52 protein-coding genes and 1 riboswitch (1 of these 53 cut by a window edge) are annotated in these 57,196 nt (G+C 65.5%); of the genes, 14 read left to right on the forward strand and 38 right to left on the reverse strand.

Annotation, left to right across the window (positions count from 1 at the left end; all coding sequences use genetic code 11):
• From D0901_RS02075 to D0901_RS02100, 6 genes are all read right to left on the reverse strand, one after another.
• Positions 1-1,682 (reverse strand): retention module-containing protein (locus D0901_RS02075; protein ID WP_129138636.1); only part of this gene is annotated, 1,682 nt, incomplete at its 3' end.
• Positions 1,683-1,852: 170 nt separating this feature from the next.
• Positions 1,853-2,434, reverse strand: coding sequence for a response regulator transcription factor (locus D0901_RS02080; RefSeq protein WP_224419739.1), 582 nt, complete (start codon positions 2,432-2,434; stop codon positions 1,853-1,855).
• Positions 2,435-2,469: 35 nt separating this feature from the next.
• On the reverse strand, positions 2,470-3,930 hold the full coding sequence (locus D0901_RS02085) for an HlyD family type I secretion periplasmic adaptor subunit (protein WP_425256163.1): 1,461 nt from the start codon (positions 3,928-3,930) through the stop codon (positions 2,470-2,472).
• A complete protein-coding gene (locus tag D0901_RS02090; RefSeq protein ID WP_233440329.1) occupies positions 3,927-6,086 on the reverse strand; it encodes a type I secretion system permease/ATPase in 2,160 nt (719 codons plus the stop codon). The genes D0901_RS02085 and D0901_RS02090 overlap by 4 nt, the downstream gene beginning before the upstream one ends.
• 204 nt (positions 6,087-6,290) lie before the next feature.
• Positions 6,291-7,805, reverse strand: a complete 1,515-nt coding sequence (locus D0901_RS02095; RefSeq protein WP_129138638.1) for a TolC family outer membrane protein — start codon at positions 7,803-7,805, stop codon at positions 6,291-6,293.
• Positions 7,806-8,031: 226 nt separating this feature from the next.
• Entirely contained in the window at positions 8,032-8,364 is a 333-nt protein-coding gene (locus tag D0901_RS02100) for a tryptophan synthase subunit beta like protein (RefSeq protein ID WP_129138639.1), read from the reverse strand.
• A 294-nt stretch (positions 8,365-8,658) separates the two neighbouring features.
• Here D0901_RS02100 and D0901_RS02105 point away from each other — a divergent pair, with 294 nt between their 5' ends.
• A complete protein-coding gene (locus D0901_RS02105; protein WP_129138640.1) occupies positions 8,659-8,940 on the forward strand; it encodes a hypothetical protein in 282 nt (93 codons plus the stop codon).
• 61 nt (positions 8,941-9,001) lie between these two features.
• On the opposite strand, the gene D0901_RS21205 is transcribed toward D0901_RS02105, so the two are convergent.
• On the reverse strand, positions 9,002-9,508 hold the full coding sequence (locus D0901_RS21205) for a pilin (protein WP_129138641.1): 507 nt from the start codon (positions 9,506-9,508) through the stop codon (positions 9,002-9,004).
• 445 nt (positions 9,509-9,953) lie between these two features.
• Here D0901_RS21205 and pilB point away from each other — a divergent pair, with 445 nt between their 5' ends.
• Entirely contained in the window at positions 9,954-11,768 is a 1,815-nt protein-coding gene (gene pilB, locus D0901_RS02115) for a type IV-A pilus assembly ATPase PilB (RefSeq protein WP_129138642.1), read from the forward strand.
• A gap of 286 nt (positions 11,769-12,054) precedes the next feature.
• Entirely contained in the window at positions 12,055-13,299 is a 1,245-nt protein-coding gene (locus D0901_RS02120; RefSeq protein WP_224419896.1) for a type II secretion system F family protein, read from the forward strand.
• A 72-nt stretch (positions 13,300-13,371) separates the two neighbouring features.
• Here D0901_RS02120 and D0901_RS02125 read toward each other — a convergent pair whose 3' ends face one another.
• From D0901_RS02125 to D0901_RS02145, 5 genes are all read right to left on the reverse strand, one after another.
• A complete protein-coding gene (locus tag D0901_RS02125; RefSeq protein ID WP_129138644.1) occupies positions 13,372-14,313 on the reverse strand; it encodes a dihydrodipicolinate synthase family protein in 942 nt (313 codons plus the stop codon).
• Entirely contained in the window at positions 14,310-15,308 is a 999-nt protein-coding gene (locus tag D0901_RS02130) for a phosphoglycerate dehydrogenase (protein WP_129138645.1), read from the reverse strand. Before D0901_RS02130 ends, D0901_RS02125 begins: the two co-directional genes overlap by 4 nt.
• A gap of 3 nt (positions 15,309-15,311) precedes the next feature.
• A complete protein-coding gene (locus tag D0901_RS02135; RefSeq protein WP_129138646.1) occupies positions 15,312-16,589 on the reverse strand; it encodes a TRAP transporter large permease in 1,278 nt (425 codons plus the stop codon).
• Entirely contained in the window at positions 16,586-17,068 is a 483-nt protein-coding gene (locus tag D0901_RS02140; RefSeq protein ID WP_162500802.1) for a TRAP transporter small permease, read from the reverse strand. Before D0901_RS02140 ends, D0901_RS02135 begins: the two co-directional genes overlap by 4 nt.
• Positions 17,069-17,166: 98 nt before the next feature.
• The gene (locus D0901_RS02145; protein ID WP_129138648.1) at positions 17,167-18,183 is read right to left on the reverse strand and encodes a TRAP transporter substrate-binding protein; all 1,017 of its coding nucleotides are present in this window, start codon (positions 18,181-18,183) and stop codon (positions 17,167-17,169) included.
• 119 nt (positions 18,184-18,302) lie between these two features.
• On the opposite strand from D0901_RS02145, the gene D0901_RS02150 reads away from it, so the two are divergent.
• From D0901_RS02150 to yacG, 4 genes are all read left to right on the forward strand, one after another.
• Positions 18,303-18,998 (forward strand): GntR family transcriptional regulator, encoded by a 696-nt coding sequence (locus D0901_RS02150; protein ID WP_203234776.1) that lies wholly within the window; start codon positions 18,303-18,305, stop codon positions 18,996-18,998.
• Between the two features lie 87 nt (positions 18,999-19,085).
• Positions 19,086-19,952 (forward strand): prepilin peptidase, encoded by an 867-nt coding sequence (locus D0901_RS02155; RefSeq protein WP_233440331.1) that lies wholly within the window; start codon positions 19,086-19,088, stop codon positions 19,950-19,952.
• A 46-nt stretch (positions 19,953-19,998) separates the two neighbouring features.
• Positions 19,999-20,640 carry a dephospho-CoA kinase gene (gene coaE, locus D0901_RS02160; protein ID WP_129138649.1) on the forward strand — a complete coding sequence of 214 codons (642 nt, stop codon included), beginning with the start codon at positions 19,999-20,001 and terminating at the stop codon, positions 20,638-20,640.
• Complete coding sequence (yacG, locus tag D0901_RS02165; RefSeq protein WP_129138650.1) at positions 20,637-20,873, forward strand: DNA gyrase inhibitor YacG; 237 nt, start codon at positions 20,637-20,639, stop codon at positions 20,871-20,873. Before coaE ends, yacG begins: the two co-directional genes overlap by 4 nt.
• 285 nt (positions 20,874-21,158) lie before the next feature.
• On the opposite strand, the gene prpD is transcribed toward yacG, so the two are convergent.
• The 4 genes from prpD to D0901_RS02185 all read right to left on the reverse strand — a co-directional run bounded on the left by prpD (position 21,159) and on the right by D0901_RS02185 (position 25,758).
• On the reverse strand, positions 21,159-22,643 hold the full coding sequence (prpD, locus tag D0901_RS02170) for a 2-methylcitrate dehydratase (protein ID WP_129138651.1): 1,485 nt from the start codon (positions 22,641-22,643) through the stop codon (positions 21,159-21,161).
• A gap of 122 nt (positions 22,644-22,765) precedes the next feature.
• Complete coding sequence (prpC, locus tag D0901_RS02175; protein WP_129138652.1) at positions 22,766-23,893, reverse strand: bifunctional 2-methylcitrate synthase/citrate synthase; 1,128 nt, start codon at positions 23,891-23,893, stop codon at positions 22,766-22,768.
• Positions 23,894-24,160: 267 nt separating this feature from the next.
• Positions 24,161-25,039 (reverse strand): methylisocitrate lyase, encoded by an 879-nt coding sequence (gene prpB / locus D0901_RS02180; protein WP_129138653.1) that lies wholly within the window; start codon positions 25,037-25,039, stop codon positions 24,161-24,163.
• Positions 25,036-25,758, reverse strand: coding sequence for a GntR family transcriptional regulator (locus tag D0901_RS02185; protein WP_129138654.1), 723 nt, complete (start codon positions 25,756-25,758; stop codon positions 25,036-25,038). Before D0901_RS02185 ends, prpB begins: the two co-directional genes overlap by 4 nt.
• 218 nt (positions 25,759-25,976) lie before the next feature.
• Here D0901_RS02185 and pabB point away from each other — a divergent pair, with 218 nt between their 5' ends.
• The 4 genes from pabB (at position 25,977) to D0901_RS02205 (ending at position 29,974) form a co-directional block, all read left to right on the forward strand.
• Complete coding sequence (pabB, locus tag D0901_RS02190; RefSeq protein ID WP_129138655.1) at positions 25,977-27,323, forward strand: aminodeoxychorismate synthase component I; 1,347 nt, start codon at positions 25,977-25,979, stop codon at positions 27,321-27,323.
• A 23-nt stretch (positions 27,324-27,346) separates the two neighbouring features.
• Positions 27,347-28,423 (forward strand): FecCD family ABC transporter permease, encoded by a 1,077-nt coding sequence (locus tag D0901_RS02195; RefSeq protein ID WP_129138656.1) that lies wholly within the window; start codon positions 27,347-27,349, stop codon positions 28,421-28,423.
• Positions 28,420-29,208, forward strand: a complete 789-nt coding sequence (locus D0901_RS02200; protein WP_129138657.1) for an ABC transporter ATP-binding protein — start codon at positions 28,420-28,422, stop codon at positions 29,206-29,208. Before D0901_RS02195 ends, D0901_RS02200 begins: the two co-directional genes overlap by 4 nt.
• A 145-nt stretch (positions 29,209-29,353) precedes the next feature.
• The gene (locus D0901_RS02205) at positions 29,354-29,974 is read left to right on the forward strand and encodes a phosphoadenosine phosphosulfate reductase domain-containing protein (protein WP_129138658.1); all 621 of its coding nucleotides are present in this window, start codon (positions 29,354-29,356) and stop codon (positions 29,972-29,974) included.
• 73 nt (positions 29,975-30,047) lie between these two features.
• Here the strand turns inward: D0901_RS02205 and cysB are convergent, their stop codons facing one another.
• Positions 30,048-31,019: an HTH-type transcriptional regulator CysB gene (cysB, locus tag D0901_RS02210; protein WP_129138659.1), complete on the reverse strand. Its 972-nt coding sequence runs from the start codon at positions 31,017-31,019 to the stop codon at positions 30,048-30,050.
• A gap of 254 nt (positions 31,020-31,273) precedes the next feature.
• On the opposite strand from cysB, the gene trxA reads away from it, so the two are divergent.
• Positions 31,274-31,597, forward strand: coding sequence for a thioredoxin (gene trxA, locus D0901_RS02215; protein WP_129138660.1), 324 nt, complete (start codon positions 31,274-31,276; stop codon positions 31,595-31,597).
• Between the two features lie 75 nt (positions 31,598-31,672).
• Here the strand turns inward: trxA and D0901_RS02220 are convergent, their stop codons facing one another.
• The 5 genes from D0901_RS02220 to D0901_RS02240 form a co-directional block, all read right to left on the reverse strand.
• Positions 31,673-32,722, reverse strand: a complete 1,050-nt coding sequence (locus D0901_RS02220; protein WP_129138661.1) for an AI-2E family transporter — start codon at positions 32,720-32,722, stop codon at positions 31,673-31,675.
• 132 nt (positions 32,723-32,854) lie between these two features.
• A complete protein-coding gene (locus D0901_RS02225) occupies positions 32,855-34,666 on the reverse strand; it encodes an acyl-CoA dehydrogenase C-terminal domain-containing protein (RefSeq protein ID WP_129138662.1) in 1,812 nt (603 codons plus the stop codon).
• Between the two features lie 122 nt (positions 34,667-34,788).
• The gene (locus D0901_RS02230; protein ID WP_129138663.1) at positions 34,789-35,550 is read right to left on the reverse strand and encodes an SDR family NAD(P)-dependent oxidoreductase; all 762 of its coding nucleotides are present in this window, start codon (positions 35,548-35,550) and stop codon (positions 34,789-34,791) included.
• 16 nt (positions 35,551-35,566) lie between these two features.
• Positions 35,567-37,237: an AMP-binding protein gene (locus D0901_RS02235; RefSeq protein ID WP_129138664.1), complete on the reverse strand. Its 1,671-nt coding sequence runs from the start codon at positions 37,235-37,237 to the stop codon at positions 35,567-35,569.
• Between the two features lie 238 nt (positions 37,238-37,475).
• Complete coding sequence (locus D0901_RS02240; RefSeq protein ID WP_129138665.1) at positions 37,476-38,054, reverse strand: TetR/AcrR family transcriptional regulator; 579 nt, start codon at positions 38,052-38,054, stop codon at positions 37,476-37,478.
• A 131-nt stretch (positions 38,055-38,185) separates the two neighbouring features.
• On the opposite strand from D0901_RS02240, the gene D0901_RS02245 reads away from it, so the two are divergent.
• Positions 38,186-39,373, forward strand: a complete 1,188-nt coding sequence (locus D0901_RS02245) for an acetyl-CoA C-acyltransferase (protein ID WP_129138666.1) — start codon at positions 38,186-38,188, stop codon at positions 39,371-39,373.
• 27 nt (positions 39,374-39,400) lie between these two features.
• Here the strand turns inward: D0901_RS02245 and D0901_RS02250 are convergent, their stop codons facing one another.
• From D0901_RS02250 to D0901_RS02305, 11 genes are all read right to left on the reverse strand, one after another.
• Positions 39,401-39,727, reverse strand: coding sequence for a DUF190 domain-containing protein (locus D0901_RS02250; protein ID WP_129138667.1), 327 nt, complete (start codon positions 39,725-39,727; stop codon positions 39,401-39,403).
• Complete coding sequence (crcB, locus tag D0901_RS02255) at positions 39,724-40,122, reverse strand: fluoride efflux transporter CrcB (protein ID WP_129138668.1); 399 nt, start codon at positions 40,120-40,122, stop codon at positions 39,724-39,726. The genes D0901_RS02250 and crcB overlap by 4 nt, the downstream gene beginning before the upstream one ends.
• A gap of 95 nt (positions 40,123-40,217) precedes the next feature.
• Positions 40,218-40,304: riboswitch (Fluoride riboswitch) on the reverse strand.
• Positions 40,305-40,358: 54 nt separating this feature from the next.
• Positions 40,359-41,201: a phosphate ABC transporter ATP-binding protein PstB gene (gene pstB / locus D0901_RS02260; RefSeq protein ID WP_129138905.1), complete on the reverse strand. Its 843-nt coding sequence runs from the start codon at positions 41,199-41,201 to the stop codon at positions 40,359-40,361.
• 73 nt (positions 41,202-41,274) lie between these two features.
• Complete coding sequence (gene pstA / locus D0901_RS02265) at positions 41,275-42,441, reverse strand: phosphate ABC transporter permease PstA (protein ID WP_129138669.1); 1,167 nt, start codon at positions 42,439-42,441, stop codon at positions 41,275-41,277.
• A 22-nt stretch (positions 42,442-42,463) separates the two neighbouring features.
• Positions 42,464-43,720 carry a phosphate ABC transporter permease subunit PstC gene (pstC, locus tag D0901_RS02270; RefSeq protein WP_129138670.1) on the reverse strand — a complete coding sequence of 419 codons (1,257 nt, stop codon included), beginning with the start codon at positions 43,718-43,720 and terminating at the stop codon, positions 42,464-42,466.
• Positions 43,721-43,835: 115 nt separating this feature from the next.
• Positions 43,836-44,849 (reverse strand): PstS family phosphate ABC transporter substrate-binding protein, encoded by a 1,014-nt coding sequence (locus tag D0901_RS02275; protein WP_129138671.1) that lies wholly within the window; start codon positions 44,847-44,849, stop codon positions 43,836-43,838.
• Positions 44,850-45,142: 293 nt separating this feature from the next.
• Positions 45,143-45,979 (reverse strand): phosphate ABC transporter ATP-binding protein PstB, encoded by an 837-nt coding sequence (gene pstB, locus D0901_RS02285; RefSeq protein WP_129138672.1) that lies wholly within the window; start codon positions 45,977-45,979, stop codon positions 45,143-45,145.
• Positions 45,980-46,002: 23 nt separating this feature from the next.
• Entirely contained in the window at positions 46,003-46,842 is an 840-nt protein-coding gene (gene pstA / locus D0901_RS02290; protein ID WP_129138673.1) for a phosphate ABC transporter permease PstA, read from the reverse strand.
• 10 nt (positions 46,843-46,852) lie between these two features.
• Complete coding sequence (gene pstC / locus D0901_RS02295) at positions 46,853-47,791, reverse strand: phosphate ABC transporter permease subunit PstC (RefSeq protein ID WP_129138674.1); 939 nt, start codon at positions 47,789-47,791, stop codon at positions 46,853-46,855.
• 113 nt (positions 47,792-47,904) lie between these two features.
• Complete coding sequence (gene pstS / locus D0901_RS02300; RefSeq protein ID WP_129138675.1) at positions 47,905-48,951, reverse strand: phosphate ABC transporter substrate-binding protein PstS; 1,047 nt, start codon at positions 48,949-48,951, stop codon at positions 47,905-47,907.
• Between the two features lie 106 nt (positions 48,952-49,057).
• Positions 49,058-50,260 (reverse strand): Bcr/CflA family multidrug efflux MFS transporter, encoded by a 1,203-nt coding sequence (locus D0901_RS02305; RefSeq protein ID WP_129138676.1) that lies wholly within the window; start codon positions 50,258-50,260, stop codon positions 49,058-49,060.
• 335 nt (positions 50,261-50,595) lie between these two features.
• Between D0901_RS02305 and D0901_RS02310 the strand changes: the two genes are divergently transcribed.
• Positions 50,596-52,299, forward strand: coding sequence for a methyl-accepting chemotaxis protein (locus D0901_RS02310; RefSeq protein WP_129138677.1), 1,704 nt, complete (start codon positions 50,596-50,598; stop codon positions 52,297-52,299).
• 60 nt (positions 52,300-52,359) lie between these two features.
• On the opposite strand, the gene D0901_RS02315 is transcribed toward D0901_RS02310, so the two are convergent.
• The 5 genes in view from D0901_RS02315 to hrpA are tightly spaced (at most 43 nt apart) and all read right to left on the reverse strand, a layout consistent with a single transcriptional unit that may run on beyond the window.
• Positions 52,360-52,869, reverse strand: coding sequence for an STAS domain-containing protein (locus D0901_RS02315; protein ID WP_129138678.1), 510 nt, complete (start codon positions 52,867-52,869; stop codon positions 52,360-52,362).
• Positions 52,856-54,028, reverse strand: a complete 1,173-nt coding sequence (locus D0901_RS02320) for a PP2C family protein-serine/threonine phosphatase (protein WP_129138679.1) — start codon at positions 54,026-54,028, stop codon at positions 52,856-52,858. The genes D0901_RS02315 and D0901_RS02320 overlap by 14 nt, the downstream gene beginning before the upstream one ends.
• A gap of 12 nt (positions 54,029-54,040) precedes the next feature.
• Entirely contained in the window at positions 54,041-54,781 is a 741-nt protein-coding gene (locus D0901_RS02325; protein WP_129138680.1) for an MlaA family lipoprotein, read from the reverse strand.
• Positions 54,778-55,920 carry a beta-ketoacyl-ACP synthase III gene (locus D0901_RS02330; protein ID WP_129138681.1) on the reverse strand — a complete coding sequence of 381 codons (1,143 nt, stop codon included), beginning with the start codon at positions 55,918-55,920 and terminating at the stop codon, positions 54,778-54,780. The genes D0901_RS02325 and D0901_RS02330 overlap by 4 nt, the downstream gene beginning before the upstream one ends.
• A gap of 43 nt (positions 55,921-55,963) precedes the next feature.
• Positions 55,964-57,196 carry the end of an ATP-dependent RNA helicase HrpA gene (gene hrpA / locus D0901_RS02335; protein ID WP_233440340.1) on the reverse strand. It continues 2,697 nt past the right edge of the window, so the window shows 1,233 of its 3,930 coding nt (coding positions 2,698-3,930); its start codon lies off the right edge, out of view; the stop codon is at positions 55,964-55,966.

Raw genomic sequence — 57,196 nt, forward strand, 5'->3', positions numbered from 1 at the left:
CTCGGGTCGTCGTTGACCGGGGTGACGCGCACGCCGACCGTGGCCGTGGCGCTGCCGCCCTGGCCGTCGCTGACGGTGTAGTCGAAGCTCGCCGCGCCGTTGTAGTCGGCGGCCGGGGTGAAGGTGATGCTGCCGTCGGCGTTGAGYACGACKYYRCCGTKCWCGGCACCGCTCACGCTGGTGATCGTCAGGGTGTCGCCGTCGACGTCGCTGTCGTTGGCCAGCAGGGTCGCCGGGTCGATGGTCAGCGCGGTGTCTTCGGCGGTGGTCAGGGCATCGTCGACCGCCACCGGTGCATCGTTGACCGGGGTGACGGCGATCGTCGCCGTCGACGTGGCGCTGCCGCCCTGACCGTCGCTGACGGTATAGGTGAAGCTCGCGTCGCCGTTGTAGTCGGCGGCCGGGGTGAAGGTGATGCTGCCGTCGGCGTTGAGTACGACTTCACCGTTCACGGCACCGCTCACSCYGGTGATCGTCAGGGTGTCGCCGTCGACGTCRCTGTCGTTGGCCAGCAGRGTCGCCGGGTCGATGGTCAGCGCGGTGTCTTCGGCGGTGGTCAGGGCATCGTCGACCGCCACCGGTGCATCGTTGACCGGGGTGACGGCGATCGTCGCCGTCGACGTAGCGGTACCCCCCTGACCGTCGCTGACGGTATAGGTGAAGCTCGCGTCGCCGTTGTAGTCGGCGGCCGGGGTGAAGGTGATGCTGCCGTCGGTGTTGAGCACGACCTCACCGTTTACGGCACCGCTCACCCCGGTGATCGTCAGGGTGTCGCCGTCGACGTCACTGTCGTTGGCCAGCAGGGTCGCCGGGTCGATGGTCAGCGCGGTGTCTTCGGCGGTAGTCAGGGCGTCGTTCGCGGTATCGGGAGCGTCATTCACCGCCGTGACGGTCAGCGTCAGGTTGCCGGTGCTGTCCAGCAGGCCATCGGACACCGTGTAACCGATAGGAGGGACTTGCCCATTCCAGTCGGCGTCGGGCGTGAATGTATAGCGACCGTCAGCCTCCAGAATCAGCGTACCCATACCATCCAGGACGGCGACATCACCGGCTGAATAACTATCACCACCGACGGTGAACGAGACCACCGTCAAGGTATCGCCTTCGGGGTCGCTGTCGTTGTCGAGAACATTGCCTGACAGTACCGAATCTTCCAGCCCTTGCAGGACGTCATCGGTGACGGTGGGTGCCGCATTGACCTGCGCCTCGCCGGTGAAACGCGCCGCCTGGGCATCGTTCAAGGACGCCGCATCGTAGTTGAAAACCGGTGAGTCACTGTCGAGCGAAATACGCGCCAATTCCACGAAGCTGTGACCACCACCACCGCCGCCGCCACTGCCCAGACCAGCAGCAGTCGCGTCGAGCGTATCGAGCAGATCACCTTCGCCCTCGTCGATGGCAGTCAGCAGCGTCTCGAGATCGTCGTCTAGGACGGAGGCTTCATCGTCGGGCACGGGCGCCTGGGCGTCGAGTTCCGCCGACATAGCGACCGCTTGCTCGGGCCCGATGACGACCGGCGCCGAGTCGGCGAGATCGAGCTGCACATGACCGTTATCGCCGGTAATGAGCTCCTCGCCCTCCATCAGCACATCCCCGGGCCGCAGCGAGCGCAAATTGCCATCGGCATCACGAGCCCAGACCTGGCCGGAGACGGAAAGAACGGTTGCGATTGGAGTACTCATGCGTCATCACCCTGCAAGCGAAAGAGGTCTCAACGCCACCTGCCGATCACGGAGGGACGCCCAGTGAGAGAGATGATAAGAAATCCGACCAGAGGGAGGTATTGGACCGAGGTACAGTAACTCAATGTAACAACCCGTCAGGTCAACGTGACGGGTTGTACCGGGGGCGTTCAGGGCATGCTGACTTGCTGGCCCGACAATGCCAGCACGAGTTGCATGCGGTCACGAACATGCAGCTTGCGAAACACGGCGCCCAGATGCGCCTTGACGGTCCTCTCGGTGATATCCAGCTGACGCGCCACCTCCTTGTTGCTCTTGCCGGCTGCCACGGCCAGGGCGACATCGCGCTCACGACTCGTCAAGCCATCGAGCACGACCTCGGGCACTCGTTTGCCATCATCACACAAGAGCCTGAAGGTGGCGCCGACCACCTGCTGCAACAGCTCCGGCCATACCCAGAGGCCTTGATTGGCGGTGACCAGTGCGACCTGCTGCAGCAAGGCCGGAGCAGACAGCGCATGGGCATAACCCCGCGCGCCGGCATCGAGTGCCTGAAAGGCTTGACTGACGTCCGGCCGATAGGCGAGCACCACCACGATGGCCTCGCGCCGTGCCAGCTTCAGCACCAGGCCGGCCCAGTCATCGAGATCGGCGAGAATCCAGACATGGTCTTCCGGGCCGGCCTGGGCGCTGACCTGGGCCGGCGTGCAGAGCACGGCGCCCGGAAAGGCTTCGGTCCACCGCGGAACCACGTTTTCACCCTGACATACGAAAAACTGTCTATTATTCATCGTTCGCTCAGCGCATTGCCCTTGGCTCGCAGGAGTGGCTTGAGCAAATAATCGAGTACCGTGCGCTTGCCGGTACGAATATCCACCTGCGCCGTCATTCCCGGAATGATGGTCAGGCCCGGTCCCAGCGTATTGTCCTGGGTACGCACCCTGACCAGATAGAACGTATTGCCGTCGTCATCGGTGATGGTGTCTGCACTGATGTGCTCGAGCGTCGCCTCCATGCCGCCATAGGTCGCGAAATCATAGGCCGTGAACTTGACGAAAGCCGGCTGGCCAGGTCTGAGAAACGCGATATCCTTGGGCGCGATCCTCGCTTCGACGAGAAGCTGCTCGTCATCAGGCACGATCTCGATGATGTCCTGGCCGGGCTGTACGACACCGCCAAGCGTGGTGACATGCAAACGCTGCACGACACCATCCACGGGCGAACGGATTTCGGCCATACTCACCTTGTCCTGAAGGCCGACGTTACTCTGCTCAAGAGCGGCCAGTTGTCCCAGGGTTTCGGAAAGCTCATTGCTCCAGCGATTCTTCAGTTCCAGCGAAGACTCCCGCAACTTGCTCTCGGCCTCGCCGATGGCCGCCTTCAGCCGTGCCACCTGGGCCGTCGCCTGGCTGCGTTCCCCGCGCGCATTGGAGACATCCCGCTCCAGACGCAACACCTCGACCTCGGACACCGCACCGGAACTCAACAAGGGACGCGTCAACGACAGCTCCCTACTGGCCAGGCTCAGGGCTCGGGAAGCCTGGTCCAGACGGGCCTGCGCCTCCTTGAGTTCCTCCTGGCGCTGGCTCAACTGCTCCTGAGCGATCTTGCGTGTTTCCTCCAGCGACTGGCGACTGCTCTCGAAGAGGGTTCGCTCGTGGGCGACCAGATCGGGCGCCTGTTCGGCCAATTCGGCCGATGGCTCGAAGGGGTGTTCGGCGATCAGCGCCTTGAGGCGAGCGGCCTTGGCCTGCAGTGCCAGCGACTTGGCAACCCCTTCCTGATAGGAAGAGACGAAGCGAGTCGGATCGATGCGCATCAACAACTGGCCTGCCTTGACGACGTCCCCCTCCTTGACCAGCAGCTTCTTGACGACACCGCCGTCGTAGGACTGCACGACCTTGAGTTGAGAGGAGGGAATCACCCGCCCCATGCCCTTGGTGACCTGGTCGATCTCGGCCACGGCCGCCCAAGCCAGCAGGGCCAGCAGAATGCACACCACCAGGTAGAGCAGCGCCCGCGCACGCATGGGATCCTGCTGCATGCGCGCCCAATCGGCATCGCTGGCCCAGTCCCGGTTGAGGTGCGCGGAAGACACCCAGCGCGCGAAAAGCCGATCGATCAACGGACGAAACGGCTTGCCGCCGCCACGGGTAATCCGACCCATTGCCTCGAAACCGGCCTGCTCCGCACTGCGACGGCGTGGAGATTCTGCCCCTCCCGGCGTGACGGACGATGACTCGCTCACTGGTTCGCCCTCCCGACCTGGCCTTTACGCAGCGCTTCGACCACCTGATCCTTGGGCCCATCAGCGACGACCTTGCCACCGTCGATGACCACGATGCGGTCGACCAGCGACAGCAGTGACGTCCGGTGTGTGACGACGATCATCGTGCGGTATCGGGCATGCGCTTCCAGGGCCCGTTTGAACGCATCTTCGCTGGTGTGATCCATGGAACTGGTGGGTTCGTCGAAAAGCAGGATTTGCGGATCGTTGACCAGTGCCCGGGCGATCGCCACGGCCTGACGCTGCCCGCCGGAAAGCAGCTCGCCACGCTCACCCACCTGGAGCTCCACGCCTTGCGGATGGCCGTTGACCATTTCCTCGAGTCCGCTGAGCTTTATGGCTCGCAAAAGGGCCGCGTCGTCCACGCCATCGCTGCCCCCTGCCGCCACGATATTGTCACGCAACGACCCGTAGAAGAGCGCGATATCCTGGGGCACATAGCCGATGTGCCGACGCAGATCGACCGGATCGAACTGGCGAATATCCACGCCATCGACCATCACGGCACCCGCAGTGGGCTGATAAAGCCCCTGAATGAGCTTGTTGAGCGTCGACTTTCCGGAACCCACCCGTCCGAGTATCGCCACCTTCTCTCCGGGACGAATCTGCAGCGAGACATCACGCAGGACATCCCGCTCCTCGTTGGGATAGCGCAGCGAGACGCCGCGCAGTTCCAGCCGCCCCTCGATCTGGGGGCGAGCGACATAGTGACGCCCCTCGGGACGCTCCACCGGCGTCTTCATCACCTCGTTGAGCGACGCCAGCGCCGTCGAGGCGTTGTGATATTGCCCCATCAGCGCCGCCGCCTGACTCACCGGCCCCATGGCCCGCGATGACAGCAGATAGGCAGCGATCAGGCCACCCTGCGACAGATCGCCATCGATGATCAGATACACCCCCACGATGATGATCGAGACGGCCACGGTCTGTTGCGCCCATGTGGCCACACTGCCCACCGAGGTTCCCAGCAGGCGCATCTGTGCCGACGTGCGCGAGAGAAAGGCCGTGCCCTTTTCCCAGGCGCCCTGGATACGCCCTTCGGACCGTAAGGTCTTGACCGTTTCCAGGTTGCTCAGGCTTTCTATCAGGGTGGCGTTGCGCTGCGCGCCGACACGCCAGGTGGTTTCCGACAACTCGTGCATCCGGCTCTGGGCGGCCAGGGCGTAGAGCAGCACGACGACGATACCCACCACGATGGGAATCACCAGTGGCGGCGAAATGATGGCGATGATCGTGGCGAAGAGCAGCACGAACGGCAGGTCGACCAGACCAATGATGGTGGCCGAACCGATGAAGGCACGCACCGATTCGAAGGACTGCAGGGTCGAGGCGAACGACCCCGTCGAGGCCGGGCGCGCCTCCATCCGCATGCCGAGCACCCGCTGCAGCAGCGCCGACGACAACTTGACGTCGGCCCGGCTGGCGGCGAGGTCGACGAAGGCGTTACGCGTCAGTCGCAGTGCCAGATCGGCACACAGCACGAGAAAGATCCCGGCCGCCAGGGCCCAGAGTGTTTCGGTAGCCTGGTTGGGGACCACCCGATCATAGACGTTCATGACGAACATCGGCATGGCGATGGCGAACAGGTTGACCAGTACCGAACCGATCAAGACATCGCGGTAGAGCCTTCGATTCTCCAGCACCACGCCCCAGAACCAGTGGCGATTTTTCTGCCGCTTGACTTCCGGCGTTCGCGCGTCGAAACGGTGCTTCGGACGGACATAAATGGCACGCCCACTGTAGCGTGCCTGCAGCTCGTCCAGGGGGACCTCGACGGCGGCCTCGCTCAGCTCGGGATAGATCACTTGCGCTACACGCTGCTTCACGTCCAGCGACAGCAGCACGCAGGCCCGTGCCGACTCGAGCAGCAGAATCACCGGGAAAAGCTGCGGATTCAGGCGCACCAGTCGGCAGAGCGCCTGCCGCGAGGTCAACCCCGCACGCGCGGCAGCCCGCGCGAAGACACTCGGCGTCAGGCGGCCCTCATCCAGTGGCAGCCCCGCCAGTGTCGCCTCCCGGGTGATTTCGTGATCATGGGCCCGGGCCACGATCTGCAAACACTCGAGCAGGTCATCACCCGTCGATTGGCCGCCTTCCCACTTGATATGGCTGGTCACACTCTCACCCGCGCATTCCTCGTTTTTCTTGACCCGGGCATGCCGCGACTATCACGCCGTCACGCGTCGACGGTCACGGGCTCCGGCATCCGCTTCGTGCCCCGTCAGGCGCCGAGCCAGACAACCGCCCAGGGCAAGGCCAACACACTATCCCTATCGGCGAAGACGGCAAAGTCTGGAGGTGACGCGGCGCCACCTTCGAGCTCATCGCAACGCCGACCTCACCGCACGCAATCGGGATCCCTCCCCGATCGTGCCGACCGGCGTCAGACCCGCGGTCAGTTCCTCGAGGCTATAATGCGTCGGCGTCTGGGCCGGGCACAGGCTGTCGCCGTCGAGGGTTACGCCGTCGCTCCCCAGTTCGGCCAGCGTCGGTACGCCGCTGCGCGACACATTCAGGGCCGGCAGCAATTGCCCCATGGCGGCCAGGGTCCGGGCACGAGCCAGTTCCAGGTCATAGGCGGCATTGGTGTAGGCTCGGCTCGCTTCGAAATATTCGTTTTCCGAGTCGAGCACGTCGAGCAAGGTGCGCTCACCGATGTCGAACTGCTGCTGGTAGGCGCCGCGCACACGCCCTGTCGACAGCCGATGCTGGTTGAGATATTGCAGTTGCTCGGTGATCTGCCGCGTATCGTTGAAGGCAACGGAAGCCGTTTCACGAACGTTTCGGCATTCGTTGTCACGCTGATCCCGTGCCTGCTCCAGCAGGTCGTTGGCCTGCCGGTAAGACGCCAGATCCGAGCCGCCGCGGTACAGGTTCATGCTGGCGACGACCTGGACGACCCCCTGGTCGTAACGCCCGGTGGCACCACTCTGGTTGTTGGTGCCGGCACTGGCACGGAAGTCGACCTGCGGGTGAAAACCCGACTTGGTCTTCGCCGCGGACGCCTTGGCCGCAGCGATATTCTCGATGGCGGCATGAAACCCGGGATTCCCCTCGTAGGCCTTCATCACCACCTGACGGATCGAGTCGGGAAACCCCTGGGTGAAATCGGGCGCCGCCGCCAGCTCGTCCGCCGGCAACTCGCCGACGAGATGCTGGAAGCGGGCACTCACGTCGTGAAGATTGGCGGCTTCCGTCATCAGGTTGGACTCGGCCAGCGCCAGACGCCCCGTGATCTGTTCCAGATCCACGCCGCGGCCCGCCCCGGACTGCGTACGCTGGTCGATCTGCCGATAGACCTCGAGATGCTTGGCATAATTGTCACGAGCCAGCCTGACCAGCTCCCGATAGCGGCGCACATCCTGGTAGGCCTGAGCCACCTTCAGTGCCACATCGTTGCTGGTACTCATGAATTGGTAATAACTCACCAACTGGGCACGATCGAGACGCTCCACTTCATTGGCCGTCTCCAGACCGTCCCAAAGCATCTGGGTCAGCGTGATCTCGGCGAAGTCGGCATTGTAACTGCCTCGCCCGTCGTCCTCACGATACTCACGACCGACACCGGCACTGACATCCAGGCTCGGCAAGTAGCCCCCCTGAGCGACATCGACTTCGTCCATGGCTGCCTGCAGCCCGTGCCAGCTGGCCTGCACGTCCGGGTTGTGGTGCATGGCACGTTGCACGGCATCCTGCAGCGTGGCACCGCCCGATGGCGCCTGTGCACTGGCCTGGGACGTCACCAGCACCAGAGCCGGGGCCAGGGTGACGGCATTGAACAAACCACGGGAGACATGGCGAAAGAACGCCCGACGAGGCTGAAAGGAAGGCTGCATGTTTCGGTTTCCTGCTGGCCCCTGCCGGCGTGCGTCGTCCAGACGGGGCGGGTTGTTGTGAGCTCGAGCCATGACGTTCAGCGAGCTGACTCGAGCGGCCTGCATCTGGCGCCCTGCAAGGAGCACCGAGAATCCTCGAACCACCACCGGGTCGAGGCCCTGCCCGTCATGACGGTGCAGATGCTCATGCCCCGGAATTTCTTCGTTCCAAGCTCTGTTACGACACCTAGTGCGACGCTTCGAAGCCGCTCTCGATGGCCGCTTTTTCGATCTGGTGCTGATAGCGCACCAGTCGACGACCCGCCAATTTCTCGCGGGCCGCCATCGGCAAGTCCTCGAGACACAGCAACTCATCGTTCACAAGCACCTCGAGCAGGTCCTCGAGCACCCTGATGAACTCCCTGTCCCGTTGCTGCCACCGCCGGTCGTGAAGGGTCGTCCCGTCATCCAGGAAAGTGCCCCACTCCTGCGCATCCGCCGGCAGATACTCGGTGCAGTCCGGGGTCGCGTACCGGCTTGCCAGCTCGATCTCGCCATTGGCACTTCGCTTGATGTACATGAGCCTCTCCCTTCTCTACCGGGCCGCCTGGCCTAATGCCCAGACGATGCGGTGCCGACCTTGACGTCATGCCTCTTGGAGCCAGCACCTCCTCCAGCCCCGCGCTGCGTTACCAGGAGTGTAAACCAGAACTCACAATAAATTAACAAAAAATAACGACAAAGTAAGCAGGATCACCGACGGTCAGAGTACGCCGGCTCTCATACGCCCGGCGGAGCACCGCCAGCGCCTGACTCGGTACGGCGTGGCATGCTATCTTTGCCGGTAGACCAACCACTGGCAGGAGCGAGACCGATGGCCGGTTCGGAAATGCAAAAGATTCGCGTGATCAACGAGCTACGGGAATTCATCAAGAAGCTGCTGCAGGACCCGCAGATTCTCGAACAGTCGCTGACGGTCGCCCGGCGGCACCTGGGGGAAGGCAATAGCGATCGGGTGCTGGCGAGCATCGCCAACGAGATCAGCGACACCACCAGCGTGCATATCCCCGACGACCCGGCGGAGTTCTCCGAGGCCGATCGGCTGTATCTGGAGTTATTGAAGGAAGTGGTTAGCGAAGAGCAGGCGTTGTATTGAACAAGAGGCCGGCATTGCCGGCCTTTTTACTAACAAAAAACAATATTAACTAGAAATTAAGCTATGGACTAGATGGTATTTCACAATTTGTCACAGCAGACTCAGGGGAAATATCACTGGAAGTTTGGCAGTCCCACAGACCATTTCCATCGGCATTGTAAGTATACGTAACAGTTCCTGAAACAACACTTTCCACATCGGTACCAGAACCAAATGTGTAAGTTGCACTGCCAGAGGGATAGGTGACTTCATCCTCGCCAGAACCAGTAGTGGATTCGCCAACAGAAATAGCTGTTAACGCCCCATACTCACCTTGCTCTTGTACACCCCATTGAGAGAAATCGTTATCATCGGGAGCATTACGCCCGCTCTGTATAACTTCAGCAATTACTGGTTTGACACCACCAAGTAATGAATGAGCTTCAGCAAACTGACTTCTTGCGACATAATCCTGATATCGCGGAATTGCGATTGCCGCCAAAATCCCAATAATCGCCACCACGATCATCAGTTCGATCAGCGTGAAACCGCCCTGCCGCCGGTTCGCCCGGCCCACCTGCTTTTTCATTCTCGGCTCCCTAGAAGCTCAGTGCGTACAGTGCCTGTTTACCAGATCCCTCACTACGATGCCATGACATGGCTGGTATCGCAGCGTGGATAGCGCCTGCTTCGTGCCAATACGATCCGCTCATGCGTTACCGTCCACGGTGCCACGCGACGCAACATTATTTTACACCAAGCGACCCGGTCGGGGAGTACCGTAAAGGCTGAAAAACGTGCCACTCTTGCGTCCAGATCACGGTATGGCGACCTCATGTTGGCCGACGCGGCAACTGCCTGCGTCAGGTCAAGACGCCATGATTGAAGATGCGCCAGGCTAGCACTGCAGGGCGCCGGGCGTTTCACTATAGTGATCGACAGGTCGCGGGAGGCATCGACGCGAGCCACGAGGGTGGCGTCGCGTTGCCCCGACGCAGGTGACCGATTCAACGAGAGGCAGCAAGCCCGACACCATGTCTTCCTACTCATCGCCAGATACCTCATCCCCGGCCGCAGGGCCACATGCCGAGCACGCTGCCGGGGACCGTCATTCGCCGTTGGCGCGCGCCTCGACCCGGGTCGACGACGGTCTGCGCGGGCTCTCGCGCCGGCTGCTCGCCGAGGAGCTGGTCAGCGACGCAGCGATTCGTCGCGCCGAACAGGAAGCCCAGGCCAGCGAGACCTCGCTGCTCAAGCACGTCATCGATACCGGCCTGGTCACCGCCCGCGAGGCGACTCAGGCGGCGGCCCGCGAGTACGGCCTGCCGATCCTCGATCTCGATGCCCTGCGCCGGGATATCCTGCCGCCGGCACGGGAGATGCCCGAAAAGGTCCTGCGCACGCATCACATCCTGCCGCTGATGCGCATCGAGCACCGCCTCACCGTCGCCGTGCCCTACCCCTCCACGCTGGCCGCCCTGGACGAGCTGCAGTTCGCCACCGGCCTCTCGGTGGAGGGCGTCCTGGCGCCGATCGACCAGCTCGAACCCGCGGTCGAGAGTTACCTGGCCCAGAGCGATGCCGACAGCATGCTCGAGGCCCTCGACGACGAGAGTCTGGACGGCCTGGACTACGGCGAACAGTCGCTCGATGAAGATGCCGAGAGCGGCATCACCGCCTCCGGCGACGATGCGCCGGTGGTCAAGTACGTCAACAAGCTGCTGCTCGACGCCATCCGCCGTGGCGCCTCGGACATCCACTTCGAGCCCTACGAGACCAGCTACCGGGTGCGCTATCGCATCGACGGCGTGCTGCTCGAAGTGGCCCGGCCGCCCTTCAACATGCGCACCCGCATCGCCGCACGCCTCAAGGTGATGGCCAAGCTCGACATCTCCGAACGCCGCCTGCCCCAGGACGGCGCGATCAAGCTGCGGCTGTCCAAGAACCGCTCGATCGACTTTCGCGTCAACTCGCTGCCCACCGTCTACGGCGAGAAGATCGTCCTGCGTCTGCTCGACCCCGCCTCGGCCAAGCTGGGCATCGACGTGCTGGGCTTCACCCCCAAGCAGAAGGCGATCTACGAACGCATCCTGGCCCAGCCCCAGGGGATGATCCTGGTCACCGGCCCCACCGGCAGCGGCAAGACGGTGACGCTCTATACCGGCCTGAACCTGCTGAACACCGCCGAGCGCAACATCTCCACCGCCGAGGACCCGGTGGAGATCAAGCTGCCCGGCGTCAACCAGGTCAACGTGCAACCCAAGATCGGCCTCGACTTCGCCACCGCCCTGCGCGCCTTCCTGCGTCAGGACCCGGACGTGGTGATGGTCGGCGAGATCCGCGATCTGGAAACCGCCGAGATCGCCGTCAAGGCCTCGCAGACCGGCCACCTGGTACTCTCGACGCTGCACACCAATTCCGCCGCCGAGACGCTGACGCGCCTGCGCAACATGGGTGTGGCACCGTTCAACATCGCCAGTTCCGTGTCGCTGATCATCGCCCAGCGCCTGGCCCGAAAGCTGTGTCCGAACTGTCGCCAGCCCGCCGACATCCCCCGCGAGGCGCTGCTCGAGGAGGGCTTCAGCGACGCCCAGCTGCGCGATGCGACGATCTATCAGCCGGTGGGCTGCAAGCAGTGTACCCTGGGCTACCATGGGCGGGTCGGGCTCTACGAAGTGGTCCCCGTCGACGAGGCGATCAGCCGCCTGATCCTGCAGGAGGCCAGCTCCCTGGACATCGCCGCCGAGGCCCATCGCCAGGGATACGCGGACCTGCGCCACAGCGGTCTGCAGAAGGTCCTGGAGGGCGTGACCAGCCTCGAGGAGATCAACCGGGTCACCAAGGACTGAGCGACGCGGCACGACAATACTCACTTCTCGCAAAGAGGGAGCGTAAAGGAACTGCTGCATAAATGCCTGCGCGAGCGAATCGCTTCGTTGCGTGGTACTCGAAAACTCGCCTAACTTCATGTTATGTCTCGTTTTCTGTGTTCCATGCGCCTCGCGCTTCATCTCGCTCGTCGATTTATTCAGCACTTCCTAAAGCGGCCGCAGCGGCGGCCGATAACACCAAAAACGCAATCCGCCTTCTGGATGGGCGCGGGGAATGATCATGGCTACCACATCGACGCAGGACATGCGCCATCACAAGGCGCGGGGCAAGTCCCGGTCGCGCGAGAAGACACAGCTCTATCGCTGGCGCTGGACGGGCAAGAACGGCAAGGGCGAGAACGTCGACGGCGAGATCGTCGCCGTGCAGCGTGGCGAGGTCGAACGCGAGCTGGCCAAGCAAGGCATCATCGTCAAGAGTATCCGCCGCAAGAGCAGCCTGTTCGGCGGTACCGGGCGCATCAAGCCACGCGACGTGATGCTCTTCTCGCGGCAGATGTCGACGATGATCCGCGCCGGGGTGCCGGTCCTCCAGGCCTTCAACGTGGTGACCGAAAGCCTCAAGAACCCGGCGATGCGCAACCTGGTGCAGAAGCTCGCCGACGATGTCGCCGCCGGGGCCAGCTTCTCCGATGCCCTGCGACAGCATCCACGCCACTTCGACCGGCTGTTCGCCAACATGATCGAGGCCGGCGAGCAATCCGGTTCCCTGGATCGCATGCTCGAGCGGGTGGCGCTCTACAAGGAGAAGGTCGAATCGCTCAAGGCACGGGTCCGCAAGGCGCTCTACTACCCCGCCGCGGTCATTGCGGTGGGCATCGGCGTGACCGCCCTGCTGCTGATCAAGGTGGTGCCGCAGTTCGAGAGCCTGTTCCAGGGCTTCGGCGCCGAGCTGCCGGCGATGACCCGCATGACCATCGCCTTCTCGGAATTCGCCCAGGCCTACTGGCTGCCCGGGTTACTGGCGCTGGTCGCGACGATCGTCGCCATTCAGCAGGGGGCCAGGCGCTCGCCGGGCTTCGCCTATCGCCTGCACAAGCTGGCCCTGCGCCTGCCGGTGATCGGCGACATTCTCGACAAGTCGGCCGTGGCTCGCTTCTCGCGAACCCTGGCTACCACCTTCGCCGCCGGCGTACCGCTGGTCGAATCGCTCGAGACCGCGTCCGGCTCCACCGGCAGCCGGGTCTACGAGCGCGCGGTGCTGCGCATTCGCGACGACGTGTCCAACGGCCAGCAACTGCATTTCGCGATGCGCTCCACGGGGCTGTTCCCCAGCCTGGCGGTCCAGATGGTCGGCATCGGCGAGGAAGCCGGCTCGATGGATACCATGCTCAACAAGGTCGCCGATTACTACGAGGAAGAGGTCGACAACAAGGTCGATGCCCTGACCTCGCTGCTCGAACCCTTCATCATCGTGGTGCTGGGGGTACTGGTCGGCGGGCTGGTGGTGTCGATGTATCTGCCGATCTTCGAGCTGGGCAACGCCATTTGAGGCGTTTCGCCCGGTAAAAACGCCGCATTGCGAACAATGCGGCGATGACCTGCCTACTGCGGTTCGAGACGCCTACGCCAGAGGCTTCAGAGCCGCCACCTTGTCACGATACAGCGTCGTACCCTGCAGGATGCGATCGAGTACCGGCTCAACCCCCCAGTACCGTTCGGCAATGTCGAAATCGATGGCCCGGCAATGATCGCTTTGAATCGTCCCGATACGCTGATGATAGCGCTTGGCCAGCTTGGGGTAGCCCATGGGTTCGGTCTGAGCGGCGAGAACCAGGAATACCGCGAGCTCCTCGGCGAACTCGGGGTGTTCGTGGCCATGATCGGCAAGCCAGCGATAGAGGTCCGGGTGGATATTGTTGAACACCCCGCAGAACCCCGAGGCCCCCGCCTGCAAGGCCGGCCAGGCGATCGCCGCGTTGGCATTGTTGATGGCCAGTGGCGTGCCTTCGGTCAGCGCGACGCGACGAGTCACGGTCGCCAGGTCACAGGAGACATCCTTGAGCAGGGAAAAACGTCCCGTATCGGCACAGTAACGAAGCTCGTCATCGCTCAGCAGCCGGCGGAAGGGAGCCGGACATTCATAGAGCCCCAGCGTCATGTCGCTGGGCAGATGGTCCAGCAAAACGGCGAGGTTATCGCGAAAGACACCGTCCGTTCCGCCTTCCGGCGCCAGACGGTTCGTCACCAGCACCAGGCCGTCGACGCCGGTATCCACCATGGCGCCCAATTCGCGTTTCTGCTCCGCCAGTGAAGCGGAGACATGGCCCGATGCGACGACCGGAACGCGCCCCTTCACGGTTTCCGCCGTGAAGCGCGCCAAGGAGACACGCTCGTCGATGCTCAGGTATTGCATTTCGGAAGATTGGCAAACGGCGAACAGCGCCTGGGCACCATTCGCCAGATACCACTCGATCAGCGCTCGGTACCCCTGCCAATCGATTCCGCCCTGCGCCGTGAAAGGCGTGAGCATGACCGGAATGATGCCCTCGACCTTGACTGTCATGATTGGCTTTCCTTTAACGTTTCGGGGTTGACGACATAGGGCTCGAGCTCCCTTGGATCGCCTTCCAGCCAGGCCAGGATGTTGTCCACGCAGCGTGCGGTGACTCGGGTCTCGGCCATTGCATCCATGCCGGAGACATGGGGACTGAGGATCACATTGTCGAAGTCTCGCAGCGGACTCGACCCCGGCAGCGGCTCGACCTCGAAGACATCGAGTCCCGCGCCGCCAAGATGCCCGCTCGCCAGGGCTCGGCCCAGCGCGGCCTCGTCGATGAGTGGGCCGCGCGACGTATTGATGACGATCGCGCCGGGTTTCATCGCGGCAAAGGCCGCGTCATCGAGGAGGTGACGTGTCGCCGGTGTCGAGGGGGCATGGACGGAGATCACATCGGCGCGTTCCAGCAAGGCATCCAGCTCGACCTTGGTGACACCCGCCTCGCGGGCTTGCGACTCGCTCAGGAAAGGATCGTGAACGAGCACCTGCATGCCCTGCCCGATCAACCGCCGGGCCATGGCGGCGCCGATGCGCCCCAGGCCGATGAGACCGGCGACCCGCCCCCAGAGCCCGGGATGAAAGCCATCGAAGGTCCACCGCCCCGACTTGACCATGGCGTCGCGACGGCCGATACCGCAAGCCAGCGAGAGCGCCATGGCGTGTGCATATTCGGCCACGCTCTCATGGTTCTGCCCGAAAGCCATGGCCAGCGGTATGCCGGCGCGGGTGGCGGCCGCCACGTCGACCTTGTCGTAACCCACCCCCCAGCGGGCGATGATTTTCAGATCCCTGGCGTCGGCAATCACCTCGGCCGTATAGGGCTCACCCCCGGCGATGGTGGCCACCACGCCTTCCGCCAGCATTTGTCGAAGCGTCTTTTCATCGGGCAACCGGCCGGTCTCGTTGACCTCGACGCGATACCCCGCCTCGCGCAGCGGGTCGAACAGCGCCGACGCGTTGGTGAATTGCTCGGTAAGGACGAGCACCTTGTTTGCGTTCATGACTCACTCGGTCAGATTGGGAAGGAAGGTAACCAGGTCCGGCCACACGATCAGCAATGAGATCGCCAGTATCTGTGCCGCCAGAAACGGCAGGATGGCCAGGAACATACGCCCGATGCGGATTTCGCCGATCTGCGCGGCGACGAACAGACAGATGCCCACCGGCGGGGTCATCAGGCTCAACGTGCCCGATAGCAGGAAGACCATGGCGAATTGCATCTCGTCGATGCCGAGCCCCCGGGAGATCGGCAGCAGGATCGGCGCCAACAGCAGAACCTGCACTCCGGGCTCGAGAAAGAAGCCGGCAACCAGCAACACGGCCAGCACGAAGAACAGAAAGAGTGTCGGATCGCCGGCGAACAGGCCCGTGAGTTCACGCACCCCGCTGATGGCGCCGGTCACCGTCAACACGTAGGAAAGGACCGACGCGCCGGCGATCACCAGATACAGGCTGGACGTGGTACGGATCGAGCTGCGCAGCGCCTCGAGCGTGCCCCGGCTGGACAGCGTGCGCAGCACGAAACGCCCGAGCACGAGTGCATAGACGCAGGCAATGCCTCCCGCCTCGGTCGCGGTAAAGGCGCCCGACAGCGTGCCAAGCACGATGAACAGCGGGATCGAGAACACCAGCAGGCTCTCGATGACGAGCTTGCCGCCTGACTTGTGAACGGCCTCGATCTCGCCTTTCGGCAACCCCTTGTACAGGCCGGTCAAGAAGACCACGAGCGCACAGGCGAATCCCAGCAGCAGCCCCGGCACGATGCCGGCGACAAACAGCTTGATGATCGATACCTGGGCCACCGAGGCGTAGACGATCATGATCACCGAGGGCGGAATGATGGGGCCGATCATCGAACTCGCCACCGTGACGGCCGCCGCGAACTCGCGCGTGTAGCCTTGCCGGGGCATGCCGTTGATGAAGATCTTGCCCAACGCGGCCGTGTCGGCAATGGCGGTTCCCGAAATGCCCGCGAAGAAGACCGACGCCAGGATGTTGGCATAGGCGGCGCCCCCCTTGACCCAGCGGGTGACCTTGGCAGCGAAGGTGATCAGCGTCTCGGTGATCCCGCCGCGATTCATCAGCTCCCCGGCGAAGATGTAGAAAGGCGCGGCAAGCAGCGAGAAATTGTCCAGGGAGCTGAAGAAACGTGTCGGAATGAGCACCATGGGAAAGCCGGCGAACCAGGCTGAGGCCGCCCCCGTCAGCCCCAATGCCATGGCGATCGGCGCCCCTACCAGCACCAGCGCGAAGAAACAGGTGAAAACGGCGGAAAGGCTCATTTAGCGACCTCCTCGAGGGTCGAATCGGGAGGATCGATGAAGGCCGCAACGGCCTGAAGGGCGATCAGGACATAGCCCACCACCACCGAGGCATAGGGGATCCACATCGGTATCCGCATGGAGGGTGAAACCTGTCCGGTATCCAGCAGATACGGCAAGCCAAGTACCACGACGATTGCCGCCAGCAACAATGTCGAAGCCAGTGACACGATCGACGCGGCGACTCGAAACCGGCGACTGGGCACCAGATCGATGAGGTCGATGGCCATTTGTTCACCGCGCCGGAACGTTGCCCCCGCCACCAGATAGACCGCCCAGACGATCCCGTAGCGCATGGCCTCCTCGCTCCAGCCGAAGGGATCGTCCAGGAGATAGCGAGCCGCGACGGCGGCGAAATTGATGATGATGATCACGGCAAGGATGGTCGCGGCGATCCACTCGGTCGACGTAGCCAGCTTGTCGGTCCAGCGCAGTAACACCGCGATGCCTCGCGACTTGGATAGGACATTCATGATTGACGTTCCTGACCCGAAGCACGGCGATCGTCAGCACGCCGATCGCCGTGCTTGCCGAGCGCTCAGTCTGTGGAGAGCGAGTCTTCCGTTTTACGAACGGCTGCCACGAAGTCGTCGACATAATCCGCGCCGAGCTGTTCGGAAAGGAAGTCGAGAACGGGTTGCTGCGTGACCTCGCGGAACTGCGCTTTCTCCTCCGGCGAGTTGACGTACACCTCGACCCCCATGTCACGGATCTTCTGGGTATCGTCGAGGTAGCCCTCGCCCTTGCCGGCCAGCATGATCGCGTCGTAGAGCTGTACGCCGTCGAGCACGGCGGCCCGCGACTGCGAACTCAGGCCATCGAGAAAGTCGGGGTTGACGTAGACGAAGACCGCCGAAAAGATATGCTCGTCGAGCGACATGTACTTGATGACGTCCGCCCAGCCGCCGTTGATCACCGTGGAGGGCGGGTTTTCTCCCCCGTCCACGACGCCCTGACGGATCGCCATGGCGCTTTCGGGGAACGGGATCGGCGTCGGCGCCGCGCCGAGACTCTTCATCAGCGAGATCATCACCGGGCTTTCCATCGAACGCAGCTTGAGCCCCTTCACGTCCTCGGGCGTCTTGATGGGACGCACGTTATTGACGAAGTTACGGAATCCGTCAGCGGCAAAGCCCACGATGCGCAAGCCGGTCTGCGCTTCGACGTCAGCGACGAAGTCATCCATGATCGGCGCCTCGTTCATGAAGGTCATCGCCGAACGGGTCGAGTTGAAGAGATAAGGCACGGAAAATACTTGGACTTTCGGGTAGAAAGAGGCCAGCGCCCCGTCCGTGGTCGCGGTCATCTGGAAGATATTGTTGCGAACATTCTCCAGAATCTCCCGGTCACCGCCGACACCGCCATGCAGCAATTGAACGTCGACTTCCCCGTTCGAATGGAATTCGACATATTTTTCGAAGGCTTTCATCGCCCGTGTCTCGGGATTGTCCGCTTCCGGCAGGGTCGTTGCGAAACGCAGCGTTTCAGCTTGGGCCGAACCGACGATAAGCATGCCGAGAGCAGCGGCACCAAACCATTTGAGCGTTGTTTTCATGTCATTCACCCGTCGTGCCAAGTTGGCTTGTATCACGTATACACATCACATGGTTACAAGTAACATGTCAGCAAGAGGTCAACAATGCGACGAATTGTGGAGAAAGGGAGATCCACCCCGTGACAAACCATGACGAGCGGCCTTCCAACACGGCTCAGTCGACGGAGTCCCGCCCTCTGAGTCGCACTGCCTACGAGCGCATCGAAGAGTTGCTGAATAGCGGCACGCTACGCCCGGGGCAGGTCGTGTCGCAGCGAGAACTGGTCGAGATGACCGATGCGACGCTGGGCTCCATCCGAATCGCGATACCCCGCCTGGAAGCGGAGGGGCTGCTGCAGACCCTGCCCAAGCGGGGGCTCATGATCCCCAGTCTCGATGTGACCTTCGTGCGCGATGCCTATCAATTGCGCCGTCTCATCGAGGTGGGCGCCCTCGAGACAGCGGCCTCGGCTCTCGATCGCGCGCTGGTCGATGACTGGATAGAACGGCACTTGTCGATGCTGGCGCAGGTCGAGAGGACGATGAACTCGGAAATGACCGCGGAAATGCAATCTCTGGATTGGCAGATGCACGAAAGCATCGTGGCATCGATGGGTAACCGTCTGATCGACAACACTTATCGGGTAACGTCCATCAAGATACGCATGGTCGTGCAGTCACGGCTGCAGATCACCTCCGGCAACGCCAAGCGCGTGCTCGAGGAGCATCTCGCCTTCCTCCGCCCCCTGGCCGAGGGAGACACCGATAGCGCCCGCGTTGCCTTGACCCGGCATATCGACAACTCGCTCGCCCTGGCCCTCGGCACCCGACTATAAAAGGCGCGGCGTATCGAGCCGATCGGCCAGTGATCGACACTACCGCTTGTGGTAGTGTCGCCCTAGCATTTTCCTGAGGAGTTTCTCTTGCCGGCCGACTTCCCGCCTCTGCTGTTGTGGCCGCTGGTCGCGGTGCTGGGCCTTTGCCTGGGTTCGTTCGTCAATGTGGTGATCGCCCGGCTGCCGCCGATGCTGATGCGCCAGTGGCACGAGGAAGCCTGTGCGGCACTGGAGCGCGACCCGGACCCGGAGGTGGCCGCCCTGCCCCGGGTCAACCTTCTCACCCCCGGCTCTCACTGCCCGCACTGCGCCTCGCCGATCGCCTGGCACGACAACATCCCCCTGCTCGGCTATCTCAAGCGTCGCGGCCGCTGCGCCGGATGTCACCAGCCGATCAGCCCCCAGTATCCGCTGGTCGAGCTGGCCGGCGGCGTGCTGGCCGTGGCGGTGGTGGCGATCCATGGCGCCACGCCGGCGAGCCTGGCACTGATCGGCGCCTGCCTGACGCTGCTCGCCCTGGCGGTGATAGACCTGCGCACCCAGTTGCTTCCCGATCTGCTGACCCTGCCGCTGCTCTGGGCCGGCCTGCTCTATCAATGGCTGTTCCAGCCCCTGATGCTGGAAAGCGCGGTGCTCGGCGCGGTCGTCGGCTATCTGGTGCTCTGGGCCTTCTACTGGCTGTTCAAGCTGACCACCGGCAAGGAGGGCATGGGCTACGGCGATTTCAAGCTGCTCGCCGCGCTGGGCGCCTGGATGGGCTGGCAGATGCTGCCGCTGCTGCTGATTCTCTCGGCGGGCGTGGGCGCCGTGGTGGGCATCGTCGCCCAACTCGTCATGCCCCGGCTGCGCGGCATGCCGATCCCCTTCGGCCCCTTCCTGGCCATGGCCGGGTGGATCGCGCTACTCTTCGGGGCGCCACTGATCGCCGCCTACCAGTCGCTGCTGCTGGGCTGACGTCCGGCCGCCGCGACGCCCCATCGGGAAGAACCAGAGGACAACCATGCGCCAACCGCTGACCATCGGCGTGACCGGCGGCATCGCTTCCGGCAAGAGCGCCGTGGCCCGCGCCTTCGCCGAGCTGGGGGTGCCCTGGGTCGACGCCGACGACGTCGCCCGCGAGGTGGTCGAGCCCGGCGAGCCAGCACTCGCCGAGATCACCGAACACTTCGGCCGCGGGGTCCTCGACGCCGAGGGCCGGCTCGACCGGCGGCGGCTGCGCGAGACGATCTTCGCCGAGCCCGACGAACGCGCCTGGCTGGAGTCGGTGACCCACCCGCGCATTCGCCAGCGGCTGCTGGCTCACCTCGAGCGCATGAGCGAGAGCGGCGCGCCCTATCATCTGCTGGTCTCGCCGCTGCTCTTCGAGTCGGGTCAGGCGGCCCTGGTCGACCGCTGCCTGGTGATCGACGTGCCGGAAGCCCTGCAGGTCGCGCGCACCACGGCGCGGGACACCGTGGACGAGGCACAGGCACGGGCGATCGTCGCCGCACAGATGCCCCGCGACGAGCGGCTGGCCAGGGCCGACGACGTGATCGACAATCAGGGCGATCTCGACGCCCTGCGGGCGCAGGTCGCCCGGCTCGATGCCCATTACCGGCAGCTCGCCGCTGCTTCCACTCAACGACCCGGTGACCCGTCATGACCTCGGATGCCCGCGACGCCAAGCGTCCTCTCGAAGTCGCCTGCCCCCAATGCCGGACCCTTGTGGTATGGTCGGCCGACAACCCCTACCGGCCGTTCTGTTCCAAGCGCTGCCGGCTGATCGACCTCGGTGCCTGGGCCGACGAATCCCATCGCATCGCCGGCGAACCGGCGATGGACGAAGCCGATCTCGATGCCCTGATCGACCGCCTGGAGCGCGGCGGGCAGCAGTAAGCCCAAGCTCGCTCGAGCACTCAAGAAGCAAGTGAGAGGCGTGACAGCGCTGCCCCGCGAGCGCCGTCAGAAACCGCGCTGGACGACGTGCGAGCGAAGCCGGATGTTCGCCAGGGATGGCGAACAAGGCATGTCAGCACAGGGATGTGCGCACATGCCGCTCGGCGGGAGCGCGCAACGGCGCGCCAGGAATTCGCGGTTTCGAGGCCGCGAGCGGGTCAGCGCAGTGAAAAGCCAACGAGGAGAGGCAAGCCGCGTCTCCTCGAAAGCTCCGTGATCACTTCGTCAGATCACGAACAGATCCATGAAGGCATGCACCGGCGTGCTCTCGAGACGGGCCTGGTCCTTGCACAGCGCGAAGATCCGCTCGCTGCGCCCGGCCGGGAAACGCGTCGCCAGATTGGCCTTGAACTTGGCCTCGAGCAGCGGAATGCCCTCCTCCCGACGCCGGCGGTGTCCGACCGGATACTCCACCGCCACCTTCTCGGTCTTGCTGCCGTCGGTGAAGAACACCTGCAACGCATTGGCGATCGAGCGCTTGTCCGCCTCCAGGTACTCGCGGGTGTAGCGCTCGTCCTCCTCGACCACCATCTTCTCGCGCAGCTCGTCGATGATCGGGTTGGCCGCGTGGAAGGTATCCTCGTAGTGCTCGGCGGTCAGGTTGCCGAACGCCAGCGGCACGGCGGTCATGTACTGCAGGCAGTGGTCGCGGTCCGCCGGATTGGCCAGTTCGCCGACCTTGGAGATGATGCGGATCGCCGACTCATGGGTGGTGATGACGATCTTGTCGATCTCGCCGAGCCGGTCCTTGACCTCGGGATGCAGCCGAACCGCGGCCTCGCAGGCGGTCTGCGAATGGAACTCCGCCGGGAAGGAGATCTTGAACAGCACGTTCTCCATCACGTAGGTGCCGTAATCCTGCGGCAGGTTGAAGCGGCGCTGATCCTCCGGCTTGAGCTTCTGGTCCTTGTTGGTCTTCGAGAACAGCACGTCGTAGAAGCCCCACTGCGGCGCGGAGAGCACGCCGGGGATGCCCATCTCGCCGCGCAGGGCGATGTCGGCCAGGCGCACCGCCCGCGAGGTGGCGTCGCCCGCCGCCCAGGACTTGCGCGACCCGGCGTTGGGCGCATGGCGGTAGGTGCGCAGCGACTGGCCATCGACGAAGGCATGCGACAGCGCCGACAGCAACTGCTCGCGGTCGGCGCCCATCAGCTTGGCTACCACCGCGGTGGAAGCGACCTTGACCAGCACCACGTGGTCGAGCCCCACGCGGTTGAAGGAGTTTTCCAGCGCGATCACCCCCTGGATCTCGTGGGCCATGATCATCGCCTCGAGGACGTCGCGCATGCTCAAGGGCGCCAGCCCCTCGGCGACACGTTTCTGCGACAGATGATCGGCGACGGCGAGGATGCCGCCCAGGTTGTCGGAGGGGTGGCCCCACTCGGCGGCCAGCCAGGTGTCGTTGTAGTCCAGCCAGCGAATGATCGCGCCGATGTCCCAGGCCGCCTTGACCGGGTCGAGACGCAACTGGGTACCCGGCACCCGCGCGCCATGGGGCACCACGGTGCCCTCGACGACCGGGCCGAGGTGCTTGGTGCATTCGGGGAAGCGCAGCGCCAGCAGGCCGCAACCCAGGGTATCCATCAGGCAGTTGCGGGCGGTGTCCAGGGCTTCCTGACTGTCGATCCGGTAGCCGAGCACATAGTCGGCGATCTGCTGGAGTTCGGCGTCGTAATCCGGACGCTGGTTCTGTTCGACGTTGGCGCTCATCTTGGTTCCTTGGATTCGTTCTTGTCACCGGGCTTGTCCCGGTCCGTGGGAGGGAACTCGTTCCCGACTGCCGCCGGCACTCGATCGCGAATAAATTCACTCCCACTGACTAGTTCAGCGGATCACTTGCGCTGCTCGATCGGCAGCCATTCCTGCTTCTCCGGCCCGGTGTAGTCGGCACTCGGGCGGATGATGCGGTTGTTCTCACGCTGCTCGAAGACGTGCGCGCACCAGCCGGTCAGCCGCGAACAGACGAAGATCGGCGTGAACAGCTTGGTGGGGATGCCCATGAAGTGGTAGGCGCTGGCATGGAAGAAGTCGGCGTTGCAGAACAGCTTCTTCTCGCGCCACATCACGGCCTCGCAGCGCTCCGACACCGCGTAGAGACGCTGGTCGCCGACGTCCTCGGCCAGACGCTTCGACCAATGCTTGATGATGGCGTTACGCGGGTCGGAGTCGCGGTAGATGGCATGGCCGAAGCCCATGATCTTCTCCTTGCGCTCGAGCTTGCCGAGAATCTCGCGTTCCGCTTCGTCGGGGGTCCGCCAGTCCTCGATCATCGCCATCGCCGCCTCGTTGGCACCGCCGTGAAGCGGGCCGCGCAGGGTGCCGATGGCCCCGGTCACGCAGCTGTGGATGTCGGACAGGGTCGAGGCGCAGACACGGGCGGTGAAGGTCGAGGCGTTGAACTCGTGCTCGGCATAGAGAATCAGCGAGACGTTCATCACTCGCGCGTGCAGCTCGGAGGCCGGCTTGCCGTGCAGCAGGTGCAGGAAGTGCCCGCCCACCGAGTCGTCGTCGGTCTCGGTGTCGATACGCACGCCGTCGTGGGAGTAGCGGTACCAGTAGTTGATGATCGACGGGAAGGCCGCCAGCATGCGATCGCTCTGGTCCTGCTGCTCGTCGAAGCTTTCCTCGGTCTCGAGGTTGCCGAGCATCGAGGCCCCGGTGCGCATCACGTCCATGGGGTGGGCGTCGGCGGGGATCTGCTCGAGCACCGCCTTGAGCGGCCCGGGCAGACCGCGCAGGGTCTTGAGCTTGGCGACGTAGGCATCCAGCTCACTCTGGTTGGGCAGCTTGCCCTTGAGCAGCAGGTAGGCGACCTCCTCGAAGCGGGCGTGCTCGGCCAGGTCGTGAATGTCGTAACCGCGATAGGTCAGGCCCGAGCCTTCCTTGCCGACGGTACACAGCGCGGTGCTGCCGGCACTCTGGCCACGCAGCCCGGCGGTGTTGGGGGTCTTCTCTGCCATGACGTGTCTCCTTGCCGCTTTGTAGTGATGTACACCAATGTTATCGCCCGTGGCCGGGGTACTCCGAGGGCAAGCCTCCGCGAGGGCGCTGTAAACCCATCCTTGGGCGCTACTTTTGCCATCTGACCGCCATGGATGGCGGAAATGCCGGAATGGAAAGGAACACTTTCCGGCCTTGGCAAAAGACCCTCGCTTCGCCTTGCCCCGGCACCGGACATTGTCGGGGTCGATAAGGAACTCCTGGCACGGCCGGAGCCGCTCCCTCCATCATTCCTGCTCGAACAGTTCGTCGAGCTTGCGCTCGAAGGCATGGTAGTCGAGGAAGTCGTAGAGTTCGTCGCGGGTCTGCATCCTGCCGACGACATCATGCTGATGCCCCTTGTCGTGGATGCTGCGATAGACCTCCAGCGCCGCGGCGTTCATGGCACGAAACGCCGACAGCGGATAGAGCACCATGCGGCAGCCGACCTCGCCCAGCTCCTGCTGTGTGAACAACGGCGTGGCGCCGAACTCGGTGATATTGGCGAGAATCGGGGCGTCAATGGCCTCACAGAAGGCGCGATAATCGTCGAGCGTGTGCACCGCCTCGGCGAAGATCGCGTCGGCGCCGGCCTCGACGCAGGCGTTGGCGCGGTCGATGGCGGCCTCGAGCCCTTCCTTCTGGAAGGCGTCGGTCCGCGCGATCAGGTAGAAGTCCGGATCGAGCCGGGCGTCCGCCGCAGCCTTGATGCGATCGACCATTTCCTGCCTGGAGACGATCGCCTTGTTGGGGCGATGACCGCAGCGCTTCTGCGCCACTTGATCCTCGATGTGCACCGCGGCGACGCCGGCCCGGCCCATCTCCTTGATGGTGCGGGCGATGTTGAAGGCCCCGCCCCAGCCGGTATCGATGTCGACCAGCAGCGGCACGTCGGTAGCGCCGGTAATACGATGAGCGTCCTCGACCACGTCATTCATGGTGGTCATGCCCAGATCCGGCAGGCCGAACGAGGCATTGGCGACGCCGCCGCCGGAGAGATAGATGGCCTGGTGCCCGACCTTGCCGGCCATCAGCGCCGTGTAGGCATTGATGGTGCCGACGATGGGCAGCGGCCGGTTGGCGTCGAGTGCGGCGCGAAAGCGCGCCCCGGGGGTGAGTCGGGTCATGACGTTTTCCTCTGGATGGGGGCGACGGGGCTGTCGGCTTCCTGCTCGAGCACGGCGGCGTAGCGCTCGGCGACGTTCTCGCGCGAGGCACTGACGTGGCGGCGCATCAGCAGTTCGGCGAGTTCCTCGTCGCCGGCCTCGATGGCGTCGACGATGCGGTGGTGCTCGACGAAGGCACGGTGCGGCCGCGCCCCGCTGGCGCTGAACTGGGTCCGGTAGAGCCGCACCAGGTAATAGAGATCGTCGCACAGCAACGTCATCAGCATGCGGTTATGGCTGCCCTGGACGATGCGATAGTGAAAGTCGAGATCGCCCTCGCGCTGGTAATAGGCCTCGCCCCGGGACAGGTCGCTCTGGCGTTCGTGGACGGCGAGCACCTCGCGCAGCCCGGCGATCTCCTCGGCGGTCATGTGACGGGCGGCAAGCCGGGCGGCCATGCTCTCCATCGCCTCGCGCACGTCGAACAGCTCGAGCAGTTCGCGCATCGAGAGCTTGACCACCCGGGCACCGACATGCGGAACGCGCTCGATCAGGCGATGGGTCTCCAGGCGACGCATCGCCTCGCGCAACGGCCCGCGCGAAATGCCATAGGTCTTGGCCAGCCCCGGCTCGGTGATCTTGGTGCCAGGCGCCAGTTCGCCGCGTACGATGGCGTCCTGGAGCTGGTTGAACACCCGCTCGGCCAGGGTACGGACTTCGGGGACACTGTTGTCCTGCATGGGTTGCCTGCCATTGTCGACAATTCACGGATTTCTGCACTCTAGACAGCTGGCCCCGAGCCGTCAACATCCCATTGCCCTTCGTCCCGTTCGCCTTTGGGCGTAGGTGGGTGTCCGGCCTCGGCGCCTGATTGTCGACAACGCCCCCGCCCGTCAACCATCGGCGCCGCCGTGATGACACTGATAGACTATGCCTTCGTTCTGTCAGGCCGTTTCGCATGACCACCCGACTCGACATCGTCCCCCTGCCCTATCACGGCGACCCAACGATCCGCTTCGAGGCACTGCGCCGGCGTCCGGGGGCCGTGCTGCTCGACAGCGGCAAGCCCCATGGCCCCGGCGGACGCTACGACATCCTGTCCAGCGACCCTCGGGCACGCTTCGAGGTGGACGCCGAGGGGCGCGTCTACAGCGACAGCGGGCTGGCCCTGCCCGACGCTCCCTTCGCCGCCCAGCAGGCCCTGCTCGACAGCCTGGATATCCAGGCTCCGCCAAGTCACCTGCCCTTTCTCGGCGGCCTGATCGGCTACTGGGGTTACGATCTCAACCGGCGCCTGGCGCCGCTGGCGGGCCGCGCACGCCCCGCCACCACGCTGCCCCACTGCCGGCTGGGGCTCTACGACTGGGCGCTCATCGAGGATCACCAGCGGCACGAGGCCTGGCTGGTGGCCAGCGCGGCGCGGCGCGACGAGGTACTGGCCTGGCTGGCCGAGCCGGCGCCGGCCGAGGACGACTTCGCCCTCACCGGCCCCTTCACCGCCGAACTCGATCGCGCCGACTACGGCCGGCGCTTTCGCCGCGTGCAGGCCTATATCCGCGCCGGCGACTGCTACCAGATCAACCTCACCCAGCGCTTCAGCGCCGCGTACCGGGGCAGCCTCTGGCAGGCCTATCGTCGCCTGCGCCGGGCCACGCCGACGCCCTACGGCGGCTTCCTCGCCTGGGACGACAAGGCCGTGCTCTCGGTCTCGCCGGAGCGTTTCGTCGAGGTCAGCGAGGGCCGCGTCGAGACCCGACCGATCAAGGGCACCCGACCCCGCGGCGACACGCCCGAGGCGGACCGGCGCCACGCCGAGGCGCTGCTGGACAGCCTCAAGGACCGTGCCGAGAACGTGATGATCGTCGATCTGCTGCGCAACGATCTGGGCCGCGTGTGCCGCCCCGGCAGCGTGCGGGTGCCGCAGTTGTGCGGCCTGGAGAGCTATGCCAACGTGCACCATCTGGTCAGCGTGGTGTGCGGCGAACTCGCCGACGGCCATGCGGCGCTCGACCTGCTGGCCGCGGCCTTCCCCGGCGGCTCGATCACCGGCGCGCCCAAGGTCCGGGCGATGCAGATCATCGACGAACTCGAGCCCTGCCAGCGCAGTGTCTATTGCGGCAGCCTGGGCTACGTGGACGTGCGCGGCCACATGGATACCTCGATCGCGATTCGTACCGTCATCGCCGATGCCGGACGCCTGCATGTCTGGGGCGGCGGCGGGCTGGTCGCCGATTCCGACGAGGAAGCCGAGTACCAGGAGTCGCTGACCAAGATCGGTCGACTGAAGGATGCCCTGGCCCGATGAGGACCGCGGAACGGGAATCCCGCATGCCCACTAATCCAGCCGAGGCACCTCGCTGCCGGGATGACAGCATTGCCCGCTACCAGGCGCGGCAGCGGCGACAGTACTGGCTGCTCGGCGGCCTGCTGGCACTGACCCTGGCCAGCCTGCTCGGCGATGTCGCGCTGGGTCCGGGGGGCTATTCGTTGCCCCGGGTCATGGCGGCCCTCGTCTCGCCCGAGAGCGTCTCGTCGACGCTCAGGGCGATCGTCTGGCAGATCCGCCTGCCGGTCGCGCTGATGGCGGTACTCGTGGGCGCCAGCCTGGCGATGGCCGGCGCCCAGATGCAGACCATCCTCAACAACCCGCTGGCCGATCCCTTCACCCTGGGCATCTCGTCGGCGGCGAGCTTCGGCGCCGCGCTGAGCCTGATCCTGGGTATCGGCGTCATGCCACTGGCCGGCCCATGGCTGACCGCCGGCAACGCCTTCCTGCTGGCGATGCTGGCGTCGCTGACGCTGTGGGCCGTCAACCACTGGCGCGGGGTCAGCGTGCAGTCGCTGGTGCTGCTGGGCATCGCCATCATGTTCTTCTTCAATGCGCTGCTCGGCCTGATGCAGTTCGTGGCCTCCGCCGAGGCGCTGCAGCAATTGATGTTCTGGTCGCTGGGCAGCCTCGAGCGCGCCAGCTGGACGACGGTCGCGCTTTCCGCGCTGGTGCTCGCGCTCTGTGGCCTGGGCTTCTGGCGGTCGCGCTGGCGGCTCACCGCCCTGGGCCTGGGCGCGACCCAGGCACGCTCGCTGGGCGTCGATCCGGGGCGTCTGCGGCTGCGCGTGCTGCTGGGCACCTCGCTGCTGGCGGCCACCGCGGTCGCCTTCGTGGGCACCATCGGCTTCGTGGGGCTGGTCGGTCCGCATATCGCCCGGCTGCTGGTGGGCGAGGACCAACGCGTCTTCCTGCCCATGGCGACGCTGTGCGGCGCGCTGATCATGAGCGTGACCTCGCTGCTCGCCAAGACGCTGATCCCCGGCCTGATCGTTCCGCTGGGGATCCTCACCGCCCTGATCGGCCTGCCGTTCTTCGCCGCGCTGGTCCTGCGCAGTCGCCGGGAGCCGTGGGGATGAGTCTGCGTATCGAGTCGCTGCGCTGCCGGCTGGGCGGGCGCGAGGTCCTTCACGACATCGGCCCGCTCGACGCGCGGCCGGGCGAGCTGACCGCCCTGATCGGCCCCAACGGCGCCGGCAAGTCGACCCTGCTGCGCGCCATCGCCGGCCATCAGCGCGCTCACGGGCATTTCATCCTCGACGGCCGTGCCCTCGACGACGAGCCGCTGGAGACCCGCGCACGGCGTCTCTACTATCTGCCCCAGTCGACCGAAACGGGCAGCCGGCTGAGTGTCTTCGAGACGGTCCTGCTCGCCGTGCGCACCCTGGCGCCCGGCGATGGCCCGAGCGCCCTGCGCCGCGTTCGCGACACCCTGGCCCGACTGGAACTCGAGCCGCTCGCCGAACGCCAGCTCACCGCCCTCTCCGGCGGCCAGCGCCAGCGCGTGGCGATCGCCCAGGCGCTGGCCCGCGAGCCGCGCCTGCTGCTGCTCGACGAGCCCACCAGCGCGCTCGATCTGCACCATCAGCTCCAGACCCTCGACTGGCTCGGCGAGCACGCCCGGCAACACGGGACCATCGTCGTGCTCGCCGTCCACGACCTGACGCTGGCGGCCCGCTACGCCTCGCGACTGTGGATGCTCGACGCGGGGCGCGCCGTCGCCCAGGGGCCGCCCGGCGAGGTGCTCACCGTCGAGCGCCTGCGCGAGGTCTACGCCATCGAGGCCGAAGTCACCTGGCCGGCGGAGGGACCACCGCGCGTCACGCCGCTGGCGGCCAGCCACAGGACGCCCTCAAGGCGCTAGCACCATTTCTTCTAACGGCGCGGCGTTCGCTAGCCAATCCGGCCATATAAGAATCGAACCAAACAGTATTGGGGCCGATCCGGCGGGCTCTGATACGGTAGGCGCATTCCCGAGGCACCGCCTCGCCCCCTTCAAGGAGCCTTCCATGGATCTCGACATCGATGCGGTCAATCAGGAGCTGGGCCACGACCCCGAAGGCCTGACCCGCTGGGCCCTGAGCCTGGACAAGCGGGCGATCTGCACCACCAACTTCCGCCCCTTCGAGGCGGTGATCCTGCATCTGGCGACGCGCTTTCAGCCCGACATCCCGGTGGTCTGGATGGACTCCGGCTACAACACCGAGGCCACCTACTGCTTCGCCGACGAGCTCGCCAGACGACTGTCGCTCAATCTGACCATCTACCATCCGCGCCGCTCGCGGGCCCATCGCGAGGCGCTGGACGGGCCGCTGCCGGGCATCGACGACCCGCGTCACGCCGCCTTCACCGAGGAGGTCAAGCTCGAGCCGTTCCAGCGCGCCCTGCGAGAGACCAACCCGCAGGTCTGGCTGACCGCGCTGCGCGCCGAGGACACCGCCCAGCGTGCCCAGATGCAGCCCGTCTCGGTCAACGCCGACGGCCTCATCAAGGTGGCGCCGGTCCTGCACTGGACCGCCAAGGACATGTACCAGTACCTGCAGCGCTTCGACCTGCCCAACAACTTCGACTACTTCGACCCCACCAAGGTCGAGGAAAAGCGCGAGTGCGGCCTGCACCTGCAGCACTGATTCAATGCTACCCCCGTAAACGCAGAGAACCCCGCCGCCAGCGGGGTTCTCTGCGTTCGGGATGGGTTGAGGGTCAGCGCACGGGCAGTTCGATACCGTCGAACAACGTCTGCTCGTGACGCGGCCCGGCGGCCAGTGCGGCATCGACCCGGTCGCGGTCGAGGTGCGGCGCGAAACGCTGAATGAAGTCGTACATGTAGCCACGCATGAAGGTGCCGCGGCGGATACCGATCTTGGTCGTCGAGCTGGCGAACAGGTGCCCGGCATCCAGCGGGACCAGGTCGCCGTCGGTCTGCGGATCGACGGCCATGTGCGCGACGATGCCCACGCCCATGCCCAGCCGCACATAGGTCTTGATCACGTCGGCATCGGCGGCGGTGAGCACCACGTTGGGGCTGAGCCCCTTGGCACGGAAGGCGTCGTCGAGCTGCGAGCGCCCGGTGAAACCGAAGACGTAGGTGACCAGCGGGTACTCGGCGAGGCGCTCGAGGGTCAGCTCGCCGAGCTTGGCCAGCGGATGGTCCTCGGGCACCAGCACGCAACGGTTCCAGCGATAGCACGGCAGCAGCACCAGGTCGTTGAACAGTTCCAGCGACTCGGTGCAGATGGCGAAGTCGGCCTGCCCCTCGCTGACCATCTGGGCGATCTGCTTGGGCGTGCCCTGCTGCATGTGCAGCGCGACATCGGGATACTTGCGGGTGAACTCGCTGATCAGCGGCGGCAGCGCGTAACGCGCCTGGGTGTGGGTGGTGGCGATCGCCAGGCTGCCGCGACGCTCGTCGCTGTGCTCCTGGGCGACCTGCTTGATGTTGTCGACGGTGCGCAGCACCTCGCCGGCCAGGTCGATGATCGACTCCCCGGCCGGGGTGACCCGGGTCAGATGCTTGCCGCTGCGGGCGAAGATCTCCACGCCCAGCTCGTCCTCGAGCAGGCGGATCTGCTTGGAGATGCCCGGCTGCGAGGTGAACAGGCTCTGCGCCGTCGCCGAGACGTTGAGATTGTGCCGGGTGACTTCCCAGATGTAACGTAGCTGTTGCAGCTTCATGCGTGCACGACTCCTGACCCGCGGGCTCCTGGGTGCCGCTTTTTAATTTCTTGAGGAAATAAAAGCTCTTTCAATCGATCACATAATCGAATATAAGAGCATGATAGTCGGGTCGATTCCCACCAGCAAGCGCCGGCCATTTTCATAGCGCGGCCCTATCGCGGCGCTTGGCAATGGCCATTTGCCAGCGATAGCGTCCAGGGCTACCATCGACCGACTACGCTAGAGTCAGCGCAAGCAATCTGGAGATTCACATGGCTAACAACGTCGATGTCACCACCGCCAACTTCGAGCAGGAAGTCCTCAAGGCCGAGCAGCCGGTCCTGCTGAAGTTCTGGGCGCCCTGGTGCGGCCCCTGCAAGATGATGGCGCCGGTGGTCGAGGAAGTCGCCGACGAGAAGGCCGGTAACCTCAAGGTCGTCAGCGTCAACGTCGATGATGCTCCGGACATTGCCGCCGAGCACGGCGTACGCGGCGTACCCACCGTGATGCTGTTCAAGTCCGGCGCCAAGGTCGCCTCGCTGGTCGGTGCCCAGTCGAAGTCACAGCTGATCCAGTTCATCGATCAGAACGCCTGATCGCCGACGATCACCCGCGTCTCGCAACGCCGCCCCTTCGCCGAGGGGGCGGCGTTGTCGTGTTCGCGGCCAGCCTCAATATTCGCCTCGTCCGCCCAGCATCCGCGCCAGCCAGCGTGTTTCCGGGTGGCTGTTGAGGGCGATCTTCAGCGTCATGGTCAGCGGTACCGCGAGCAGCATCCCCACCGGCCCCAGGATCCACCCCCACACCACCAGCGAGAGGAAGGCCACCAGGGTCGACAGCCCCAGGGTGTGGCCCATCACCCGCGGCTCGATGAGATTGCCGATCACGAAATTGACCAGCAGGTAGGCCAGCGCCAGCACACTCGCCTTCGCCAGACCGCCGTCGGGCATCACCAGGGTCAGCAGCACGGCGGGAACGGCGGCCAGCGCCGAGCCGATGTTGGGGATGTAGTTGAGACTGAAGGCCAGCGTCCCCCACAGTAGCGGGAACTGCACCCCCAGCAGTAGACAGGCGAGATAGATCAACGCCCCGGTGATCAGGCTGATCACTGTCTTGATCGCCAGATAGCGCTTGAGATTGTGGCTGAATTCCTTGAAACGCCGCAGGCTCGGCGCCGGATTGTCCAGCGACTGGGCGACCTTCTCGCGAAAGTCCAGGGTCTCGAAGAGCATGAAGATCACCAGCAGCATGATCAGCACGCTCTGCGACAGCAGATTGCCGATCCCCCCCAGGAACGTCGGCACCATCTGCGTGGCGGTGGTGGGATCCAGCCATTCCGACATGCGCCGGGGCTGAACGTGGACGCCCATGTTGCTGAGCCAGTTGAGCAGCGATAGGTAATGCTTGCGCAACTCGTCCTCGAGCTGCGGCAACGCTTCCATGAAGGTCGCGAAACTGCTGGCCAGCAGGGTGCCGAGCAGGGTGAGAAAGAGCCCGAGGATCACCAGCGTCAACAGCACCGAGAGTCGCCGGCTGACACCCAGGCGATACAGCCAGTGCACCGGAGCCGTGCAGATCACGGCGATGAACAGCGACAACAGCAACGGCACCAGCAGGTCGGCACCCAGCTTCATCCCGCCGATGATGACCACCAGCGCCGCCAGCGTCAGGGTCAGGTTGAGGGGGATGTCGCGCTTCTTACGGTCGACGTCGTGGTCCATGCCGGCCATCCTGGCAATTGCGTTGCCCCCATGATGGCGGCATCGCCGCCGGACGACAATCGTCCGCGACGCGAAAGCCCCACGCCAGTGTCAACCGACGTGGGGTCGAGAATTCCAGCAATACCGTACCTATCAGATGGCGAAGCCCCGGGCGAAGTCATCCTCGTCCAGCGCCATCAGCGATTCGCCACCGGCGCGGATCATCGCCGCATGCGCGCGGGTCCGCGGCAGCAGCCGCTGATAGTAGAAGTCGGCGGTGGCGCGCTTGGCGCGATAGAAGGCCGCGTCATCGGTGCCCTCCGCCAGCGCCCGTTCGGCGCTCGCCACGGCGCGGGCCCACAGATACGCCAGGGTGACGTAGCCGGAATAGAGCAGATAATCGACGCTCGCCGCGCCCACTTCCTCGCGGTCGCCCATCGCCTTCATGCCCACCGCCAGGGTCAGCTCGCCCCATTCGGCATTGAGGGTCGCCAGCGGCTCGACGAAGGGCTTGAGTGCCTCATCGTCGGCGTGCGCCTGGCAGAACTTGTGGATCTCCTTGGTGAAGATCTTGAGCGTCTCGCCCTGGCTCATCAGCACCTTGCGGCCCAGCAGGTCGAGCGCCTGAATGCCGGTGGTGCCCTCGTAGAGCCGGGTGATGCGGGCATCGCGGACGAACTGCTCCATGCCCCACTCCTGAATGAAGCCGTGACCGCCGAAGACCTGCAGGCCCTCGTTGGTGGCCTCGAATCCCAGCTCGGTGAGAAAGGCCTTGACGATCGGCGTCAGCAGGCCCAGCAGCGTCTCGGCGCGCTCACGTTCGGCGGCGTCAGTGGCATGACCGGCGAGATCGACCAGTTGCCCGGTGTACATCACCAGCATGCGCCCGCCCTCGGCCAGCGCCTTCTGGGTGAGCAGCATGCGCCGCACGTCGGGATGCACGATGATCGGATCCGCCGGCTTGTCGGCGGCCTTGGCCCCCGACAGGGCGCGCATCTGCAAGCGATCGCGGGCATAGGCCAGCGAGTTCTGGTAACTCGCCTCCATCAGGCCCAGGCCCTGGATGCCCACGCCGATACGCGCCTCGTTCATCATGGTGAACATGCACGCCAGCCCCTTGTGCGGCGGCCCCACCAGATAGCCCAGGGCGCCGTCGAAGTTCATCACGCAGGTGGCGTTGCCGTGGATGCCCATCTTGTGCTCGAGCGAGCCGCAGGTCACACCGTTGCGCTCGTCCGGGTTGCCGTCGGCATCGGGCAGGTACTTGGGCACCACGAACAGCGAGATGCCCCGCGAGCCTTCCGGGGCATCGGGCAGCTTGGCCAGCACCAGATGCACGATGTTTTCCGCCAGGTCGTGTTCCCCGGCGGAAATGAAGATCTTGGTCCCGGTGATGCGATAGCCCTCGTCGCCCTCGGGCACGGCGCGGGTCTTGATCAGCCCCAGGTCGGTGCCACAGTGCGGCTCGGTCAGGCACATGGTGCCCGTCCACACGCCTTCGACCAGCTTGCTCAGGTAGGCGGCCTTCTGCGCCTCGCTGCCGTGATGGCGCAGCGCATCCGCCGCGCCGTGGGACAACCCCGGATACATGCCCCAGGCCAGGTTGCTGGCACAGATCATCTCCGACAGGGCCAGGGCCAGCGAGGCCGGCAGCCCCTGACCGCCATGCTCGACCTCGGCGGAAAGCCCCGGCCAGCCCCCCTCGACGTACTGGGCGTAGGCTTCCTTGAAGCCCTGAGGTGTCTTGACCTCACCGCCTTCCAGCAGACACCCCTCGCGGTCACCGCTCTGATTCAGCGGCAACAGCACCTCACGGGTGAACCGCCCGCCCTCCTCGAGGATCGCCTCGACGATGTCCGGCGTGGCCTCTTCGCCGTTCGGCAGACGCGCGTAATGGCCGGGGTAGTCGAGCATCTCGTTCATGACGAAGCGCAGATCGCGCAGCGGGGCCTGATAGTCGGGCATGGGGATCTCCTCGAATGGGGCGCAACGCGGTCCGGGCCGCGTTCAAACACGTGTTTGAAATTAGCCCCGCCCGGCATGACGAGTCAAGCGTTCGTTTAAATTTAGCGCTTCCCGCTTCCCGCTCACTGCATGCGAATGCCCCCGTCGAGGCGAATGGTCTCGCCGTTGAGCATCACGTTGGCGACGATCTGCTCGGCCAGCGCCGCGTACTCCTCGCCGCGCCCCAGCCGCTTGGGAAACGGCACCGCCGCCGACAGCGAAGCCACCGCGTCGTCGGGTATGCCCGCCATCATCGGCGTCTCGAAGACGCCCGGGGCGATGGTCATCACCCGAATGCCGTAGCGCGACAGTTCGCGGGCCAGCGGCAGGGTCATCCCCGCCACCCCGGCCTTGGAGGCGCTGTAGGCGGCCTGGCCGACCTGACCGTCGAAGGCGGCGATCGAGGCGGTGTCGATCAGCACGCCGCGTTCGCCATCCTCGCCCTGGGGCGCATTGTCGGCCATCGCCGCCGCCGCCAGGCGCAGCACGTTGAAGGTGCCCACCAGATTGATCTCGACGGTCTTGGCGAAGGCGTCGAGATCGGCCGGCCGGCCCTCGCGGTCGAGCAGCTTGGCGACACTGACCACCCCGGCGCAATGCACCACCCCGTGCAGCCCGCCCAGCGCCACGGCGCGATCGACGGCGGCCTGCATGTCGTCGGCACGACACACGTCGCCGCGCACGGCGACTGCACGTTCGCCCCACTCCCGGGCACGTGCCTCGACGTGCTCGCTGCGATCGCAGAGCACCACGCGGGCGCCGCCGGCCAGCAGGCGCTCCGCGGTGGCCGCGCCCAATCCCGAGGCGGCCCCGGTGATCAGAAAGTTGTTGTCCTTGACTTGCATCGAGAAACCTCCCGGGTCAGAGAGCGGTCCTGGCCGCCTGATCGGCGGCATCCGCGCGCAACTTGAAACGCTGGATCTTGCCGCTGGGCGTCTTGGGCAGGGCATCGACGAACTCGATCATCCGCGGGAACGCGTGAGCGGAGAGCCGCTCCCGGACATGACGACGAAGCTCCTCGGCCAGTTCGTCACTGGCCTCGATGCCCTCGCGCAACACCACGTAAGACTTGATGATCTCGCCGCGGATCGCGTCGGGCTGGCCCACGGCGGCGGATTCGGCCACGGCGGGGTGGCTGAGCACGCAGTTTTCCACGTCGGTGGGCCCCACCCGGTAACCGGCGGTGGTGATGATGTCATCGCCACGTCCCGCGAACTGGAAGACGCCCGCCTCGTCGTACATCACCACGTCGCCGGTCAAGTAGTAACCATCGACGAAGGGGTGCTTCTCCTGCCAGGTGTAGCCGGCGAAGAAGTGTGCCGGCGAATTGGCGATATCCACCGCCAGCACCCCGGGCTCACCCGGGGGCAACTCGCGGTGTTCGGCGTCGAGGACCGCCAGCCGATAGCCGGGCAACGGCACCCCCATGCCGCCGACGTGGCGGGGATGCGCCAGGGCATGATGGTTGCAGCAGGTCATGCCGGTCTCGGTCTGGCCATAGTGATCCATCACCGGACACCCCAGGGCCTTCTCCACCCAGTTCACCACCTCACTGTTCAGCGGCTCGCCGGCCGAACTGGCCCGCCGCAGTTCGAGACACTCGCGGGCCTCGTCGAACAACCCGGAGGCTTTCATCAGTCGGTAGGCGGTGGGCGCGGCGGCGAAGTTGGTGATGCGGTGGCGCTTCAAGAACGCCAAGGCGCCTTCGGCACTGAACCCCGTCTCGCAGAAATGCGTGGCCACGCCCAGCAACAACGGGCCGGTAATCGCATAGTAGAGACCGTAGGCCCAGCCCGGATCGGCCATGTTCCAGAACCGGTCATGGGCCTCCAGGCCCACGGCCAGTTCCATGTAAAGGGCGAAGGCCGGCAGCGCCGCGAGCGGCACGGCCACGCCCTTGGGCTTGCCCACGGTGCCGGAGGTGAACATCTGTAGAAAGGGGGCATCCAGGGACTGCCGGGGCGCCGGCGTCTCGATGGGCGGGTGAGCTTGCGCGGCGTCCCAGTCCAGGTCGTCGCCGTGATCGCCGAGGGGGCCGCCGACGGTGAGGACCGGCAGACTGTGCGTCAGGCCATCGAACTTGCTGCGGTTGGCATGATCGGTGATCACGAGCCGGGTGTCGGCACGGCCCAGACGATAATCCACCGAGTCCGGGCCGAAGGCGGTGAACAGCGGCTGATAGACCGCGCCGATGCGCCAGGTGGCGAGCACCGCAATCAGCAGTTGCGGCGAGCGCGGCAACATGCAGGCGATGCGATCGCCCTCGCCCAGGCCACGGCTTGCGAGCCAGCCGGCCAGCCGTTCGCTGGCGGCGGCCAGCTCAGCGTAGCTCAGCGACGTGACCCGCATCTCGGTATCCTCGTGGACCAGCGCCGTCGCCCCACCGCGCCCCTGGCGCAGGTGGCGCCCACAACAGGCCTCGAAGGCGTTGAGCCTGCCGTCGCGATGATCGTCGATCCGCTCCATGACGGCGTCCATGGAGAAGGCCTCGGATCGGCCCGGCCCTTCATCCGGCTTCGTGGATGTATGCATGGCGTGCCCTCCTGACTGACGCCCCGTTCGGGCTCGTTGTGTTTGTTGTGCTCATCGGGAAGAGCCGACTTTCCACCGGCCTGATTACCGCCTGGCGAACCGGCTCGCTCTTCTTCAGTTGACGTAAACGTCAACCTCATGAATCCTGACCTGAAGCTAGAAGCTTCCCGGCGGCGGAGCAAGGCATGCCGTCAGGGAAATGGCTAGACCATGGTCGAGTCCAGGCCGGGTCGGCTCGTCAGGGTCGGGACGAGGTGATCATCGCCACCAGTTCGCGCGCCAGCGTCTCGGGGGAACGACTGCCGTCGGGGTCGTACCAGCGCACCGTCCAGTTGAGCGCGCCCAGCGCGAAACGCCGGACCAGGAACGGATCGCCATGAATCAGCCCGGCGGCCAGTGCCTCGTCGATGACCTGCTGCCAGAGTCCTTCGTAGGCATCGCGCAGATGGCCGAGCGCCTCGTGGGAGGCGTCGTCGAGCCGCCGCCACTCGTAGAGCGCAACCACGTGGGCGTTGCGATCGCTGAGCAGGGTCTGCAGATGGGCACGCGCCATGGCGTCGAGGCGCGCCCGCGGGTCGGGCCCGGCTTCGGCGAGTGCCTTGCGGGCAAGGCTCAGGGCATTGTGCGTGCCCTCCTCGATGACGGCGTGCAGGATCGCCTGCTTGTCACGGAAGTGATGGAACAGGCTGCCGGACTTGATGCCCATCGCCTGGGCCAGCATGCGCACCGTGGTACGGTCGAAGCCCTCTTCGACGAACAGACGAGCGGCGAGGCGCACCAGCTCCTTGCGGCGTGGCGAGGCATTCTCTAGAGTCATTTTTACACTAGCGCTTGCTTGGTTTTTACCGAGCAAACCACAGGCCCCGGGTGCGGTCAACGCGCCCGTCGGCCGGCTCCCGGACCATCGTCACACGATGCCCCGAGCCGGCCTTTCGCCGGGAGCGAACCATGACCAATGCCAACGATATCGTCATTCTCTCTGCCGCCAGAACGCCGATGGGGGGTCTGCTGGGCAGCCTGTCGAGTCTCACTGCCCCGCAACTCGGCGCCGTGGCCATCCGCGCCGCCATCGAGCGCGCCGCCATCGATCCCGACTGGATCGACGAGGGCATCCTGGGTTGCGTGCTGCCCGCCGGCGTCAAGCAGGGCCCCGCCCGACAGGCGATGCGCCAGGCCGGCATTGCCGACGCCATCGGCGCGACCACGGTCAACAAGCTGTGCGGCTCGGGCATGAAAGCCACCATGCTGGCCCACGACGCGATCCGCGCGGGCAGCGGCGCGCTACTGCTCGCCGGCGGCATGGAGTCAATGTCCAACGCCCCCCATGTGCTGACCAAGGCCCGCAGCGGCTATCGGCTCGGCCACGGCGAGCTCAAGGATCACATGTTCCTGGACGGTCTCGAGGACGCCGAGACCGGGCAGTTGATGGGCGCCTTCGCCCAGCAGGTCGCCGACGCCCGCGGCTATTCCCGCGAGCGCATGGACGACTTCGCCATCGCCTCGCTGGAACGAGCCATGGCCGCCCACGAGCATGGCGAGCTCGTCGACGAGCTGGCCCCCGTGACGGTGACCACCCGTCAGGGCGAGCACGTCGTCGAGCACGATGAGCAACCCTTCACCGCCAGGCTCGACCGGGTTCGCTCGCTGCGTCCGGCCTTCTCGGCCGACGGCACCATCACCGCCGCCAACGCCAGCTCGATCTCCGACGGCGCCTCGGCGCTGCTGCTGGCCAGCGCGGACGCCGCCGAACGCCGCGGGCTGAAACCGCTGGCGCGTATCGTCGGCCACGCCACCCACGCTCGCCACCCCAGCGAATTCACCATCGCCCCGGTGGGCGCCATCGGCAAGCTCCTCGAGCGGCTCGACTGGCGGGCCGAGGACGTCGACCTCTACGAGATCAACGAGGCCTTCGCGGTGGTCACGCTGATCGCCATGGACGATCTGGGCCTGCCCCACGAGCGGGTCAACGTGTTCGGCGGCGCCTGCGCCCAGGGCCACCCGATCGGCTCCACCGGCTCGCGGATCATCGCCACCCTGATCAATGCGCTGCGCCGACGCGGCGGGCGGCGCGGTATCGCCAGCCTGTGCATCGGCGGCGGCGAAGCGACGGCCGTGGCCGTGGAATTGGTCGACTAGACTCGATAGATGCCGCCGGGCGACCGCTCAGTCGCCCAGGTGGCCGTACTCCACCGGGCGGCGCAGGCAGAAGACATCGATGCCCGCCGTGTCCACCGCCTCGATCAGCCGCTCGGCCAGCGTCGGCTCGAGCACGAACATCACCTCGGACGGCCGATCGGCCAGTTCGAAGAAATGCGCGGCGTGGACATGGCCGTTCTCGCCGGCGCTCATCACGTCGGCACGCCGCGTGTAGCGCGTGATGCCCAGCGTCCGGGCAGCCTCCACCACCGCGTCGAGTACCGGCTCGCCATCATGCCGACGCGACTCCGGCGCCATGAAGAGGAGTTCGTAACCGCTGTCGAGTGAAGTCATTTGATGGCTCCTGCCAGGGTTTTCACGACACCGAACGTCGCCATGCCCAGGGCCGTCATGCCCAGGGAGCCGGCGACGTGCAGCGCGATACCGCCGAGGGCCATGCCCCACTTGCCCGACTGCAGGGTGGTGAGCATCTCGGCGGAGAAGGTCGAGAAGGTGGTCAGGGCACCGAGAAAGCCGGTGACGACGAACAGCCGCCATTCCGGGGAAAGCTGCGGCAACTGCGCGAACAGCGCGATCGCCACGCCGATCAACCAGGCGCCCAGCCAGTTGGCGGCCAGCGTACCGGGGGGCAGCGAGGGAAACAGCGCGTTGAGCCACAGGCCCAGCAACCAGCGCAGATTGGCGCCGATCGCCGCGCCCGCGCCGATGGCCACTACCGATGTCCACATGAAGCGATCCTTCCTGTTGCCTGACGAAAACGTGCAACACGAAGCGAACGAGGCGGCGGGAGACACGACGACACCTGCTACGCACGCACCTCGGGCGCTTCGCAGGCATCATCAATCGCGTGAGCGATGGTTCGGCGTCGCGCGGGGGCGACGCCCGGAGGTATGCCATCTCCGAGTCGTCACTAGATGTAGCATGGCCGCCGGCCGGCTTCAAGCCGCCGCCATGCCGTAGACGATCAGCCGTAGCGGCCGGTGATGTAGTCCTCGGCCTTCTTGGTGTGCGGGTTGGAGAACATCATCCGCGTGTCGTTGTACTCGATCAGCTCACCGAGGTGGAAGAACGCCGTGTAATCCGCCACGCGGGCGGCCTGCTGCATGTTGTGGGTGACCGTGACGATGGTGAACTGCTGCTTGAGCTTGTCCATCAGGTCCTCGATGGTCGCCGTCGAGATCGGGTCGAGCGCCGAGGTCGGCTCGTCCATCAGGATCACGTCGGGCTGCACGGCGATGGCCCGGGCGATGCACAGCCGCTGCTGCTGGCCCCCCGACAGCGAGGTGCCCGGCTGATGCAGCTTGTCCTTGACCTCGTTCCACAGCCCGGCATCGCGCAGCGCCCGCTCGACCAGCTCGTCCTGCTCGCTCTTGCGACCCACCAGATCGTGCATGCGCGGCGCATAGGCGATGTTCTCGTAGATCGACTTGGGGAACGGATTGGGCTTCTGGAAGACCATGCCCACCCGGCGGCGCAGCGCCACCTCGTCCATCTTCGCCTCGTTGACGTCGCGGCCGTCCATCTCCACCAGCCCTTCGATGCGTACACTCTTGATCAGGTCGTTCATGCGGTTGAGGCAGCGCAGGAAGGTCGACTTGCCGCAGCCCGAGGGGCCGATCAGCGCGGTGACGTTCTTCTGGTAGACATCGATGTTGATGTTCTTGAGCGCCTGGTGCTCGCCGTACCAGAGGTTGAGATCGCGCACGCGAATGCTCAGCTCGTGGTTGGCTTCCTCGTTGCGGTTGACCGGCTCGCCCGGCTGCCCCGTCTGCGGCGCGTGAGGTCGGGTGGGATCGCCCGTTGGCATGTCGTGGGTCTGCCCCTTGGTCCGGAGAATCTGTTCGTTGAGCATGAATCGTGTCCTCGACAGTGTCGCCGACTTACCAGCGACGTTCGAATTTCTTGCGCAGCAACACGGCGGTGGCGTTGAGCGTGATCAGCACGGCCAGCAGGACCAGAATGCCGCCGGCGGTCTTCTCGACGAACGCCGGACTCGGGTCGCCCGCCCAGGTGAAGACCTGCGCCGGCATCACCGTGGCGGCGTTGGCGAAAGAGGCCGAGACGTCGGGGATGAAGGCCACCATGCCGACGATGATCAGCGGCGCGGTCTCGCCCATCGCCTGGGCCATGCCGATGATCGAGCCGGTCAGGATGCCCGGCAGCGAAAGCGGCAGGACATGATCGCGCACCACCTGCCAGCGCGAGCAGCCCACGCCGAAGGCGGCCTGGCGGATACCGTCCGGCACGCTGCGCAGCGCCGTGCGGGTGGCGATGATGATCACCGGCAACGTCATCAGCGCCAGGGTCAGCCCGCCCACCAGCGGCGAGGAGCGCGGCACGCCGAAGAAGTTGATGTAGATCGCCAGCCCCAGCAGACCGAAGAGGATCGACGGCACCGCGGCGAGGTTGTTGATGTTGATCTCGATGATCTGGGTGAGATGGTTGTCGGGCGCGAACTCCTCGAGATAGACCGCGGTCATCACCCCGATCGGGAAACACACCGCCATGGTCACGATCAAGGTCATCACCGTGCCCATCGCCGCCGCGGCGATGCCCGCCATCTCGGGCATGCGCGAGTCGCCGGTGGTGAAGAAGGTGGTGTTGAAGCGCAGCTCGGCACGCCCCTGTTCGGCCAGGCGGTCGACGATGCGGCGCTGCTTGGCGCTGAGCTTCGAGTCGTGCCCCTTGAGGTACTGATCGACGGCGCTGTCGGCGATCACCCACTCCATGCGCTGGGTGCCGAGCAGGTCGGGATCGTCCTCCATGCGCGAGGGGATCAGGCGCAGATAGCCGCGGCTGACCAGCGAGCGAACGTCGTCGCCCACCGCCGCGGGCGGGATCTCGCGGGCCTGCTCGCTGTAGGTCACCTCGACCTGGATCTGGGCCTGCTGGAAGGCCGGCAGGCCCTTGGCCAGCATGTCGCCGATGAACACCACCAGGAAGGTCGCGGCGAGGATCAGCGCGCCCATCGACATCCGCTTGAGGTTGGCCGAGCGGCGATGGCGCCGCTTGAGCTGGGCGGTGATGGCGTCGAAGGATTGGCTCATGAGCGTAACGAACCTCGTCGTGTCACAGGTTGTTGGAGCGGTACTTTTCGCGGAAACGGCGAATCATCAGTACCGACACCATGTTGAGGACCAGGGTGACCACGAACAGCACCAGACCCAGGGCGAAGGCGGAGAGCGTCTCGGCACTCTCGAACTCCTGGTCGCCGGTCAGGGCGGCGACGATGCGCACCGTCACCGTGGTCATGTCCTCGAGTGGGTTGGCGGTCAGGTTGGGCCGCATGCCGGCAGCCATCACCACGATCATGGTCTCGCCCAGCGCCCGGGAGACCGCCAGCAGCGACGCCGAGATGATCCCCGGCAGCGACGCCGGCAGCACCACGCTCCTGATGGTCTCGCCCTTGGTCATGCCCAGCGCCAGCGAGCCCTCGCGCATGCTGTCGGGCACCGCATTGATCACGTCATCGGAAAGCGACGAGATGAAGGGAATGATCATGATCCCCATCACCACGCCCGGCGCCAGGGCGTTGTTGTAGGAGGCGTCAAGGCCGAAGAAACCGGCGATGTCGACGATGATCGGCGCCACGGTGATCGCCGCGAAGAAGCCATAGACCACGGTGGGAATGCCCGCCAGCACCTCCAGCACCGGCTTGGCCAGGGTACGCACCCGCGGCGGCGCGAATTCGGCCATGTAGATCGCCGCCAGCAGGCCGACCGGAATCGCCACCAGCATGGCGATCAGGGAAATGATGAAGGTGCCGGCGAACAACGGTACCGACCCGAACTGGGCGCCGCCGGCGGACTCGCCACCGCGTCCGGCCGCGGCGAGGAAACTGTCGCCCGGCGACCAGGTGGTGCCGGTCAGGAAATCCCACAGGCCCTGCATCTGGAAGAAACGTATCGCCTCGGAAACGATCGACAGCAGGATGCCGAAGGTGGTGACGATCGATACCAGGGCCGCACCCGCCAGCGCCAGGCGGATCACCCGCTCGATGGCCTGACGTGCGTGGAAGTCGGGACGCACCTGCCTGACCCCCACGAACAGCCCGATGGCGGCGATCACCAGGCTCGCGGCGAGCAGGTAGGGAGTGGGAATCTCGGCACCCAGCAGCAGCATGACGAAAGCGCCGACGGCGCCCACCGCAATGGCCGGGCCGGCGGTGGCCAGCACCGAGAACCAGGCATACTGATCGGGCTGGGCGTACATCGCCACCCCGGCCTGGCGCGTCCGGGAGGCCTTGGCGCGTGCCACGATGAAGGCGATCAGCCCGAGCACCGCCAAGGCCACACAGAATGTCAGAAACGTCAGATTGGACAGCATAATCGGTCTCTCGCTACGGCCCCGTCACCTGGGGGACGGCACCCGAAGGCCGGGGCCTGACATGAAAACGGGCCGACGACTCGCGTCGCCGGCCTCGTTCATGCGGCGACGCAGCTTACTTGAGGTCGGCCAGTTCGAGTTTGTCGTGGTTCTCGACCTGCTGGCGCTGTGCCTGGCGCATGTCGTCCGGCAGCGGGATCAGACCCAGGCCCTTCAGGTAACCCATCGGACCGATCATCTTCTCGGTCATGAACAGGTTGGCGTACTCGTACATCGCCGGCACGCTGTCGGCGTGCTGGTTCTTGACGTAGAAGAACAGCGAGCGTGACACCGGGTACTCGCCGGAGCTGATCGCCTCGGGCGTGGGCTCGACGCCATCGATGCTGGCACCGATCAGGGTGTCGGAATTCTCTTCCAGGTAGGAATACCCGAAGATGCCGAAGGCGTCGGTGTCCTCGGCCAGACGCTGAACGATCAGGTTGTCGTTCTCGCCGGCGTCGATGTAGGCGCCATCCGAGCGGATGTCGGTGTAGGCTTCGCCGCCATAGGCCTTCATGTCTTCGGAGGCGGCTTCCATCACCAGCTCCTCGAAGGCGTCACGGGTACCGGAGGTGGTGGGCGGCCCGTAGACGGAGATCTCGCGATCGGGCAGCGACGAATCGATGTCGCTCCACTTCTTGTAGGGGTTGTCGACCAGCTTGCCGTCCTGCGGCACCTTGGCGGCCAGCGCCAGGAAGATCTGCTCGCGGCTCAGATCGATCGGCTCGTTGCTGCTCGATTCGGCGAAGGCGATCCCGTCGTAGCCGATCGTCGCCTCGGTGATGTCGGTGACACCGTTCTTCTCGCAGCGTTCGAACTCGGACGTCTTCATGCGACGCGAGGCGTTGGTGATGTCCGGGGTATCGTCACCGACACCGGCACAGAACAGCTTCAGGCCGCCGCCGGAGCCCGTGGATTCGATGACCGGCGTCGGATAGTCGGTGGTCGCACCGAACTCTTCCACGACATAGCTGGCAAACGGGTAGACCGTGCTCGAGCCGACGATGCGCAGCTGCTCGCGGGCCTGGGCGACACCGACCACGCCCATCACGGCGGCGGCAACGGCGGTGGTCTTCAGGATGCGGTTCATGCGGGTAACTCCTGTCGATGAGAGTGTTCAACCTTCGCGGAACCCAAGATGCCGCAGAAAGATGACAGCTTCGTGACAGTCGACAGGCGTGGCGAGTTGGACCGGAAATCCCTTCCCGGTCACACACTGGCCGCGTGCTGAGACGCTTAGGGAAATGCTGAATAAATCGACGAGCGGGATGAAGCGCGAGGCGCATGGAACGAAGAAAACGAGGCATAACATGAAGTTAGGCGAGTTTTCGAGTACCACGCAACGAAGCGATTCGCTCGCGCAGGCATTTATGCAGCGTTTCCTTAGCCGTAGCGCCCGGTAATGTAGTCCTCCGTGCGGCTATCGCCGGGCTGGGTGAAGATCTTCGGCGTCTCGTCGCACTCGATCAGCTCGCCCAGGTACATGAAGGCGGTGACATCCGAGACCCTGGCCGCCTGCTGCATGTTGTGGGTGACGATGACGATGGTGTAATCCGCTTTCAGCTCGTTGATCAGATCCTCGATGTAGCCGGTGGAGATCGGATCGAGCGCCGACGTCGGCTCGTCGAGCAGGATCACCTCGGGCTTCACGGCAATGGTCCGGGCGATGCACAAGCGCTGCTGCTGGCCCCCCGACAGCGCCTGGCCGTTCTGGTGCAGCTTGTCCTTGACCTCGTCCCACAGCGCCGCCTTCTCGAGGGCCCACTGCACGCGGTTTTCCATGTCGCGCTCGTTGAGGCGCTCGTAGAGGCGCACACCGAAGGCGATGTTGTCGTGCACCGTCATCGGAAACGGCGTGGGCTTCTGGAAGACCATGCCGATCCGCGCCCGCAGCAGGTTGGTATCGACCCGGGCATCGTTGATGTTCTGACCGTCGAGCTGAATGGCGCCTTCGCTGCGCATCCCCGGATAGAGATCGTGAATGCGGTTGAAGCAGCGCAGCAGGGTCGACTTGCCGCAGCCGGACGGCCCGATGAAGGCAGTGACCTGATTGGCGGGCACGTCCATGCTGATCGACTTGAGCGCCTGGAAACTGCCGTAATAGAAATTCAGATCCTCGACCCGGAGCTTCGCCTCGGCATCGGCGACGGCCGGCCTGGCCTGATCCCAGGCCTCCGGGCGGGAGAAACGGGGGACCAGGCCTTCGGATGCGGTGGTCATGGGCAACTCCTCTTGAGCATTGGCTAGCCGCGCTGGCGCGAGACGACACGGGCGACGATGTTCAACAGCAGGATCGCCACCGTGAGCAGTAGCGCCCCCGCCCAGGCCAGTTCGACCTGCCGCGGGATGAACGAATTGATGGTCATGTTCTGGTAGAGCGTCATGGGCAGGTTGGGCATCTCGCTGTTCAGATCGAAGAAGTTCCACTGATTGGAGTTCAACGAGGTGAACAGCAATGGCGCCGTCTCGCCGCTGATCCGCGCACAGCCCAGCAGAATGCCGGTGACGATGCCGGCGCGGGCGCCGGCGTAGCAGACGCGCGTCACCACCCACCAGCGATGCGCCCCGAGGGCGGCGGCCGCCTCGCGCAGGGTGTTGGGCACCAGCAACAGCATGTCCTCGGTGGCGCGGATCACCACCGGGATGATGATCACGGTCAGCGACAGCGCCCCCGCCCAGCCGGAGAAGTGCCCGGTCTGCAGGACCACCACGGCATAGATGAACAGCCCGACGATGATCGACGGCGCCGACAGCAGCACGTCGTTGATGAAGCGGATGGCACTCGCCAGCCGCGACTTGCCGCCGTATTCGGCGAGCCAGGTGCCCGCCGCCACGCCGATGATCGAGCCGAACAGCGTGCCCAGCGCGGTCATGATCAGGCTGCCGAGAATCGCGTTGCCCAGCCCGCCGCCATTCATCTGGGTGCGCTCGGTGAAGACCGACAGCGACAGCGCCGCGCCGCCCTTGACCACCAGCGACCAGAGGATCAGCAGCAGCCAGGCGATACCGAAGGCGGCCGCCGCGATGCAGAAGCCCATGATCACGCGGTTGATCAGGCGTCGACGTTGATAGACGGAATACATGCGCGCCTCCTCAGGCCGACTTGCGGTCATAGCGGTTGAGCATCAGGCGGGCGATTGCCAGCACGATGAAGGTGATCACGAACAGCAACAGCCCCAGCGCCAGCAGCGCCGAGCGCTGGATGCCATCCGCCTCCGGGAACTGGTTGGCGATCAGGGCGGCGATCGAGGTGCCCTGCCCGGTCAGGGTGGCGTGGAAGAACAGGTTGTTGCCGATCACGAAGGTCACCGCCATGGTCTCGCCCAGCGCCCGGCCCAGGCCGAGGATCACCCCGCCCACCAGGCCGCCGCGTACCGAGGGAAAGATCACGCTGCGCACCACTTCCCAGGTGGTACAGCCCAGCCCATAGGCGGATTCGCGCATGATCGGCGGCACCGTGACCATGACGTCACGGGTAATGGCGGTGATGAACGGGATGATCATCACCGCCAGGATCAACCCCGCCGTCGCCAGGCCGGTGCCGGCGGGAAACAGCGTGGGGAAATGACTCTGCAGGAACGGCGCCAGCACCTCGACGCCCCACATGCCATAGATGATCGAGGGCACCCCGGCGAGCAGCTCGACGGTGATGCCCAGCGGTCGTCGCAGCATTACCGGGCATTTCTCGGTAAGGAAGATGGCGATGCCGAACGACACCGGCACGGCGATGACGATCGCGATCAGCGAGGTGATCAGGGTGCCGTAGACCGCCGGCAGGGCACCGAATTTCTCGATGTTGGCCGCCCAGCGGTCGATGGTGAAGAAGTCCAGGCCGAAGGTCTGCAGCGCCGGCCAGCCGGAAACCACCAGCGAGGCCAGGATCGCGCCCAGCAGCAGCAGCACGAACAGCGCGAACAGCCGGGTGGTGGTCTCGAAAAGCCGGTCGATGAAGCCGTTGCGCTTCAGCGCACTCAGCTCGTTGTCGCTCGCGCCCAGCAAGTGCCGGGCATCGGAGGTCGTTGACGTGGTCATGGAAAGCATCGAGTCCCTTGGCAGCGGCGGGGACGACGCCCCGCCCGAGGAGAGGCTGCCGACGACGAAAGACTGCGGGCGATGGCCCGCAGTCGGTCGGCGCTGGCGTCCGGTTACTGCTGCGTCCAGACCTTCTTGCCGTCGGGGCCTTCAATCTGACGCCACTTGTCCTCGACCATCGCGGCGACGTTCTTGGGCATCGGCACGTAGTCGAGCTTCTCGGCGGCGGCGTTGCCGTTCTGGTAGGCCCAATCGAAGAACGTCAGGGCCTGCTTGGCGGCCTTGGCGTCCTGAACCTGCTCGTGCATGAGGATGAAGGAGGCCCCGGTGATCGGCCAGCTCTTCTCGCCGGGCTGGTTGGTCAGCACCAGGTAGAAGCCGGGGGCGTTCTTCCAGTCGGCGTTGGCGGCGGCGGCCTTGAAGCTCTCGATGCTCGGCTCGACGTAGTCGCCGGCCTGGTTCTGCATGGTCACGTAGTTGAGGTCGTTCTGCTGGGCATAGGCGAACTCGACGTAACCGATCGCCCCGCCGGTGCTGGCGACCTGGTTGGCGACACCGGCGTTGGCCTTGGCGCCCACCCCGGCGGGCCAGGCCACGGACTTGCCTTCACCGATGCTGTTGGCGAAATCGTCGCTGACCTGGGCCAGATAATGCGTAAACAGGAAGTTGGTGCCCGAGCCCTCGGCGCGGTAGACCGGGGTGATGGCGGCATCGGGCAGCTCGAGGTCCGGGTTGAGCTTGGCGATCGCGGCGTCGTTCCAGCGGGTGATCTTGCCCTGATAGATGTCGGCCAGGGTCTTGCCGTCCAGCTTGAGCTGGCCCTGGGAGATCCCGTCGATGTGCACGACCGGCACCACACCACCCATCACCATGGGCCACTGCATCAGGCCGTGCTGCTCGAGCTCTTCGGGCTTGAGCGGCGCATCGCTGGCACCGAAGGTCACGGTCTTGGCGACGATCTGCTTGATGCCGCCCCCGGAACCAATCGCCTGGTAGTTCAGGCCGACCCCGGTCTTGTCCTGATAGGTGTCCGCCCACTGGGAATAGACGGGATAGGGAAAGGTGGCGCCGGCGCCGGTAATGCTCTCCGCCGCGCTGGCGACATGCGCCCCCAAGGCCAGTGAGCCGGTGAGCAGTGTGGCTGCGACACGCTTCAACATGGGACTTCTCCTCGCTTGTTCGATGGGCCCGCCCCATCGGGACGGACTGAGCTTGAGCGAGGTAAAGATTAGGCGGCGAATGTGTCGCTTTCGTGTCGGTTTTGCGTCAGGCAGTCGTCGACGTCTGACGCAAGGCATGCCCGGAGAGTACACGCACCCCGACATTACCGATGATCGACGCGCCGACCATGGTCAGCACCATGGGCCAGGCACTGGGAATCTGGAAGCCCCCGACCAGCACCCCGGCCAGCGCCCCGCAGGAGAACTGGATGCTGCCCTGCATGGCGGTCGCCGTGGCGCTCATGTGCGGGAAGTGATCGAGCATCGACGACATGGCGTTGGGACCGATCAGCCCCTGCATGCCGACGAACACCACCAGCAGCGGGACCACCGTGTACAGCGAATCCCAGCCCAGGGCGAAGACCGCCAGCAGCACGAGCCCCATGGTCAGCTGGATCGCCAGGCCCCAGAGCAGATTGTTCTGCGGCGTGAAATAGCGCAGCAGGCGGATATTGACGCGATTGGAGGCCGACATCACCACGATGTTGGCGCCGAACACGAAGGGATAGGCCGCCGGCGACAGGTCGAAATACTCCATGTAGAGGAACGGCGATCCGGTGATGAAGGCGAACATCCCGGCGAAGGACATCGACACCGCACAGATGTAGCCCATCGCCTCGCGATGGGCGAGGACGCTGCGATAGTTGCCGAGCACCTGCACGAAGTTCGGCGCGTCCGGATCGCGGCCGTGGGTCTCGGGCAGATAACGGTGCAGCAGCCACATCACGAAGCCCGCATAGCCGGCGAGGAAGGCGAAGATCAGCCACCAGTCCGCCAGATAGAGCAGCACGCTGCCCAGTGCCGGCGCCACCAGGGGTGCCAGCATCAGGATCATCACCATCGTCGACAGGACCTTGGCCGCCTCGCGTCCGCTGAAGCAGTCACGCACGATCGCCGCCGAATTGACCACCGAGGCCCCGCCGCCCAATGCCTGCAGGAAACGCAACGCCCAGAGCATCTCCAGCGACTCCACCTGGGTGATCGCCAGACTGGTCAGCAGAAACACCGACACCCCGCCGAGCAGCACCGGACGACGCCCGAGACGGTCCGACAACGGCCCGAAGATCAGTTGGCCGAGGGCGAAGCCGAACAGGAACAGGCTCACCGACAGCTCGGTCAGGTGCACGCTGGCGTCGACGGTCCTGGCCAGCGCCGGAATGGCGGGAAGATAGGCATCGATCGCCAGCGGCGCGATGGCCGTATTGGCCGCCACCAGCAGGGCGATCCGTCGAGGAGTGATCGGCGACATGAGTTTCCTTACATCAATGAACGATCGGGTCGGGCGACCATCATAGCAGGCCCGGGCGATTGCCCGGGCGATACCGCCCATTAGGGAAACACTGCACAAATGCCTGCACGGGCGAATCGCCGCGTTGCGCGGTGCTGGAACGCCAGCCCGGTCGGAATCCTCACATATACCCCATATGCTGCGGTTCCTGTGCTCCGGACGCCTTGCGCTTCATCCCGTTCGCCTATTTGTTCAGCGCTTCCTTAGCCAAACTGCAACATGCCCCTGCTAGAACCGACCCCGATGCCGCCTCCAGGCCGGCATGAAAAGAATTCGAACCATCGCAGGGGTCCTTCATGAAAACCTTCGACAACCTGTCCGTCCGCATGACCTGGATTGCCGTGCTGGCCGTCTTCTGCCTCATGGTGCTGAGCGTCGGCGCTCTGGGTCTGTATGCCAACCATTTCAGTCGCCAGACCTTCGGCACCCTCGATCAGATCCACGTCGAACAATCCTCCGCCCTGGATCGGGCCTACATCGACATGCTGCGCGCCCGAGTGGCGATGGATCGCGCCGCCGCCCTGCTTGCCAAGCCCTCCTTCGATCGGCCCGGCCCGGTCATCGAGCAAGCCAAGACCCTGCTCGCCCAGGCCAGCCAGGCCTTCGAACGTTTTCAGGCCATCCCCCCGCGGCCCGGCCAGGTCGAGGCGGCCGAGGCACTCGCCGAGCGTTTCCAGTCGCTGCTCAACACCGGCCTCTCCCTGCAGTTGATGAGCCTCGAGGATGGCGACGTCGAGGGCTATCAATCGGGACGCTCGCGGGTCAGCAAGATGAGCGACACCTTCATGGCCAGCGCCGATGACTTCTTCATGACCTCGCGCCAGCGTGGCGCGGCCCTGGTCGAGACCTTCAACGCCATGAGCGTGCTGCTCGACATCGCCATCGCCGGCGGCCTGCTCGTCAGCCTGGTGCTGGGCGGTCTGATGCTGCGCTGGATGGCGCGCCATGTCACCGGGCCGCTGCGCGATCTGCTGGCCCACTTCACGCGAATGCGCGACGGCGACCTGTCCCATCCCGTCGAGACACGCGGCTCCAACGAGATCGGCCGGCTGTTCCTGGGGCTCGAGGAACTGCGCTACCACCTGGCGTCGACGGTCAGCGGGGTGCGCAACAGCGGCGAAGCGGTCCATGAGCGGGTCCGCGAACTCGCCCAAGGTAATGCCGAGCTCTCCGACGACACCGAACGTCAGGCTGCCTCCCTGGAAGAGACCGCGGCAAGCCTCGATCAACTGACCACCACCGTCGCCCACAACGCCGACAATGCCAACCGCGCCAGCGATCTGGCCGCCAGCACGGCGGACCGGGCGGGCGACGGCGGGCAGGTCATGGACGAGATGACCGTCACCATGCGCGGCATCGAAGAGGGCTCCCGCCAGGTCGGCGAGATCGTCGCGCTGATCGACAACATCGCCTTTCAGACCAACATCCTGGCCCTCAACGCCTCGGTGGAAGCGGCCCGGGCCGGCTCACAGGGGCGCGGCTTCGCGGTGGTCGCCGGCGAGGTCCGCAATCTCGCGGGACGCTCGGCAACCGCCGCCCGCCAGGTTCGTGAACTGATCGACGATGCCGATCAACGGGTCGAAGCCGGGGTACGCCTCGCCGGACGAGCCGGTCGCAACATGCAGGAAATCGTCGAGGCCATCGGTCAGGTCAGCGACCTCGTCAGCGAGATCGCCAATGCCTCCCATCAACAGAGCCGCGGCCTCGAGCAGGTCAACACCGCGGTCGGCGAGATGGAAGGCGTCACCCAGGGCAATCGCCGCCGCGCGCAGCAAGCCAGCGAGATCGCCCGGACCCTGCAGCGCGATGCGGACCAGTTGCGCGACGGCGTGGCCCGCTTCCGTGTCGACATCGGCACACCCGCCGCCATCCCGGCCGCCGATACCGACCCGGACGCCGCCTCTGCCGAGCCCGAGGCACCGACAGCGCTCCGCGCGCCGGCATCCACCGGCCCGGCAGCGACGCAGCGCGACAACGCGGGACAACCGGCGCTAGCCTGAAACAGCGCGGCTGCGAGACGCCGAGAGCCAGACCGGCCAACGCTGGCGCCGGCCGATCGCTCAGTCGATGGGGGAATTCTGCTGCTGCGCCTCGAGCAGTTCGACCAGCGGCTTGAACTCCTCGCGATTGTGCTCGTTCATGTGCATCAGGATGCGATGCGCCTCGAGGATACGCTCCTGAAGGTCGCCCTCGTCGGCCTGGACCGCGGGCAGCTCGTCGAGCCCGCCGGGCTCGGCGATCGGCGCCTGGACCAGCGTGAAATAACGCGAGAAGCCCATCACGTCGAGCATGCGCCGCACGTCGGGATGATCGACGACGATGGTCGGCGGATGGCTCAGGCGCCCTTTCACCGCCAGCGCGACCTTGGCCAGAAAGCCCAGCGCCGTGGAGTCGACGTTGGTCGCCTCGCGCAGGTCCACGATCACCGAGGTCAGCCCCGGCATGTCGGCAAGCCGCTGCGCCTCGTTGTCGAGCGTCGCGCACAGGGTCAGACGAACGTCGCCGCACAACTTGAGCACGAACACGCCGGCCTCGAAGGCCGCCTTGAGTCGCCCGTCATTGGTTGCCATGGTTGAAACCGCTCAGCGTCATGATGGTCAGATCATCCGGAAGTTCTTCCTGATCGTGTGGCGTGTCGTCGTCACGCTCCACGCCCAGGCCGGCGAGCAACGTCCGGATGTCGCCGCTCGCCGTGATGCGTCGCTTGAGTTCATCGAGCCTGGCGGTCAGCGTCTCGCCGGGCAGGCACTCGAGCACGCCGTCGGAGCATAGCCACAGCCGAAAGCTCGCCGGCAGCTCGAGACAGTAATTGGGGTAGTCGATGCCCGGAAACAACCCCACCGGCATCCCCTCCCCCGCCAGCGCCTCGAGCGACTGGCCGTCATCGCACAGCGGCATCGGCATCTGCGCGCCCAGCGAATAGTGCAGCCGGTGCGTCGCGGCGTCCAGCACCCCGACGAACAGCGTGGCGTGCTTGCCGATGCCGGTATCCAGCAGTTCGCGATTGAGCCGCGCCAGCCAGCGCGCCGGCAGCGTTTCCGGGGAATCGCCGTCCCAGTCGTTCAGCCAGCGGTTGCACAGGTACTTGAGCAATACCGTGACGAAGGCCGACGAGGCCCCGTGCCCGGACACGTCCGCAAAATAGAACACGCTGTAACGCGCGTCGAAACGCTGAAAATCGAGGAAATCCCCCGACAAATACAGCGATGGCACCAGACGGAAATCGCAGCGCACCCCGTTGAGGGTCAGCGACTCGGGCGGCAGCAGCTTGCGCTGGATATGCCCCCCGGCCTGCTGGTCGAGACGCAGCATCGCCAGATGGGTTTCCAGGTTCTCGTTGAGCTCCGCCAGGCGCGCCCGATCACGGGCGTGCTCCTCGGCCAGTTGCTGGTGCTCGAGCGACCGTGCCACCAGGCGGCGCAGCACGTCGCCGTGGCGCAGCGGTTCGACCAGATAGTCGACCAGCCCCGAGTCGACGGCGTGGAGCAGCTCCTCGTCGAGACGCGACTCGGTGACCACCACGGTCGGCACACGACGCGACAAGGCCGGCCATTCCCGGCTCGGCACGGCCCGGACGTGGGCGACGATCAGCTCGACGCCGTCCGGCAGGTCCTCGAGACGCTCGGCCGCGGCCACCGCGAAGCGCCCCTTGCCGAGCGTCTCGGCCAGCGCGTCGCGCGAGCTACCCGGTAGATCGAGCAGGCCGATCAGAGTGCGCGGTTTGTCCATGGAGGTGGACTCTCACTGGGCGAAGTCGCCGGCATCGTAGTCGAAATCGTCATTGGCGAACGGATCCTCGCCGGTCTTGCCGTCGTTGATCTCGAAGCGGCGGCGCTGCAGATAGGTATCGCGCAGGAAGCTGTAGCGATCCCCCTGAATCAGCTTCTCCTGGTCGAGCACACTGGCGCGGTAGTTGACCACGTCGAGGGCGCGAATGCCGTAACGGGTACTGTCCTCCTCGACATGGCTCACCGGATCGGCATACCAGTCCGCCGGCAGACCGCCGGCGTGGCGCAGCGTGCGCCCGCCGAGCACGGGCAGCACCACGTAGGGCCCCTCGGCGACCCCCCACACGGCCAGGGTCTGCCCGAAATCCTCCTCGTGCTCCGTCAGGCCCATCCCGGTGGCCGGATCGAGGAAACCGCCCAGCCCCAGGGTGGTGTTCATCAGAAAGCGCCCCGTGGCGACGCCGGCATTGCCCCACTTCCACTGCAGGCCGCTGTTGAGGATGGTCCGCAACTCGCCAAGGTTGGAGAAGAAGTTGGTGACGCCATCCTGCACCGGCTGCGGCGTGACGAAATCGTAGCCCTGCGCCACCGGCTTGATCGCATAGCGGTCGAGCGTGTCGTTGAAGGCGAACACCTTGCGGTTGAACCCTTCCCATGGGTCCTGCGGGTTGGCAGGCGCCGTTCCCTGGCTGGCGCAGCCGGCGAGCGTCACCCCCGCCACGGCTGCCAGCACCCCCTTACTCCATCGATTCATTCGTTCACCTTGTGTGCGCTTTGCTTACGGAGGATCACACTGCCTGCACTGTATCCGGCTCCGAAGGAACACACTACCCCCAGCGCCGCATCCGGCAGGTCGTCGTGATGCAGGTGGAAGGCGATGATCGATCCGGCCGAACTGGTGTTGGCATAGCGATCGAGGATGATCGGCGCCTGCGCCGGGCTCGGGTCGCGGCCCAGCACGCGACGCGCGATCAGGTCGTTCATGTGGCGATTGGCCTGATGCAGCCAAAGCCGCGACAGCGCGTCGCCGTCGAGATCCAGCGAGGCCAGATGAGCGCTGATCAGGTCGGCGACCATCGGACAGACCTCCTTGAACACCCGTCGCCCCTCCTGGACGAACAGCTTGTCGGCGGCCAGCGGATCGCTGTCGGTGACCCGATTGAGAAAGCCGGCATTGTTGCGAATGGCGTTCGAATAGCGGGTGACCAGACGCGTGCCCAGTATCGCGAAGCGCGACGGCGCCACGGCCACCGCCTCGTCCTCGACGAGCAGCGCGGTGCAGGCATCGCCGAAGATGAAATGACTGTCGCGATCGCGGAAGTTCAGATGCGCCGAGCAGATCTCCGGGTTGACCACCAGGGCGCGCTTGACGCTGCCGCTGCGCACCGCGTTGGCGGCCATCTCGATGGCGAAGGTCGCCGAGCTGCAGGCCACGTTCATGTCGAAGGCGAAGCCGCGGGTCCCCAGCGCCGCCTGCAGCTCCACCGCGACCGCCGGATAGGGCCGCTCGAGGTTGGAACAGGCGACGATCAGCATATCCACGTCAGCGGGGGCGACCTGGGCGCGATCCAGTGCCTCGAGCGCCGCCGCGCGGCCCATCTCGCACTGGATCGACGGCTCGTCGTCGGTGCGCTGCGGCAGACGTGGCCGCATCCGCTCGGGGTCGAGAATGCCCGACGCATCGAGCACGTAGCGACTGTGAATGCCCGAGGCCTTGACGATGAACTCGCTGCTCGAGTGGAGCAGCGGTTCCCGCTCGCCGCGGGCGATGGCCTCGGCATGACGGCGGTTCTCGTCGTCGACCCAGGTGTTGAAAGCGTCCACCAGCGTGGCGTTGTCGATGGCGTGCGGCGGTGTATAAAGGCCGGTGCCGGTAATCACGGCTCGTGTCATGGTCGTCTCCTCCGGCGGTGTCCCCCGCCGTGATCGCGCCCGCTCACTGCGGGCGGCGTCCGGTGATCTCGGCCCAGCGCCGCTCGAGCCGCTTGGCCGAGACCGGCATCCGCGTGCCCAGTTGCTGGGCGAACGACGAAACGCGCAACTCCTCGATCCACCAGCCGAACTCGGTCAACGCCGGGTCCTCGCGCCCGCTGCGCCGTTCGCTCTCGCGGCGATTGGCCAGCCGGGTCTCGAAATCCTGAATCTCCTGCATCAGCATCTGGTCGCGCATCCGCTCGCGAGGCGCCTTCTCGAGGCGGATCGCGGCGGCTTCCATGTAACGCGGGTATTCCTCGAGCCAGCCCCCCGCCTCGCTGATGAAGCCGGGATGGACGAGCCGCTGCATCTGCGCCTTGAGATCGTTGTAGACCAGCGCCAGCGACAGGTTGAGCTGGCCTTTCAACGCCTTGGTCACCGCCAGGTGCCCTTCCAGCGCCGCGAGCACCGTGGTGACCAGCGCCTCGCCCCGGGGTACCAGTTCGCCCCGGCGCTCGGCGATGCGCGCCTCGAAGGCGTCCCGGGAGCGCGGCAGGGGATCGGCGGCGATCTCGTGCAGGAAGACCGCCTCGACCAGATCGTCGACGAGTTGTCGCTTGCTGCCGACCTTGGCGAAGAGCAGCGCGCAGCGCTCGATGCCGTCCAGTTGGCGCAGCCGCTTCACCGGATCGGGCAGACGCTGGATCGCCAGACGCTTGATGCCCTGACGGTGCGCCTCGTGCGCCTTGTCGGGGTGATCGAAGAGCTCCACGGCCAGTTCGTCACCCGCGCGTTCGACCAGCGCCGGGTAGGCCTCGACGCGGATGCCCGCCTGGGTGGTGGTACGCGACTCGGGCAACGGCGCCTCGGGCAGCGCCGTCACCGCTTCGCGGGTGTCGCCGGCACTGTCCAGCGCCCGCGCCCCGGCGGTGGCTGCCTCGGCGAAGCGTGCCTCCAGCGCGGCGAGATCGCGCCCCTGCCCGAGCTCCTGCCCGGCATGGTCGACGACCCGAATGTTCATCCGCAGATGGGGCTCGAGCGGATCGGTCCGCCAGTCGTCGGGCGTCAGGCGCAGCCCGGTCTTGACCCGCAGGAACTCGCCGAGGGCCTCGGTCAGCGGCACGTCGTCCGGCGACAGCGTCTGCAGCGCGGCATCGACCCAGTCGGGGATCGGCACCACCTGGCGGCGTACCGACTTGGGCAGCGACTTGAGCAGGGCGATGCACTTCTCGCGCAACAGCCCCGGCACCAGCCA

The sequence above is a fragment of the Modicisalibacter coralii genome (genome assembly GCF_004117855.1).
Lineage (GTDB): Bacteria > Pseudomonadota > Gammaproteobacteria > Pseudomonadales > Halomonadaceae > Modicisalibacter > Modicisalibacter coralii.

Bases quoted from the DNA above. Each gene is read 5' to 3' on its own strand.
- D0901_RS02095 (WP_129138638.1), bottom strand. From the start codon at position 7,805: ATGCAGCCTTCCTTTCAGCCTCGTCGGGCGTTCTTTCGCCATGTCTCC.
- D0901_RS02100 (WP_129138639.1), bottom strand. From the start codon at position 8,364: ATGTACATCAAGCGAAGTGCCAATGGCGAGATCGAGCTGGCAAGCCGG.
- D0901_RS02105 (WP_129138640.1), top strand. From the start codon at position 8,659: ATGGCCGGTTCGGAAATGCAAAAGATTCGCGTGATCAACGAGCTACGG.
- D0901_RS21205 (WP_129138641.1), bottom strand. From the start codon at position 9,508: ATGAAAAAGCAGGTGGGCCGGGCGAACCGGCGGCAGGGCGGTTTCACG.
- pilB (WP_129138642.1), top strand. From the start codon at position 9,954: ATGTCTTCCTACTCATCGCCAGATACCTCATCCCCGGCCGCAGGGCCA.
- D0901_RS02120 (WP_224419896.1), top strand. From the start codon at position 12,055: ATGCGCCATCACAAGGCGCGGGGCAAGTCCCGGTCGCGCGAGAAGACA.
- D0901_RS02125 (WP_129138644.1), bottom strand. From the start codon at position 14,313: ATGACAGTCAAGGTCGAGGGCATCATTCCGGTCATGCTCACGCCTTTC.
- D0901_RS02130 (WP_129138645.1), bottom strand. From the start codon at position 15,308: ATGAACGCAAACAAGGTGCTCGTCCTTACCGAGCAATTCACCAACGCG.
- D0901_RS02135 (WP_129138646.1), bottom strand. From the start codon at position 16,589: ATGAGCCTTTCCGCCGTTTTCACCTGTTTCTTCGCGCTGGTGCTGGTA.
- D0901_RS02145 (WP_129138648.1), bottom strand. From the start codon at position 18,183: ATGAAAACAACGCTCAAATGGTTTGGTGCCGCTGCTCTCGGCATGCTT.
- coaE (WP_129138649.1), top strand. From the start codon at position 19,999: ATGCGCCAACCGCTGACCATCGGCGTGACCGGCGGCATCGCTTCCGGC.
- yacG (WP_129138650.1), top strand. From the start codon at position 20,637: ATGACCTCGGATGCCCGCGACGCCAAGCGTCCTCTCGAAGTCGCCTGC.
- prpD (WP_129138651.1), bottom strand. From the start codon at position 22,643: ATGAGCGCCAACGTCGAACAGAACCAGCGTCCGGATTACGACGCCGAA.
- prpC (WP_129138652.1), bottom strand. From the start codon at position 23,893: ATGGCAGAGAAGACCCCCAACACCGCCGGGCTGCGTGGCCAGAGTGCC.
- prpB (WP_129138653.1), bottom strand. From the start codon at position 25,039: ATGACCCGACTCACCCCCGGGGCGCGCTTTCGCGCCGCACTCGACGCC.
- D0901_RS02185 (WP_129138654.1), bottom strand. From the start codon at position 25,758: ATGCAGGACAACAGTGTCCCCGAAGTCCGTACCCTGGCCGAGCGGGTG.
- pabB (WP_129138655.1), top strand. From the start codon at position 25,977: ATGACCACCCGACTCGACATCGTCCCCCTGCCCTATCACGGCGACCCA.
- D0901_RS02195 (WP_129138656.1), top strand. From the start codon at position 27,347: ATGCCCACTAATCCAGCCGAGGCACCTCGCTGCCGGGATGACAGCATT.
- D0901_RS02200 (WP_129138657.1), top strand. From the start codon at position 28,420: ATGAGTCTGCGTATCGAGTCGCTGCGCTGCCGGCTGGGCGGGCGCGAG.
- D0901_RS02205 (WP_129138658.1), top strand. From the start codon at position 29,354: ATGGATCTCGACATCGATGCGGTCAATCAGGAGCTGGGCCACGACCCC.
- cysB (WP_129138659.1), bottom strand. From the start codon at position 31,019: ATGAAGCTGCAACAGCTACGTTACATCTGGGAAGTCACCCGGCACAAT.
- trxA (WP_129138660.1), top strand. From the start codon at position 31,274: ATGGCTAACAACGTCGATGTCACCACCGCCAACTTCGAGCAGGAAGTC.
- D0901_RS02220 (WP_129138661.1), bottom strand. From the start codon at position 32,722: ATGGACCACGACGTCGACCGTAAGAAGCGCGACATCCCCCTCAACCTG.
- D0901_RS02225 (WP_129138662.1), bottom strand. From the start codon at position 34,666: ATGCCCGACTATCAGGCCCCGCTGCGCGATCTGCGCTTCGTCATGAAC.
- D0901_RS02230 (WP_129138663.1), bottom strand. From the start codon at position 35,550: ATGCAAGTCAAGGACAACAACTTTCTGATCACCGGGGCCGCCTCGGGA.
- D0901_RS02235 (WP_129138664.1), bottom strand. From the start codon at position 37,237: ATGCATACATCCACGAAGCCGGATGAAGGGCCGGGCCGATCCGAGGCC.
- D0901_RS02240 (WP_129138665.1), bottom strand. From the start codon at position 38,054: ATGACTCTAGAGAATGCCTCGCCACGCCGCAAGGAGCTGGTGCGCCTC.
- D0901_RS02245 (WP_129138666.1), top strand. From the start codon at position 38,186: ATGACCAATGCCAACGATATCGTCATTCTCTCTGCCGCCAGAACGCCG.
- D0901_RS02250 (WP_129138667.1), bottom strand. From the start codon at position 39,727: ATGACTTCACTCGACAGCGGTTACGAACTCCTCTTCATGGCGCCGGAG.
- crcB (WP_129138668.1), bottom strand. From the start codon at position 40,122: ATGTGGACATCGGTAGTGGCCATCGGCGCGGGCGCGGCGATCGGCGCC.
- pstB (WP_129138905.1), bottom strand. From the start codon at position 41,201: ATGCCAACGGGCGATCCCACCCGACCTCACGCGCCGCAGACGGGGCAG.
- pstA (WP_129138669.1), bottom strand. From the start codon at position 42,441: ATGAGCCAATCCTTCGACGCCATCACCGCCCAGCTCAAGCGGCGCCAT.
- pstC (WP_129138670.1), bottom strand. From the start codon at position 43,720: ATGCTGTCCAATCTGACGTTTCTGACATTCTGTGTGGCCTTGGCGGTG.
- D0901_RS02275 (WP_129138671.1), bottom strand. From the start codon at position 44,849: ATGAACCGCATCCTGAAGACCACCGCCGTTGCCGCCGCCGTGATGGGC.
- pstB (WP_129138672.1), bottom strand. From the start codon at position 45,979: ATGACCACCGCATCCGAAGGCCTGGTCCCCCGTTTCTCCCGCCCGGAG.
- pstA (WP_129138673.1), bottom strand. From the start codon at position 46,842: ATGTATTCCGTCTATCAACGTCGACGCCTGATCAACCGCGTGATCATG.
- pstC (WP_129138674.1), bottom strand. From the start codon at position 47,791: ATGACCACGTCAACGACCTCCGATGCCCGGCACTTGCTGGGCGCGAGC.
- pstS (WP_129138675.1), bottom strand. From the start codon at position 48,951: ATGTTGAAGCGTGTCGCAGCCACACTGCTCACCGGCTCACTGGCCTTG.
- D0901_RS02305 (WP_129138676.1), bottom strand. From the start codon at position 50,260: ATGTCGCCGATCACTCCTCGACGGATCGCCCTGCTGGTGGCGGCCAAT.
- D0901_RS02310 (WP_129138677.1), top strand. From the start codon at position 50,596: ATGAAAACCTTCGACAACCTGTCCGTCCGCATGACCTGGATTGCCGTG.
- D0901_RS02315 (WP_129138678.1), bottom strand. From the start codon at position 52,869: ATGGCAACCAATGACGGGCGACTCAAGGCGGCCTTCGAGGCCGGCGTG.
- D0901_RS02320 (WP_129138679.1), bottom strand. From the start codon at position 54,028: ATGGACAAACCGCGCACTCTGATCGGCCTGCTCGATCTACCGGGTAGC.
- D0901_RS02325 (WP_129138680.1), bottom strand. From the start codon at position 54,781: ATGAATCGATGGAGTAAGGGGGTGCTGGCAGCCGTGGCGGGGGTGACG.
- D0901_RS02330 (WP_129138681.1), bottom strand. From the start codon at position 55,920: ATGACACGAGCCGTGATTACCGGCACCGGCCTTTATACACCGCCGCAC.